46 protein-coding genes, 1 tRNA gene and 1 pseudogene (2 of these 48 running past the window's edge) are annotated in these 57671 nt (G+C 61.5%); 26 read left to right on the top strand and 22 right to left on the bottom strand.

Annotated elements, in window-relative coordinates; all coding sequences use genetic code 11:
• The 4 genes in view from ASG39_RS04540 to ASG39_RS04525 are tightly spaced (each overlapping or abutting the next) and all read left to right on the top strand, a layout consistent with a single transcriptional unit that may run on beyond the window.
• On the top strand, window positions 1-62 hold the 3' end of the coding sequence (locus ASG39_RS04540) for a DNA methyltransferase (protein ID WP_062593164.1). 2689 nt of this gene lie to the left of the window's left edge; only the last 62 of its 2751 coding nucleotides appear in the window; the start codon falls outside the window, past its left edge; the stop codon is at window positions 60-62.
• The gene (locus tag ASG39_RS04535) at window positions 59-1240 is read left to right on the top strand and encodes a hypothetical protein (protein ID WP_062593162.1); all 1182 of its coding nucleotides are present in this window, start codon (window positions 59-61) and stop codon (window positions 1238-1240) included. The genes ASG39_RS04540 and ASG39_RS04535 overlap by 4 nt, the downstream gene beginning before the upstream one ends.
• Window positions 1237-3303, top strand: coding sequence for a DEAD/DEAH box helicase (locus ASG39_RS04530; RefSeq protein ID WP_062593161.1), 2067 nt, complete (start codon window positions 1237-1239; stop codon window positions 3301-3303). Before ASG39_RS04535 ends, ASG39_RS04530 begins: the two co-directional genes overlap by 4 nt.
• The gene (locus ASG39_RS04525) at window positions 3296-4483 is read left to right on the top strand and encodes a GIY-YIG nuclease family protein (protein WP_062593159.1); all 1188 of its coding nucleotides are present in this window, start codon (window positions 3296-3298) and stop codon (window positions 4481-4483) included. Before ASG39_RS04530 ends, ASG39_RS04525 begins: the two co-directional genes overlap by 8 nt.
• A gap of 31 nt (window positions 4484-4514) precedes the next feature.
• Here ASG39_RS04525 and ASG39_RS04520 read toward each other — a convergent pair whose 3' ends face one another.
• Window positions 4515-5609, bottom strand: a complete 1095-nt coding sequence (locus tag ASG39_RS04520; RefSeq protein ID WP_062593157.1) for a site-specific integrase — start codon at window positions 5607-5609, stop codon at window positions 4515-4517.
• Between the two features lie 293 nt (window positions 5610-5902).
• Window positions 5903-6823 (bottom strand): LysR substrate-binding domain-containing protein, encoded by a 921-nt coding sequence (locus tag ASG39_RS04515; protein ID WP_062593155.1) that lies wholly within the window; start codon window positions 6821-6823, stop codon window positions 5903-5905.
• 122 nt (window positions 6824-6945) lie between these two features.
• On the opposite strand from ASG39_RS04515, the gene ASG39_RS04510 reads away from it, so the two are divergent.
• The 3 genes from ASG39_RS04510 (at window position 6946) to ASG39_RS04500 (ending at window position 10082) form a co-directional block, all read left to right on the top strand.
• Window positions 6946-8226, top strand: a complete 1281-nt coding sequence (locus ASG39_RS04510) for an SLC13 family permease (protein WP_244481112.1) — start codon at window positions 6946-6948, stop codon at window positions 8224-8226.
• Window positions 8227-8810: 584 nt separating this feature from the next.
• Complete coding sequence (locus ASG39_RS04505; RefSeq protein ID WP_062593151.1) at window positions 8811-9716, top strand: 3-hydroxyacyl-CoA dehydrogenase NAD-binding domain-containing protein; 906 nt, start codon at window positions 8811-8813, stop codon at window positions 9714-9716.
• Between the two features lie 292 nt (window positions 9717-10008).
• Window positions 10009-10082: transfer RNA gene (locus ASG39_RS04500), tRNA-Cys, on the top strand.
• A 1078-nt stretch (window positions 10083-11160) separates the two neighbouring features.
• Here ASG39_RS04500 and ASG39_RS24390 read toward each other — a convergent pair.
• A pseudogene (locus ASG39_RS24390) lies at window positions 11161-11389 on the bottom strand (transposase); the annotation flags it as partial.
• Between the two features lie 87 nt (window positions 11390-11476).
• On the opposite strand from ASG39_RS24390, the gene ASG39_RS04490 reads away from it, so the two are divergent.
• From ASG39_RS04490 to ASG39_RS04480, 3 genes are all read left to right on the top strand, one after another.
• A complete protein-coding gene (locus tag ASG39_RS04490) occupies window positions 11477-12448 on the top strand; it encodes a DUF535 family protein (RefSeq protein ID WP_082476914.1) in 972 nt (323 codons plus the stop codon).
• 403 nt (window positions 12449-12851) lie between these two features.
• A complete protein-coding gene (locus tag ASG39_RS04485) occupies window positions 12852-13163 on the top strand; it encodes a hypothetical protein (RefSeq protein WP_062593145.1) in 312 nt (103 codons plus the stop codon).
• 755 nt (window positions 13164-13918) lie between these two features.
• The gene (locus ASG39_RS04480) at window positions 13919-14257 is read left to right on the top strand and encodes a hypothetical protein (RefSeq protein ID WP_062593143.1); all 339 of its coding nucleotides are present in this window, start codon (window positions 13919-13921) and stop codon (window positions 14255-14257) included.
• Window positions 14258-14526: 269 nt separating this feature from the next.
• Here the strand turns inward: ASG39_RS04480 and ASG39_RS23645 are convergent, their stop codons facing one another.
• The 3 genes from ASG39_RS23645 to ASG39_RS04465 form a co-directional block, all read right to left on the bottom strand.
• The gene (locus tag ASG39_RS23645; RefSeq protein ID WP_156468004.1) at window positions 14527-15111 is read right to left on the bottom strand and encodes a hypothetical protein; all 585 of its coding nucleotides are present in this window, start codon (window positions 15109-15111) and stop codon (window positions 14527-14529) included.
• A gap of 32 nt (window positions 15112-15143) precedes the next feature.
• Complete coding sequence (lexA, locus tag ASG39_RS04470; protein ID WP_062593459.1) at window positions 15144-15860, bottom strand: transcriptional repressor LexA; 717 nt, start codon at window positions 15858-15860, stop codon at window positions 15144-15146.
• A 260-nt stretch (window positions 15861-16120) separates the two neighbouring features.
• A complete protein-coding gene (locus tag ASG39_RS04465; protein WP_062593140.1) occupies window positions 16121-16654 on the bottom strand; it encodes a single-stranded DNA-binding protein in 534 nt (177 codons plus the stop codon).
• A gap of 296 nt (window positions 16655-16950) precedes the next feature.
• On the opposite strand from ASG39_RS04465, the gene uvrA reads away from it, so the two are divergent.
• Together uvrA and ASG39_RS04455 are read left to right on the top strand one after the other, a co-directional pair.
• On the top strand, window positions 16951-19872 hold the full coding sequence (uvrA, locus tag ASG39_RS04460; protein WP_062593138.1) for an excinuclease ABC subunit UvrA: 2922 nt from the start codon (window positions 16951-16953) through the stop codon (window positions 19870-19872).
• 56 nt (window positions 19873-19928) lie between these two features.
• Entirely contained in the window at window positions 19929-20729 is an 801-nt protein-coding gene (locus ASG39_RS04455; RefSeq protein WP_062593136.1) for a DUF72 domain-containing protein, read from the top strand.
• Between the two features lie 23 nt (window positions 20730-20752).
• Here the strand turns inward: ASG39_RS04455 and ASG39_RS04450 are convergent, their stop codons facing one another.
• Window positions 20753-22273, bottom strand: coding sequence for an NAD(P)H-hydrate dehydratase (locus ASG39_RS04450; RefSeq protein ID WP_082476946.1), 1521 nt, complete (start codon window positions 22271-22273; stop codon window positions 20753-20755).
• Between the two features lie 385 nt (window positions 22274-22658).
• Here ASG39_RS04450 and ASG39_RS04445 point away from each other — a divergent pair, with 385 nt between their 5' ends.
• From ASG39_RS04445 to hspQ, 3 genes are all read left to right on the top strand, one after another.
• Window positions 22659-22997, top strand: coding sequence for a P-II family nitrogen regulator (locus ASG39_RS04445; RefSeq protein WP_062473479.1), 339 nt, complete (start codon window positions 22659-22661; stop codon window positions 22995-22997).
• Between the two features lie 58 nt (window positions 22998-23055).
• The gene (glnA, locus tag ASG39_RS04440; RefSeq protein ID WP_062593134.1) at window positions 23056-24465 is read left to right on the top strand and encodes a type I glutamate--ammonia ligase; all 1410 of its coding nucleotides are present in this window, start codon (window positions 23056-23058) and stop codon (window positions 24463-24465) included.
• 192 nt (window positions 24466-24657) lie between these two features.
• Window positions 24658-24987, top strand: coding sequence for a heat shock protein HspQ (hspQ, locus tag ASG39_RS04435; RefSeq protein WP_062474500.1), 330 nt, complete (start codon window positions 24658-24660; stop codon window positions 24985-24987).
• An 84-nt stretch (window positions 24988-25071) separates the two neighbouring features.
• Here hspQ and ASG39_RS04430 read toward each other — a convergent pair whose 3' ends face one another.
• Window positions 25072-25701 carry an invasion associated locus B family protein gene (locus tag ASG39_RS04430; protein WP_062593132.1) on the bottom strand — a complete coding sequence of 210 codons (630 nt, stop codon included), beginning with the start codon at window positions 25699-25701 and terminating at the stop codon, window positions 25072-25074.
• Between the two features lie 489 nt (window positions 25702-26190).
• Here ASG39_RS04430 and ASG39_RS04425 point away from each other — a divergent pair, with 489 nt between their 5' ends.
• Both ASG39_RS04425 and ASG39_RS04420 read left to right on the top strand, forming a co-directional pair.
• The gene (locus tag ASG39_RS04425; RefSeq protein WP_062593458.1) at window positions 26191-28065 is read left to right on the top strand and encodes an extracellular solute-binding protein; all 1875 of its coding nucleotides are present in this window, start codon (window positions 26191-26193) and stop codon (window positions 28063-28065) included.
• 2 nt (window positions 28066-28067) lie between these two features.
• Complete coding sequence (locus ASG39_RS04420; RefSeq protein ID WP_062593130.1) at window positions 28068-28733, top strand: DsbA family oxidoreductase; 666 nt, start codon at window positions 28068-28070, stop codon at window positions 28731-28733.
• A gap of 84 nt (window positions 28734-28817) precedes the next feature.
• On the opposite strand, the gene mfd is transcribed toward ASG39_RS04420, so the two are convergent.
• Both mfd and ASG39_RS04410 read right to left on the bottom strand, forming a co-directional pair.
• Complete coding sequence (gene mfd, locus ASG39_RS04415; protein WP_062593128.1) at window positions 28818-32324, bottom strand: transcription-repair coupling factor; 3507 nt, start codon at window positions 32322-32324, stop codon at window positions 28818-28820.
• Entirely contained in the window at window positions 32321-32641 is a 321-nt protein-coding gene (locus tag ASG39_RS04410) for a succinate dehydrogenase assembly factor 2 (RefSeq protein WP_062593126.1), read from the bottom strand. The genes mfd and ASG39_RS04410 overlap by 4 nt, the downstream gene beginning before the upstream one ends.
• Before the next feature lie 155 nt (window positions 32642-32796).
• On the opposite strand from ASG39_RS04410, the gene recG reads away from it, so the two are divergent.
• Window positions 32797-34902, top strand: coding sequence for an ATP-dependent DNA helicase RecG (recG, locus tag ASG39_RS04405; protein ID WP_062593124.1), 2106 nt, complete (start codon window positions 32797-32799; stop codon window positions 34900-34902).
• A 3-nt stretch (window positions 34903-34905) separates the two neighbouring features.
• Here the strand turns inward: recG and ASG39_RS04400 are convergent, their stop codons facing one another.
• The 3 genes from ASG39_RS04400 to glmU all read right to left on the bottom strand — a co-directional run bounded on the left by ASG39_RS04400 (window position 34906) and on the right by glmU (window position 39072).
• Complete coding sequence (locus ASG39_RS04400; protein WP_062593121.1) at window positions 34906-35616, bottom strand: DUF502 domain-containing protein; 711 nt, start codon at window positions 35614-35616, stop codon at window positions 34906-34908.
• Between the two features lie 116 nt (window positions 35617-35732).
• Window positions 35733-37559, bottom strand: a complete 1827-nt coding sequence (glmS, locus tag ASG39_RS04395) for a glutamine--fructose-6-phosphate transaminase (isomerizing) (protein ID WP_062593119.1) — start codon at window positions 37557-37559, stop codon at window positions 35733-35735.
• 130 nt (window positions 37560-37689) lie between these two features.
• Window positions 37690-39072: a bifunctional UDP-N-acetylglucosamine diphosphorylase/glucosamine-1-phosphate N-acetyltransferase GlmU gene (gene glmU, locus ASG39_RS04390; RefSeq protein ID WP_062593117.1), complete on the bottom strand. Its 1383-nt coding sequence runs from the start codon at window positions 39070-39072 to the stop codon at window positions 37690-37692.
• A gap of 217 nt (window positions 39073-39289) precedes the next feature.
• Here glmU and ASG39_RS04385 point away from each other — a divergent pair, with 217 nt between their 5' ends.
• The 7 genes from ASG39_RS04385 (at window position 39290) to ASG39_RS24155 (ending at window position 46894) form a co-directional block, all read left to right on the top strand.
• Window positions 39290-41053: a hypothetical protein gene (locus ASG39_RS04385; protein WP_062593115.1), complete on the top strand. Its 1764-nt coding sequence runs from the start codon at window positions 39290-39292 to the stop codon at window positions 41051-41053.
• 132 nt (window positions 41054-41185) lie between these two features.
• Window positions 41186-43075 carry a peptidylprolyl isomerase gene (locus ASG39_RS04380; RefSeq protein WP_062593113.1) on the top strand — a complete coding sequence of 630 codons (1890 nt, stop codon included), beginning with the start codon at window positions 41186-41188 and terminating at the stop codon, window positions 43073-43075.
• 13 nt (window positions 43076-43088) lie between these two features.
• A complete protein-coding gene (gene trpD / locus ASG39_RS04375; protein WP_062593111.1) occupies window positions 43089-44108 on the top strand; it encodes an anthranilate phosphoribosyltransferase in 1020 nt (339 codons plus the stop codon).
• A gap of 1 nt (window position 44109) precedes the next feature.
• The gene (trpC, locus tag ASG39_RS04370; protein WP_062593109.1) at window positions 44110-44922 is read left to right on the top strand and encodes an indole-3-glycerol phosphate synthase TrpC; all 813 of its coding nucleotides are present in this window, start codon (window positions 44110-44112) and stop codon (window positions 44920-44922) included.
• Window positions 44922-45425, top strand: a complete 504-nt coding sequence (gene moaC / locus ASG39_RS04365) for a cyclic pyranopterin monophosphate synthase MoaC (protein ID WP_062593456.1) — start codon at window positions 44922-44924, stop codon at window positions 45423-45425. The genes trpC and moaC overlap by 1 nt, the downstream gene beginning before the upstream one ends.
• Window positions 45422-46636, top strand: a complete 1215-nt coding sequence (glp, locus tag ASG39_RS04360; protein WP_062593107.1) for a gephyrin-like molybdotransferase Glp — start codon at window positions 45422-45424, stop codon at window positions 46634-46636. Before moaC ends, glp begins: the two co-directional genes overlap by 4 nt.
• Before the next feature lie 111 nt (window positions 46637-46747).
• Window positions 46748-46894: a hypothetical protein gene (locus ASG39_RS24155; RefSeq protein ID WP_165914942.1), complete on the top strand. Its 147-nt coding sequence runs from the start codon at window positions 46748-46750 to the stop codon at window positions 46892-46894.
• A 178-nt stretch (window positions 46895-47072) separates the two neighbouring features.
• On the opposite strand, the gene ASG39_RS04355 is transcribed toward ASG39_RS24155, so the two are convergent.
• The 8 genes from ASG39_RS04355 to pcsA all read right to left on the bottom strand — a co-directional run bounded on the left by ASG39_RS04355 (window position 47073) and on the right by pcsA (window position 56019).
• Window positions 47073-48368, bottom strand: coding sequence for a hemolysin family protein (locus tag ASG39_RS04355; RefSeq protein WP_062593105.1), 1296 nt, complete (start codon window positions 48366-48368; stop codon window positions 47073-47075).
• Between the two features lie 144 nt (window positions 48369-48512).
• Window positions 48513-49271: a FadR/GntR family transcriptional regulator gene (locus ASG39_RS04350; protein WP_062593103.1), complete on the bottom strand. Its 759-nt coding sequence runs from the start codon at window positions 49269-49271 to the stop codon at window positions 48513-48515.
• A 263-nt stretch (window positions 49272-49534) separates the two neighbouring features.
• Window positions 49535-50605 (bottom strand): BMP family ABC transporter substrate-binding protein, encoded by a 1071-nt coding sequence (locus ASG39_RS04345; protein WP_062593101.1) that lies wholly within the window; start codon window positions 50603-50605, stop codon window positions 49535-49537.
• 45 nt (window positions 50606-50650) lie between these two features.
• Window positions 50651-51571 (bottom strand): ABC transporter permease, encoded by a 921-nt coding sequence (locus ASG39_RS04340; RefSeq protein ID WP_062593099.1) that lies wholly within the window; start codon window positions 51569-51571, stop codon window positions 50651-50653.
• A gap of 1 nt (window position 51572) precedes the next feature.
• Window positions 51573-52670 (bottom strand): ABC transporter permease, encoded by a 1098-nt coding sequence (locus ASG39_RS04335; RefSeq protein WP_062593097.1) that lies wholly within the window; start codon window positions 52668-52670, stop codon window positions 51573-51575.
• Window positions 52660-54246: an ABC transporter ATP-binding protein gene (locus ASG39_RS04330; protein WP_062593095.1), complete on the bottom strand. Its 1587-nt coding sequence runs from the start codon at window positions 54244-54246 to the stop codon at window positions 52660-52662. Before ASG39_RS04330 ends, ASG39_RS04335 begins: the two co-directional genes overlap by 11 nt.
• A gap of 62 nt (window positions 54247-54308) precedes the next feature.
• Window positions 54309-55283 (bottom strand): quinone oxidoreductase, encoded by a 975-nt coding sequence (locus ASG39_RS04325; protein WP_062593093.1) that lies wholly within the window; start codon window positions 55281-55283, stop codon window positions 54309-54311.
• Between the two features lie 10 nt (window positions 55284-55293).
• On the bottom strand, window positions 55294-56019 hold the full coding sequence (gene pcsA, locus ASG39_RS04320) for a phosphatidylcholine synthase (RefSeq protein WP_062593091.1): 726 nt from the start codon (window positions 56017-56019) through the stop codon (window positions 55294-55296).
• A 402-nt stretch (window positions 56020-56421) separates the two neighbouring features.
• On the opposite strand from pcsA, the gene ASG39_RS04315 reads away from it, so the two are divergent.
• Window positions 56422-57624 (top strand): UbiH/UbiF family hydroxylase, encoded by a 1203-nt coding sequence (locus ASG39_RS04315; protein ID WP_062593089.1) that lies wholly within the window; start codon window positions 56422-56424, stop codon window positions 57622-57624.
• Here the strand turns inward: ASG39_RS04315 and ASG39_RS04310 are convergent.
• A protein-coding gene (locus tag ASG39_RS04310) for an AEC family transporter (protein ID WP_062593087.1) crosses the window boundary here: on the bottom strand, window positions 57592-57671 show its end. 916 nt of this gene lie beyond the right edge of the window; only the last 80 of its 996 coding nucleotides appear in the window; its start codon lies beyond the right edge, outside the window — the gene reads right to left on this strand; the stop codon is at window positions 57592-57594. The genes ASG39_RS04315 and ASG39_RS04310 overlap by 33 nt on opposite strands.

Below are 57671 nucleotides of genomic sequence, written 5' to 3'. Positions count from 1 at the left end.
TTGAGCTTTACACCAAAATGACTGCATCGGACGGCGTCAAGCAAAAGGCGGTGCGCAAGTGAATGCCGAAAGGAGCTATAAGCCTGGTGGAGATGCGAAGGCGATCGCCCGTGTTGCCCGTGAGTACTACGGCAGTTATCGCAACATGTTCGAGGTTCACGGCTGGCCCGAACGCAAAGAGAAGATGATGCCTGCCCAGCAGTCGCGGGTGGTTGAAGCGTATGGTTCGGTTCGGGCTTTTGAGAATGCGCATGCCCGAACATCCGACCTCATGTTTCCAATGCAGGCGATCCGTTCAAAACCGCCAAACGTGTGGCTGACGAGCTTTTACGGTTTCGGTCCGTGGAACTGGGGCTTTCTAGGCTTCACACTTGAGAGCGCTCGACAAAGCTTCATCAAGAACAGTGCGCCCGGTGTTTTGGTCGTCATCTATGGTGCAAGTAAAGCTTCAGAAGCAGAGCGCGGAAACGTCATTGGGGTCTTGCAATGCTCGCACGTGACGGGTCATGCGAAGCAGTTTATGTCCCCGGAGGAATGGCGGAAGAAGGAAGCCAATCCGGATAGCAAGGGCAAATGGGACTATGCTGTAAAGGTTGAGCGCGCATGGCGCGTAACGCCGGAGACCCGGATGCCGGTCAGGGAGTTCGCGCCCGACGCCACTGCCACAGAGGCGTGGCAGCACATTGGCTCCCGAGGTGAAAGACTGACCCCGAGAGAGGCTGAAAACATCCTGAAACTGGACCTCCAAGAGGTTGCGGTTTTTGGTGCGTCTGCGGTGATCCAGTCGGCACCAGCTGGCGCTCGTCATATCCTCGCGCCGAGTAAGGCGGGCCCTGTTTCGCAAAGTGGTTTCACCGTGCGTGAGGCCGAGGGACCTAAGCACCTCTATATTCTAAAGCTCCGGGGGGACGCAGACGCTTTCCTCGGGAAGCAGGCCAACGGGCATATCATCGTCAAAGCCGGCTTTTCCTGCAGCCCGAAGACGCGACGCGACACATTGAATTCCGCCTTTCCGAACTTCAGCTTTGGATGGGAGCTTCTCCACTCTGGGGCGGATCAAGGCATTGATGCGTATCCAACATCCGACCACGCATTAGCAGGCGAGAAGGCGATGCAAACCGTACTGTGTGAAGCTCCACGCTCCCGATCACTCGGCGGTGAATTCTTCCTCGCTCACCCCGACCAAGTCACCAAAGCATGGGAAGTCGGAAACACAGCCGCCAAGGAATTTGTGAAATGACCGGAAAGACCATCCCCTCAGTTTCCATGCGCACAGCAGGCAGTGGTGCTTCGACCAAGGCCAACGAACTTGGTATGCGCACCATGCAGGAGCGTGCCTATGAGCACCGCGGCGAGCAATACCTGTTGATCAAGTCACCGCCCGCCTCTGGCAAATCCCGGGCGCTGATGTTCATCGCCCTCGACAAGCTTCATAATCAGAATGTCCGTAAGGCCATCATCGTGGTTCCAGAACGATCGATCGGCGGCAGCTTTGCCGATGAGCCACTGTCGCGGTATGGGTTCTGGGCAGACTGGACGGTGAAGCCACAATGGAACCTATGCAACGTCGCGGGCATCGAGAATACGTCCGTCGCAAAGTCTAAGGTTAAGGCTGTCGGGCAGTTCCTTGAGAGCGAGGATCGGGTTCTGGTCTGTACGCACGCGACGTTCCGCTTCTCAGTTGAAGAGCTCGGTATCGAAGCATTCGATGACTGCCTTATCGCCGTCGACGAGTTCCATCATGTCAGTTCGAATCCGGATAACAAGCTCGGCGCACAGCTAGGACAGTTTCTGTCTCGCGACCGCGTCCACCTCGTCGCTATGACGGGGTCTTACTTTCGTGGCGATGCCGAGGCCGTACTTGCTCCTCAGGACGAGTCTAAGTTCGTGACCGTCACCTACACATATTACGAACAGCTCAATGGCTACGACCATCTGAAGTCTCTGGATATCGGCTATTTCTTCTATAGCGGCCGATATCTCGACGCGATCACCAAAGTCCTCGACCCCGCTTTCAAGACCATCGTGCATATCCCTAACGTCAACTCTCGGGAGAGCACGAAGGATAAGGTGAAAGAGGTCAACGAGATCATGGACGCGCTCGGCACCTGGGAGGGTGAAGACCGCACCACCGGCTTCCATCTGGTGCGGCTGCCTGAAGGGCGTCTTATCAAGGTCGCCGACCTTGTCGACGATGAACCTGCGCGGCGCGACAAGGTCGTTTCGGCTTTGAAAGACCCCAATCACAAAAACGACCGCGATCATGTCGACATCATCATTGCCCTCGGTATGGCAAAGGAAGGTTTCGACTGGATTTGGTGTGAGCATGCGCTGACAGTAGGCTACCGCGCCAGCTTGACCGAGATCATCCAGATTATTGGCCGCGCCACGCGTGACGCGCCGGGCAAGACGTCTGCTCGGTTCACCAACCTGATCGCCGAACCCGATGCCAGCGAAGAGGCGGTTGTGGACGCCGTCAACGACACGCTGAAGGCAATCGCTGCCAGCCTCCTGATGGAGCAGGTGCTCGCGCCGAAATTCAACTTCACGCCAAAGAATGCAGACAGCGGCCCTCTGCCTGACTTCGACTATGGTGACGGCGGCTACAATCCCAAGGGGACGAACGTCGGCTTCAATGAAGCGACCGGTCAATTCCATTTCGAGATCAATGGTCTTGTCACGCCGCAGAGCAATGAAGCCAAGCGCATCTGCCAAGAAGACCTCAACGAGGTCATCACGGCCTTCGTTCAAGACAAGCCTTCGCTTGAGAAAGGCCTATTTGATGACGAGACAGTGCCTGAGGAGCTGACCCAGGTCCGTATGGGCAAGATCGTCAAGGATCGTTATCCCGACCTGAGTGACGTCGATCAGGAAGCCATTCGGCAGCATGCTATTGCCGCCTTGAACCTGACGCAGAAGGCCAAGGCGGTTGCGGCAGAATTGGAAGACTCCGGGCAATTGACGGGCGGATCGGCCCTGATCGACGGGGTCCGGAAATTCGCGATGGACGTTCGGAATCTCGACATCGATATGATCGACAGGATCAATCCGTTCGAGGCTGCCTATTCGATCCTCGCGAAATCTATGAGCGAACAGACCCTGAAGCAGGTCGCCGCGGTCATCGCCTCCAAGAAGATCAGCATTCCCTACGAAGAGGCCCGAGACCTTGCCCTACGGGCTCGGAAGTTCATGCAGGAGCGTGGCCGCGCTCCGGACATCACGTCGGCTGACGCATGGGAAAAGCGCATGGCAGAAGGTGTGGTCGCTCTCAAGCACCACGTAGAGCAGCAGAAGAATGGTTGACATTTCAGACGACGACCTCCTCGCCGAACTCGGGGCAGCGCCAGAGGCGAAAAAGCAGAACGCCAGGTCGCCCCGCGACGAGCGGATTATTGCAGGATTCGAAGACATTGTGCGCTTCCGTGAGGAGCACGGGCGTGCGCCTCTGCACGGTGAGGATCGCGATATTTTCGAGCGCCTCTATGCCGTGCGACTCGATAGGCTGCGCGCGCAGGAGGACTGCTGCGCCTTGTTGCTTGAATTCGACCGGTACGGCTTGCTGGCAGCCGACCCAGCATCCACGGGTGAAAATGAAGACCTCGATGACGACGCCCTGCTTGCCGAACTGGGCGTCGAGCCGGTCGGCGAGGTGGACCTTACAAACCTCACCCATGTGAAGCCGCGGGCGGAAGTCCGTGCTGCCGAGGAGGTGGCGGATAGGACGCCATGCGTAGACTTCGAGTTCTTCAAATCGCTGTTTACCCGCGTTAAGGATGACCTCGACAGGGCCGCCCGCGAGACCCGGCGGTTTGGTGAAGACGCTGACGTGAAGAAGGGCGAGTTCTTTATCCTCGGCGGTCAGATTGCATTCGTCGCGGACATGGGCGAAGAATTCAGAACGGACTACGGTCGGCTGGATCGGCGGCTTCGCGTGGTTTTCGACAATGGCACCGAAAGCGACCTCCTCCTCAGGTCATTCCAGCGGGCGCTATACAAGGACGACGCCGGACGTCGAATCACCGACCCCAATGCCGGGCCATTGTTCGGTGGGGCTGTCGAGAATGATGACCTGGAGAGCGGCACGATCTATGTGTTACGGAGCAAGTCTAATCATCCTGAAGTCGCCGCCCACCGGGACTTGATCCACAAGGTCGGCGTGACAGGCGGTAACGTCGAAACACGGATCGCGCATGCCGCCTTGGAATCCACATACCTGCTCGCTGACGTTGAGGTTGTGGCGACGTACAAACTATTCAACATCAACCGCAGCAGGCTCGAGAACGTTCTCCATCGGGTGCTCTCGCCTGCCCGACTCGATCTGACGATTCAGGACCGTTTCGGCAATCCAGTGAAGCCGAAGGAATGGTATCTTGTGCCGTTGCAGATCATTGATGAGGTGGTCGCGCGGGTAAAGGATGGGTCGATCACGGGGTATGAATACAATCCTGCTGGGGCAATGTTGGAGCCGATTCAACGGCGTTGAGGGCGCACGGAGTGGCCGAGAACTCCCTCCGTTATGCGGTTGCGTGGTCTTGGCTTCCGCTACTCTCGGGTTTGCCGAATAGATTCTCGCGATGTTCCTCATCGGTGGGGTTAATGTACTTCATGAGAACTGCTACGGTTTTGTGTCCAGACTGCCGCATCAACGTTTTCAGATCAACGCGCCTCGCAGACATCCGACTGAGTGCCTCGTGCCTCAGGTCGTGGATGCGAAGGTCGGGACAGCCAGCAGCCTCCCTTATCTTCTGCCACTCGTGGTCCCGCGAGTCTTTGGTAAACTTAAACACCTTGGCGTCGTCGGGCTCACCTTCCGCAAGGACAGCGAGAGCCTCATATGCTCGGTCAGATAGGGCGACATTCCGAGCTTCACCATTTTTCGTTTTCGGTATTCTAATGAAGCCTTTGGATGCGTTGACCCATTCTGCCAAGATGCTATCGGCTTCGCCTACGCGCATTCCTGTGTCCAGCAACAGCGGGAACAGGCAAGCCCATTGCCTGTTTTGAGGCGTCTCCCCCTTCAGCTGCTCCCAAATGCGTTCTTCCTCGCCCGGGGTAAGTCGTCTCTCGCGGTGACCTTTGGGCTGAGGTATTCCGAACTGAAAATTCCGCATTGCGGCTATCGGATTTTCAGCTGGCACCTTCTTTTCATGAATGAGCCACCGATAGATTGAGCTGAGGGTGTTGAGGTTGTTTCGCACCGTACTTTCGGAGAACTCCTCAAGCCGCCTGTCGCGGTATTCGACGAAATCATCAGAGCTCAACTCGCGAACAGTCTTTGCCGCAAAGTCCTCGCGAGCCAACATGTTCAACATATCCGACTCCTGAGCGGCCCCTTTTTTCCTTGGTGTCACCTTGTCCCTGTAATCCGCAATAGCGTCTCTGAAGGGGCGATCGAAGTATCCTTTCGATGCACCTGGTTTTGGATCGAGCCGAGGGTCTTTCCACGTCCCGAGCCGCATTGCAGATTCCGTCGCGTCGATCCATACTTGCGCATCACGCTTGTTCTTAAAGGTATTTGAGATCGAGCGGGACCTGCATGGCCCCTTAAACGTGTCCGGGAGCCGTGCCGTCACCGTCCATTTGCCTGCGCGTTTCGTGATGCTTGCCATCGAGATTTCTCATTTTCTGCAACAATGCTGCAACATTACACAGAAAATGCCGAAATATGCAAGTTAATCAACGAAATCCCACAGGTCTTGAAAACCGGCGTGCGGGAGACCGTACCGTGGGTTCGAATCCCACCTCTTCCGCCATCCCCGCCTATTGTCCGCTAAGGTACGCTATCGTGCGCGAACACCGCCGATTGCCGCACGGAATCTTCGAACGGCAACGAAGCTGGCCCCTTCACAATGATCGGCGACCAACGTTCGGGCCACGGAGGTTCAGGAAAAATTTGTGCGGCTCAAGCGGAAGTATCGCTTTCGAGAATTCCTCCGACAGGTTCGACAAGATGCTCGAGCAGGCGGCGGGCGCTGCCGGACAGGCTGGCCTGGTCACGGATGCAGATGCGCAAATCGCGGAGCGCCCATTCGTCGGCGAGGGGGACAGTGCCGATTGCCATCGTATGCGCCGCTCGTCGGGCGGTCGTTTCCGGCACAATCCCGATGCCAACACCGGCTTCGACCATGAGACATACGGCGTCGAAGCTTCGGAGCTGGACGCGAAGCCGCAGTCTGCGTCCGAACCGAGCGGCGCGACCAATGAGGAAGCGCTGAAGGGCACTGGCGCGATCGAGGCCCACGAAATCTCGATCGAGTGCGTCGACAAAGGCTAGGGACGATCGATCGGAAAAGCGGTCGCCGCGTGGCAGCACGACCACAAACCGATCCGACCGAAACGGCAACACCTGAAGCGTGCCGGTATCGACCGTTCCGGCTACGATACCGAGGTCGGCGATCCCTTCGGCGACGAGGCCGACGATCTCGTCGCTCAAGCGCTCCTGAAGGTCCACCGTCGTACCAGGAAAGGCTGCGAGGAAACGGCCGAGTGCTGCCGGCAGGAATTCGGTCAGCGCATTGGTGTTGGACAAGAGCCTGACGTGGCCGCCCGTTCCATCCGCGTAGGTCGCCATGTCCTCGTGCATCCGGTCCGCCTCGGCCAACAGGCTGCGGGCATGTAGAAGCAGAGCTTCGCCGGCCCTCGTGAGCGTGACACCCTGGCGACTACGCGCCATGAGTTGCGTTCCCAGAATATCTTCAACACCGCGCAGCCGCGTGCTGGCAGCGGCCAGAGCCGTGTTCGCACGCACAGCGCCGGCGGTGATGCTGCCAGATTCGGCGATATGCCGGAACAAGGAGAGATCGTTGAGATCAAGGCGACGCATGAGATCCTTTAGGTTTGACGAAGGATGATATCAGATATCGCAGATTTTCAAAGGTCATGACTTGCTCCATCCTTCGTATCTGGGAAAGTCGGAGATGCGAGGGCACGGTGCAAGAAATTTGGTTGCCAGTCGGGCTTGTCAGCATCACTGTCGGCCTCTGGGCGGTGGGACGATTGCCCGAATACCTTACGGCATTGTTGTTTTTTGCCGCCGCCATGGTGCTGAATGCTGCGCCGGCTGACGTTGTCTTTGCCGGGTTTCTATCTTCCGCCTTTTGGCTGGTGCTCAGCGGCTTTGTCCTCGGTGCCGCGATCCGCAAAGTCGGCTTGGCCGATCGCGCCGCCCGCTCTCTCTCCACGTATTTGTGCGGCTCCTGGCTGTGTATGGTCGGCGGCGTCGTCCTGCTGACCTACGCGCTCGCGTTCGTCATGCCATCCAACATGGGTCGTATCGCTTTGCTGATGCCGGTCGTCATGGCGCTGGCGGACAGGGCCGGACTGGCAGATGGTGGTCGCGGTCGCATCGGGCTAGCCCTCGCGGTCGGATTTGGCACATTTCAGCTATCGGCCAGCATCCTGCCTGCCAACGTCCCTAATCTTGTCATGGCCGGAACCGCGGAAACAACGTTCGGCATCCACCTTTCGTATCTTCCCTATCTGCTTCTTCACGCACCGGTGCTCGGCCTGCTAAAGGGTACAGTTCTGGTCGGTTGCATTTGCTTTCTCTTTCCGGCCCAGCCGAAAAGGCCGGCGACCATAGAGACGTCATCGTCTCTAACCTTGCCGGAGATCCGGCTCGGACTCCTCCTGCTCGCTACATTGGCGCTTTGGATGACCGATGCCCTCCATGGAATCGGACCGGCGTGGATCGGGCTTGCGGCAGCCTGCATTTGCCTTCTGCCACGCATCGGCTTCTTGACCGGTGAAGACTTCGCGTCCGGTGTCAATTTTCGCACCTGTATCTACATCGCCGGCATTCTGGGTCTCGCGGCATTTGTCACGCATACCGGCCTTGGCGACATGATCGGTCGGTTTCTTCTCGCGGTCCTGCCGCTGGACCCGGAGCGGCCTGCGTCGAATTTCGGCACGCTGGTGGGTCTGAACACTGCGCTCAACTTCGTCGTCACTGCCAACGGCGTACCCGCCTTGTACACGCCGCTCGCCCGAACACTGGCAGATGGCTCAGGCCTGCCTCTTTTGACAGTGCTGATGGTGCAAGTCATCGGGTACGCGACGCCGCTCTTGCCGTACCAGGCATCGCCCATCGTCGTCGCTATGGGCATGGGCGAGGTGCCGGCCCGCGACGGGATCATTCTGTGTCTGACGCTTGCCACCCTGACATTCGCTGTGCTCGTGCCCCTCGACTACTTGTGGTTTCGAATGCTCGGGCTGATGCATGGATAGTCGCGGGTCGCCGATCCAAAGGTCAAGCACACGGGGCCCATATCGACACTGGGCCGAAGTCCATCTCGAAGGCGCTCTGCCGCTGGACCTGACAACACGGGCTCACGTTAGACGTCATCCGATCAAATTTACCTTCGGCGAGAGCTCGAACACCCGCCCTCCTGACAAGGACCTGAAATCATTTGGTCGTGTCCCCCGGCGGATGCCCGGCCCAAGGTCAGGGCGTGGCTGCGGAACCGGTGAGCGCGGACCTTAGATATCGCTTGGCTAACTGAAGCTGGACTAATATATTACCGTCGCGGTCAAGATTGCCGCCAGATGAACGCCGGATAGGCACGGCAATCTGGATGAGGAACCGGGGGACCCTCACATTCGGGAAAAGCGACCAAGGCCTGTCGCGCCGAGTGTGTAGCGGTTTTGCGATAACGACAGGCGTAAAATCAAGAACTTAAAGCGCCGAAAGTAAATCGGAACTGATCGCAACACGCTTTGGGCGTACGGATGAGCCTCACAAGGCTGATGACATCGCTGGCCGATTTCGACAGTTCAGCGACACAACAATGCAATTTCGGGAGGAGCCGAATATGGAAAACACGACGATCAAAAGGATACTCATCGCAGGCTCGGGTCAGGTTGGCTCCGAGATCGGCTTCTATTTTGCCGCGCGCGGCCTCGACGTTGTCATGTACGATGTGTCTCAGGGATCGCTGGAGTCCTCGCGCGAGCGTCATGGTCAATTCGCCACCGCTCTCGCTGCCGAGGGCTGGTGGGGGACGGTCAGCCCCGCAGAAACACTGTCGCGCCTGACGTATGAGACCGATCTGGCGAAAGCCGCGGTCGATGTCGATCTCGTGAGCGAGTCGGTCACAGAGGCGATCGACGTCAAGCGCGAGACATATGAGGGCTTGTCGCTTCACTGCCCGGCCAAGACTTTTTTTACGAGCAACACATCGACGATGCTGCCAAGCCAGATCGCCGCGTTCACCGACCGCCCCGAACGCTTCCTCGCCTGCCATGTCGCACGGCCGATCTGGGCACGGCCGATGTTCGAGATCATGCCGCACCCGGGAACGGACGCCGGTCTGGTCGATGAGATCGTCGCCTTCTCACGTCGGATGGGGCTGGTCCCGATCCTGATCGCCAAGGAACATGCCGCTTATATCTCGAACTCGCTGATCGCCTCCTTCGTGACGACAGGCCTCGATCTCGTTGCCCGCGGCGTCGCCTCGTTCGAGGATGTCGATCGCGTCTGGATGATTGGGACGGCTATGGAAATGGGCCCGATCGGCATGGTGGACATGATGGGCATCGGTACCGTCTACAACGCGCTGAGCCATATGGCCGAGCACGGTGGCCGGACGGAACTTTTGCCGATCGTGACTTACCTCAAGGAGAATTTCGTCGATCAGGGCAAGCTGGGCGTCGCCAGCGGTCAAGGCTTCTACCGCTACCCCGATCCCGCGTTCCGCCATGCGGAATTTCTCAAATAAGAGCGGCGTTCAAGTCCATTCAACGCCGGTCCGGTGGCGCCGGACCGTCGTTGGGCTTTAGCCTTGGGATCACGGAAAACGCGCACCGGTGACAGGACCGATACGCTGTTGCCCATGATATAGGCGAGTAGCGCGATCGCATCCCCTTAAATTTGTCGCTCCAGCATGGCGACATTTCTCCGGGATTCTCCTGCAGTCGGCCCAAGAAAAATAGCAAAATCAGACCCCACCTCTTGCGCTTCATCTAGGATCATTCTAAACGCTGGCCAAGGCTCGTTGATCGACCCGAAGAGGCCTCGTGGCGGAGTGGTGACGCAGAGGACTGCAAATCCTTGCACCCCGGTTCAATTCCGGGCGAGGCCTCCAAACAATTATCACAATCACTTAGCTCTCATTTTCTTTGTTGTTCCGATGGCTGCCAATCTCAGCGAGTGGCTCGTTGGGGACTCTGGCGCAGCCACAGGACTTCATCGGTTCGGGATTCCTCTCCCAAGTGGTCGAGGCGGCATATCGGCGCGGACAAGCCTTGGAGACGCGTGGAATTTCATGGCGACTTGTTGGGGCTTCGTTCCACGAGGCCTCGGTCCGGGAACACGCTACGCTGATCAAGACGCACTTGCGGCGGCACAAAGCATCATTGCAATCGGCCTGGCTCTGAGGCGCCAGAAAAAAGACTGCCTCATGGGATGTTCCTTCCGTGGATCGCGGCGCAATTTGAGATGAACGATCGAACGGCGCGAAAGATGATGGAGGTAGCTGAGGTGTTCGGCACAAAATGGAACCACGGTTCCGATTTGAACGCCTCGGCCACTTACGAGCTTGCCGCCCCTTCCAAGCCACAGGCAGTCCGAGACGCCGTCGAAGAGCTCTTGGTCTACGGCCAGAAAGTGACGGTAGCCGATATCCGGCGTTATGAGCGTCGCAAGCTCTTGCGGATCAAGCTCAAAGACGGGCGTGATGCAGGTCATGCGCTGATACGGGAGGGGTTGGCGCGAGTTTGGCCAGACAACTGGGGGAATAGGTGGTGCGACAGGTAGTCTGCTTGTCCAGCGCTCGGCCTTCTAGCGGTCATCTGGCGCGGTCTTTAGGTCCGACGGCGAGGCTTATTCGCCGGAGATGCTCACTCCAGAAACGCAAAAGCCCCCCCTTGCCGATCAAGGCGAGCGGGCGCGCATTTCACGTCTTGGGAGAACCGCGGAGACTGTAACCGGGCAACGGCTCAGCCAGTCTCCGAAGCAGCAAGATGCACGGAGAACTCAAGCAAGGTTACCCCACCAGACGATAATCGGGTGGCGTTGTGCAAGTGCGAAATAAAAACTTTGCATGTGCACTGCACTCGCAACTTTCCATCCAGTTCAGCCGTACTCAGAAGACCACAGACAAAGTGGAATTTCCCAACGACCTAAAAATCAGCCGTCACCTGCACCGGGTGGCGGCCCATTTTCGTGAAGGGCGGGAAATCCTTGGGTAGTTGCGCCCATTGGCACCCCGTCGATGCGATATACTGGATCGCATTCCACAGGGTACGCCTTGTGCATGCGCGGGCGTCCGACCTTGGAGGTATGCCTCAATCATAATGGCCGGACGACAGCCCACGCCTCATCGGTGCGGCCGCTTGCATAGCGCAGCCTGCTTCTGTCATGTTGGCGCCGAGCGGTTTCAGTCCAGCCGATGTGATCCTCGTGGTCTTCGCAAATCCGGTGAATCACAAGCTACTGAAATAGCTTAACTCAATTTTCGGTCGGGCTTTAAGGAAGCTGATGGCAAAATCTGTCTTGACGGATGAACAGGTTAAACCAGCGAAGCTTACTCGATACGCAAGCCTCCGATGGCTGCCGGCTTTCGTTCGCCGGTATCGTCCCTATGGACTGCCGCTGCTTTACGGTGCATCAGCTCTCTTTCACTGGCGGCAATTGTCAGCGTTAATCCACGCGCGCCGGGACAGCATGCTGGAACGCCTGGTTGCCGCAAGGCCGGAAATATGGAGTTTTCTCCGTGTCCGTTTCGTCGCCGCGCATTGGACGGCTCGAGAGCGGTTTCGTCGGATCATTGATCATTGCGATCTGATGGAGTTGATCGGACGGCCATTTGACATCAAGCCGAACGAAGCCGCTACCCTGATGACCATGGACCGGATCGGTCCCTCGTTTTTGCTCGTCTTGGACTCCGCGCGGTGGTTGTTTCGCGAAGGTCTTCTTGTATTGAGCCTGATGGACCGGCAAGAGCGTATCTTTGCGATCGTCTTCACGTTGGCACGCGAGCGAAATGGAGATCGAACGGCTTACGTTGGCGGGATCCAAGGCGGCAGCGGAAAGGATGCTCTCCTGCACAACCGAGCCTTCACCAAAGCTGCTGGTGGCACGCGGCCACAGGATATGCTCGTCGAAATGTTCCGCGCGCTGTGCCAAAGCGCAAATGTCAGCAGGATCCTCTGCGTCTCCGATCGGATTCGAAACGGGCAGACGGCATTTGCTCATAGCGATGCCGGCTATGCCGATCCGGTGATGTTCGATTATGATGCGCTCTGGCGGGAACGTGGCGGTACGCTGCGAAGCGACGGCTTTTTTGATATTCCGCTCGTTGCGCCGGTGCGCGACGACTCCGACATCCCGGCAAAAAGGCGTCAAGCTCGGCGTAAAAAGCTGGCCTTGATCGACGCGCTCAAACAGGATTTGGGCAATCGGCTCTCTGACCCTGCTACAATCCAGATTGATAAGGTCGAGCCGGTCTGAAGACAGGATCCAAGCCGATGATGATGGAATGGCGGACTATTCGCCCGATTTACTCTATCTCAGAAATTGGTAGATTTGCGAGCAGAGCATCAGAATATACGCTTTCAAACAATAAATCAGTCATCAACCACAGAGAATATCAATGACAGTCGAAAGCGACGAAAAATTTTATTCTGCATTCAATTTGATCAACTGAGCTGACATTGAAATTTCAAAAAGAAGAATATATGGGAATATCACTGCAAAGATACCCATATTTCACTACTGTGAAATAAATAAAAATAGATATTCACTATATTTTTTTTCCAAAGTAAATTAGCCTGAAAAAGGAAAATTTGAGCAGCACGTCAATCAAGCGGCAATCCATATTAAACATTCATCTAACCAAGCAATACGAGAATATATGTCGGCGATATATTCTGAAAAGAAACAGCATTCGATTTTCCCTTGGTCCGAATCTCGCGGCGAGGCTGTACGAAATCTTCTGCCTCTTAAGCTTGGACCAGACGTAGACAATTTTATATTAGATTTTCTTCAGCCTTACTGGAGTATGGATATTATCGAAGCTGGCGGTGATGCTGGATTTCGTAATTTTGCTGCGGATGTAAACACGCACAAACACAAATTCGTCGCCGCCGTTGACCTTGAGACCAAAATTAATACGATGGATATATCATTTAAGAAGGCCGGAATTGTAAAAATTAGCCTTTTCTAAAAGGCTAGAGCTATAGATGCCGAGAACTACTATGGAATGACGGTGGAAGAAGCTGATGTAGGCACTGAAATATCACTGCAAACCCCGTCGTTTGCGGTGTTCAAACATGGCCGCATTGGCGGAAAGCACATAATATCGGCTTAACCGTGATCGTTACTGTGCTGTCCGACGGGATCGCCACACAACAAAAAAGCCTCCGATTAAAACGGTGGCTGTTCTAACTCCATTCGCAGATGGGGGTCCCGTTTGGATGCCGATCACCCCAAATGCGGCGCTCTTATTCCCTGCCTAATCGCAGAGTAGACGGGAGAGATCGATTCTGTCACAAGGGCGCCGGACGCGACTGCCGTTGGTTCTAGAACGGGGTCGGGCGACAGATTGACGTCACGTCGCTGCCACGAGATCACGGCGGCCGTCCATTTTCCCTTTACACTATTTTCCCTTTTCACAAGGACGACAGGCCCTCGCCTGTGCGGGATGGCGCGGAAGTGATTTCGTCATTTCGCCGCGGCCAGATGCTGCGAACTTCCCCCCTTTCGTGAAATTTGCCGGACCGCGCTGCTTCGTCAACGGCATAAAGCCCCAGCGTCCCGACGGCGCGACAGTGCCTGCACGATTGCAACGTCAAAAAGAGATAGCCGTCATCCCGGACAGGTGCGCGACAAACTGGTTGAATGTGATGAGACCTTCGCTATCCTTCGATTAGCGATTTCGAACGAACGCACTTGAATTTCCTGGGGAGGAGATTAGACGACATGACAACAAAGGCCAGCATTGCAGGCGCCCTCTTGGTGAGCGTCACGTTCTTGTCAAACCCAGCGCAAGCGGAAGATCTTGTCTTCACGCTGAAGAACGGTACGCAATCGGTTCTCACGCGATTCTATACGTCACCCGTCGGCGTCAGCGACTGGGAGGGGGACGTCTTCGGAGAGCAGGTGCTCAGTCCTGGCGAGACGATCGAACTGACGATCGCGGACGGACGCGACGTTTGCGACTACGACCTGCGGTTCGAGTTCGAAGAAGGATCGGACCTGGCGACAACTGAAGACAAGCAAAACCTGTGCGAGATGGGATCCTATACCATTCACGAATAGCCGACGCCATTGTATCGAAGGGTGCCAAAATCAAGAAGAATAGAAGCAGCCCGACAGACGTTGGGCTTTAGAGTGAGCTGGCTGCTCCAACTGTCGTCATGGGAACGCCATTGCCGAGATCGTTGTTGGCGTACTTGATCACGAGGATACTGAGGACGGATGCCAGCATCCCGACGAAAATCATTCTCATAGCGTGATCCTTTGCGCACGGTCTGCGCTTAAAAAGAGATGGTACGGCGCCATTGCCAGCGATACGTGATCAGCGATCTTCAGTCGAAATCGCCGATCCGACCATGCCGCTCAAGAACGAGGGCTGGGCCGGCTTCGCCGATCGCCGTGTTGCCCCGCCTTGAGACGACCGCCGTGCCCGCATGTCCGCGTGCGAGACGACTGGCCAACGCGCAGGCTTCATCGGCGGTCTCGACGCTCAATGGTCGATCGGATTGTGAAATCTCGCCTTCGCGATCGTCGAAGACCAGAACTTCAAAACTTTCCAATGTTCCCGGCATCTCGGTCTCCGCAGCGTTCGGCCGGTTAACGCCGATGTCCGCAAGCAGTTCCATCTGCTTCTCCATCGTGCAGGTTTCTCTGAAAAACGCGTGCCGATGCATCTCGCGAGCTGACTGCTTGCGTCCGCTTCGAGTACGCTCTTCGCCTCCCCAACGCTTTCGAGAATAGCAACTCCCGTCAACATCCTTGTCGAACGAAAGCAACGGAAAAAAGGCCACTCCATGAGAAAACAAGCAAACCGCGCATTGATGAAATGCACGGCGCAAGGTCAATATCGAAGCGGACAGGACGAGGAATTCCGGACAAGGGAAACTGATGGTTGCCCTGAAGACCGACGCCTCCAATCGGCCACCCCTCGCCGAAAACCATATCCTCTTTACTGGTAGCGGCGGATCAAGCCGACAAGCTTCCCCTGAACCTTGACCCGGTCCGGTCCGAAAATCCGCGTTTCATAGGCCGGGTTGGCCGCCTCCAGAGCGACAGAGGCTCCCTTGCGGCGGAAGCGTTTCAAGGTCGCCTCTTCGTCATCGACCAAGGCCACGACGATCTCGCCCGGGCTGGCGCTGTTCGCATTCCGTATGATGACGGTATCACCATCGAGAATGCCCGCTTCGATCATCGAGTCCCCCCGAACTTCCAACGCATAATGCTCGCCACTGCCGAGCATGAAGGCGGGAACGGCAATGTCATGCGTGTTGTTCTGGATAGCGGAAATCGGCACCCCGGCAGCGATCCGACCCATAACCGGAACGGAGACGCTGTTATCGTTTCCGATGCCAATGGCAGCCTTCGCCGGTGTTTCCGGGACAGAGGACGGGCGACTTCCCTGAATGACGCTCGGTGAAAACCCCCGCTTCGGCGGTGTCAACGCGAGATAGGCGTCCGGCAGCTTGATCACCTCGAGCGCCCGCGCCCTGTTTGGCAAGCGCCGGATAAAGCCACGCTCTTCGAGCGCCGTGATCAGCCGATGGATGCCGGACTTGGAGGCCAGTTCCAGAGCATCCTTCATCTCGTCGAACGATGGCGGAACACCCGATTCCTTCATGCGCTCATGAATGAAAATCAACAATTCCTGTTGCTTGCGGGTCAGCATGATCAAACGACTCCAAAGTCACGAAACAAAGCAAGAACAGTGTTATATGTTCCTCATGTGTTCTGCAAGTGCCATTCCGCCGAAGTGAACCGTTCATCGACGAAAAGGCGAATTCGTTCAGATGCGTTGCTTGCGGCGAGGTCCTTTCCGAAAGGACAGACCTTGAGATCAGCGTTCATCGCTCCGGCAATAAGAAACGCCGTCGCAAGCAGGCTCGCAACGGCGGAAAGGCTATTTGACACTCGGTGTCCAAGACGGAATCAGAACGGAATGTCGTCATCCAGATCGCGCGAGAAGCCACCGCTCGCCCCGCCGGTGCTGCCGCCCGAACGACCGCCGGACGACTGGGCCGGACGATCGAAATCGTCGCCATAGTTCGGTCCGCTGCCCCCGCCGTAATCCGAACTCCCACGGTTTCCACCACCACTACCGCCGCCGCCGTCACGGCCATCCAGCATGGTCAGCGTCGAATTGAAGCCCTGAAGCACCACTTCGGTGGAATAGCGGTCGTTGCCGTCCTTGTCCTGCCATTTGCGTGTCTGCAAGGCGCCTTCGAGATAAAGCTTGGCGCCCTTCTTCACATATTGTTCGACGACCTTGCACAGGCCCTCGTTGAAAACGACGACCGTATGCCACTCGGTCTTCTCGCGTCGCTCGCCCGAATTTCGGTCGCGCCAGCTTTCGGACGTGGCGATGCGCAGGTTCGCGATCGGCTTTCCGTCCTGCGTCCGCCGGATTTCCGGGTCCGCCCCGACGTTTCCGATGAGGATCACCTTGTTTACGCTACCAGCCATCTCTTTGTCCTGTCTCCTGAAAGCGGCCCAACGTCCCGCAATGTGCGCAAAGCCTACGCTGTTGGATCTGGCTTTTCGCCCTCGACCCGCGGCAATCCACAACAGTTTGCAAATTTGTTCTTTATTTGTTCTAATTCTTCGTTATGATCCTGTCAACCATGCACGCGCCGGGCTTCCGATGCTCAACGAGCCTGCCCGGACCGGGACGTTCGAATTGCGGTTTCGCCCGAGGCCGGCTCGACATATGAAGTATTGATCTTAAGTAAGGGCTTCGTCCCCATACAGAGCGTTTGACCATGAGCGAATTCAAGACCATCTCGATCCGCGGTGCGCGGGAGCACAATCTCAAGGGTATCGACCTCGATCTCCCGCGCAACAAACTGATCGTGATGACCGGCCTTTCCGGGTCGGGAAAATCGTCGCTCGCCTTCGATACTATCTATGCGGAAGGGCAGAGGCGCTACGTCGAGAGCCTGTCGGCCTATGCGCGCCAGTTTCTGGAGATGATGCAGAAGCCGGATGTGGACCTGATCGAAGGTCTTTCGCCCGCAATTTCGATTGAACAGAAGACGACGTCGAAGAACCCCCGCTCGACCGTGGGAACGGTGACGGAGATCTACGACTATATGCGCCTTCTTTTCGCGCGCGTCGGTGTCCCCTATTCGCCGGCGACCGGGCTGCCAATCGAGAGCCAGACGGTGAGCCAGATGGTTGACCGTATCCTTGCGATGGAGGAAGGCGCTCGCCTGTACATCCTCGCGCCGATGATCCGGGGCCGTAAGGGCGAGTACAAGAAAGAACTCGCGGAGCTGATGAAAAAGGGCTTTCAGCGCGTCAAGGTCGATGGCCAGTTCTACGAGATCGCCGATGTCCCCGCGCTCGACAAGAAATACAAGCACGATATCGATGTGGTGGTCGATCGCCTGGTCGTGCGCGGCGATATTGCTGCGCGGCTGGCCGACAGTCTGGAAACATCGCTCAGGCTGGCCGATGGTCTTGCGATAGCCGAATTTGCCGACAAGCCTCTGCCCGAGAAGGAGACCTCGGCCGGCGGCTCCGCGAACAAATCGCTCAACGAGACGCATGAGCGGGTGCTGTTTTCGGAGAAATTCGCCTGCCCCGTCTCCGGCTTCACGATTTCCGAGATCGAACCGCGGCTGTTTTCCTTCAACAATCCGTTCGGTGCCTGCCCCACCTGCGACGGCCTCGGCAGTCAGCAGAAGATCGACGAGGCCCTCATCGTTCCGGAACACGATCGGACCCTGAAAAACGGGGCGATCGCCCCCTGGGCCAAATCGTCGTCGCCTTACTACAATCAAACGCTGGAAGCGCTCGGCAAGGCGTTCGGCTTCAAGCTGAGCAGCACCTGGGCGGATCTGTCGGATGCTGCGAAAAAGGCGATCCTGCGCGGGACGGACGAAAAGATCGTGTTCCAGTATGCGGATGGCGCACGCTCGTACAACACCACGAAGACGTTCGAAGGGATCGTCCCCAACCTCGAACGGCGCTGGAAAGAAACCGAATCGGCCTGGGCGCGCGAGGAGATCGAGCGTTACATGTCGGCAGCCCCCTGCCCGGCCTGCAAAGGTTTCCGGCTGAAGCCCGAGGCGCTGGCCGTCAAGATCGACCGGCTTCAAATCGGCGAGGTGACGAACATGTCGATCCGCGTCGCGCGGGATTGGTTCGAGGATCTGCCCGCCCGCCTAACGGAGAAGCAGAACGAGATTGCCGTTCGGATCCTGAAGGAGATTCGCGATCGCCTGCGCTTCCTGAACGATGTCGGGCTGGATTACCTCAGTCTTTCGCGAAATTCCGGTACCTTGTCGGGCGGCGAAAGCCAGCGCATCCGGCTCGCCTCGCAGATCGGATCGGGCCTGACGGGCGTGCTCTACGTGCTGGACGAGCCGTCGATCGGCCTGCATCAGCGGGACAATGCGCGCCTTCTCGATACGCTGCGGCATCTGCGCGACATTGGAAATACCGTCATCGTGGTCGAGCACGACGAAGACGCGATTCTGACGGCCGACTATGTTGTCGATATCGGTCCGGCTGCCGGCATTCATGGCGGCCAGGTCGTGGCTTCCGGCACGCCGCAGGAGATCATCGATCACCCTACTTCTCTGACAGGCAAATATCTCTCGGGCGACCTTTCTGTCTCGGTGCCTGCCGAGCGGCGCAAGCCGAAGAAGAAAAAGGAACTGACCGTCGTCGGTGCCCGCGGCAACAATCTGAAGAATGTCACGGCGTCCATCCCGCTCGGGGTCTTCACGGCCGTGACCGGCGTTTCCGGCGGCGGCAAGTCCACCTTTCTCATCGAAACGCTTTACAAATCGGCGGCGCGACGGGTGATGGGCGCGCGCGAAATTCCGGCCGATCACGACCGCATCGACGGGTTCGAACATATCGACAAGGTCATCGATATCGACCAGTCGCCGATCGGCCGGACGCCGCGCTCGAACCCGGCCACCTATACCGGCGCCTTTACGCCCATCCGGGATTGGTTTTCGGGGCTGCCGGAGGCAAAGGCCCGGGGCTACCAGCCCGGACGCTTCTCGTTCAATGTGAAGGGCGGTCGCTGCGAGGCCTGCCAGGGCGATGGCGTCATCAAGATCGAGATGCACTTCCTCCCGGACGTCTACGTCACCTGCGATGTCTGCCATGGGAAACGCTACAATCGCGAAACCCTGGATGTGACCTTCAAGGGAAAGTCGATCGCGGACGTGTTGGACATGACGGTCGAGGAAGGCGTCGAGTTCTTTGCAGCCGTGCCGGCGGTGCGCGACAAGCTCGTAACGCTCAACGAGGTCGGGCTCGGGTACATCAAGGTCGGTCAGCAGGCCAACACGCTGTCGGGCGGCGAAGCGCAGCGCGTCAAGCTGGCCAAGGAACTGTCCAAGCGCTCGACCGGACGCACGCTCTACATTCTCGATGAGCCGACGACGGGGCTGCATTTCCATGATGTGGCGAAGCTGCTGGAACTGCTGCACGAACTCGTCAACCAAGGCAATTCCGTCGTCGTGATCGAGCACAATCTGGAGGTCATCAAGACCGCCGACTGGATACTCGATTTCGGTCCGGAGGGCGGCGATGGTGGCGGGCAGGTCGTGGCCGAGGGCACGCCGGAGCAGATCGTCAAGGAGAAGCGGTCGCATACCGGCCATTTCCTGAAGGAGTTGCTGGAGCGTCGTCCGGTCCGCAAAGCTGTCGCGGCCGAGTAGTCCGCGAGGCAGGGAATTGGGCGAAGGGAAAGGGATCCAGGCGATGAGTTGGCATCATGAGCGGTAAGTTGGGTAAGGTCCGTGTCGGCATCGGTGGCTGGACGTTCGATCCGTGGGAAGGAACGTTCTATCCCGAGGGGCTTGCGAAGAAGCGGCAGCTGGAGTTTGCCGGCAAGGCGCTGCAGGTGATCGAGGTCAACGGGACCTATTACAGCTCGCAAAAGCCGGAGACGTTTGCGAAATGGGCGTCGGAGGTTCCGGATGATTTCGTCTTCACGCTGAAGGCGAGCCGCTTTGCGACCAACAAGAAGGTGCTGGCGGATGCCGGCGAGTCGATTGCCCGGTTCCTCGGGCAGGGCCTGACCGAACTCGGCGCCAAGCTCGGGCCGATCCTCTGGCAGTTCATGCCGACGAAGAAGTTCGATGCTGCCGATTTCGAGGCTTTTCTGGCGCTTCTGCCGGAAAAGCAGGACGGGCTTGCCCTGCGGCACGCCATCGAGGTGCGCCACGTCTCGTTTCAGACCCCGGAATTCGTCGAGATGGCGCGACGGCACAACGTCGCCATCGTCTGCGCCGATCACGCGGAGTATCCGCTGCTCGCGGACGTGAGCGCTGACTTCGTCTATGCACGTCTGCAGACGGGCAGCGACGATATCGAGACCTGCTACGACGAAAAGCGCCTCTCCGAATGGCAGGCTCGCCTTGAAACCTGGAGATCCGGCGGTGTTGCGGAGGGATTGCCCTTGCTGGCCGATCCCGTGCCACACCATCCGCGAGACGTCTTCGCCTTCTTCATTCACGAGGGCAAGGTCAACGCACCCAGGGGCGCCATCGAATTGCAGAAGCGTTTCGCTTAGCAGGAAGAGATCCGGCTGCGAGCCTATGTCTTGTCAGCGTTTTCGCTGCTTGTCTGAGCGCTATGGTCTGACCGCCATGGTCTGTGCGGCAGCGGCCTGATCGCACGGAGCAGGTCTTCGGCCGTCATCCCCTCGCCCGCCGTTTGCCCGGCAGCGCCATGACGCCAGGCGGCGCTTGCCGCGGCTTCGAAGGCGGGCATGCCCTGGGCCAGATGCGCGCCGATGATGCCGGCGAGAACATCGCCCGAGCCGGCCGTTGCGAGCCAGGGCGGGGCGTTCGCGTTGATCGCGATCCGGCCATCCGGGGCGGCGATGACGGTATCCGAGCCCTTGAGGACGATGACAGCATTGCTGCGCCGGGCCGCCTCGGTCGCGCGATCGATCTTGGAGAGCGTCTTGTCCGACCCGAGATCCGGGAAAAGACGGGCGAATTCGCCGTCATGCGGGGTCAGGACGAGACGAACCGGGCCTTGGAAAGCCGCGAACAGAGCCTGCGGATCCTCGCGGAAGGCGGTGATCCCATCCGCGTCGAGCACCAGCGAGCGCTCGCAGAGGCTTGCAACGATCATCCGGGCCCGCTCGGCATCGCCAAAGCCCGGCCCGAGCACGAAGGCGTTGAGGCGCTTGTCGTCGAGGAGATCGTGCAGCATCGGCTCGCTATCGACAGGCTTCAGCATGACCGCCGTCAGATGCGCGGCAAGCGTCGACATCGCCTGCGATGACGCGACCATCGTGACGAGACCAGCACCCGAGGAGAGGCCCGCCGTTGCGCTCATCCGCGCAGCGCCGCTGCTGTTCGCCGGACCGGAGAAGACGACGAGATGCCCCCGACGGTACTTGTGCGCCGACGGATCGAGCGCCTGCACGGCATCCGCCCAAAGCGCCGGAGTATTCTCGGCAATCGCACGCCGATGCGCTTGCAGGATTCGCCTGGGAATGCCGATATCGACGACCTCGAGCGCGCCGCAGGCTGAACGTCCCGGCAGGAGAAGATGTCCTGGCTTGCGGGTCATGAACGTGACCGTATGCGATGCCTGAAAGCACGCCCCGAGAACGTTGCCGGATCTCCCGTCGATCCCGGATGGCAGATCGATCGCGACGACCGGCAGTCCCGCAGAGGTAACCGCCTTCATCAAATCGGCGACCTCAGACGAAACGGCACGCGAGAGTCCCGCGCCGAACAGACCGTCGATGACGACATCGCCTGTGCTGGGGACATAGTCGGCGATGGTCTGGCCGGCGACGGAGAGGCGCGCGAAAGCGGTGGCGGCATCTTCGCTGAAGCGCGAGGCGTCTTGCAGGAGAAACACCGCAACGCTTGCGCCGCTGTCGGCCAGCGCTTCCGCCGCGACAAGCGCATCGCCGCCGTTGTTGCCGGGGCCGCAGAGGCAGACGAAGCGGATCGCGTCGGGATAATGCCGCAGCGCCGCGGCGGCGACCGCGTAGCCCGCGGCGCGCATCAAGCCGAAGGATGAGAGGCCGGATGCGGCGGCCGCCGCGTCCACCTTTCCCATGTCCTCCGGGGTCACGATCCAGGTTGCCATGCTCGTCTCGAAACCCATCTTGCCACCTCCGCAAAAATGCGTGATCCTGCTCTTACACTGAAGAGGCGAAAGCTGGAAATCAAGCGTCTCGCAGGAATGCGTGTTGACCAATTCCTGAGCATCTGCATATATTTGGCGCTCAAATATCATGCTGAAACCGGTCAAATTCGTCTCGCAGTGCATCAAATTGCCGTAAACCGCTCGCATTTCACAAGAAATAGGCATTCTCCTGCAATACTGGCGCGGAACGAGAAAAACCGCTTCCGATCCACGCACACCAAAGGCAAATGCGTCGAGATTTTGAAGACATGGCATGCTAAATGCATATGGTGGGGCGAGCGGGGATTCCCCTGTTCCAACGGGAGAAGCGGAGAGACATTTTCTCATGAAAAAGGTCGAGGCGATCATCAAGCCATTCAAGCTGGATGAAGTGAAGGAGGCCCTTCAGGAAGTCGGGCTCCAGGGTATTACGGTAACGGAAGCCAAGGGTTTCGGACGGCAGAAGGGCCATACCGAACTCTATCGAGGCGCCGAATATGTCGTGGATTTTCTGCCCAAGGTGAAGGTCGAAGTGGTTCTCGCCGACGAGAATGCAGACGCCGTCATCGAGGCGATCCGTAAGGCCGCCCAGACGGGGCGGATCGGCGACGGCAAGATTTTCGTCTCGAACGTGGAAGAGGTCATCCGAATCCGCACGGGCGAAACCGGCGTCGACGCCATCTGATTTCACGCCGCCGCATTCGCGCGGCGGCCTATAACCGACAGGGAAGGACATCTCCGATATGACGACTGCGAGCGACATCCTCAAGCAGATCAAGGAAAACGACGTCAAGTTCGTCGACCTTCGATTCACCGATCCCAAGGGCAAGCTTCAGCACGTGACGATGGATGTGTCCTGCGTCGATGAAGACATGTTCGTCGATGGCGTCATGTTCGACGGCTCGTCCATTGGCGGCTGGAAGGCCATCAATGAGTCCGACATGGTGCTGATGCCGGATACGGCCACGGTGCACATGGACCCGTTCTTCGCCCAGTCCACCATGGTCGTGGTCTGCGACATCCTCGATCCGATCTCGGGCGAGGCCTACAATCGCGACCCGCGCGGAACGGCGAAGAAGGCGGAAGCCTACCTGAAGTCATCCGGTATCGGCGACACCGTCTTCGTCGGCCCCGAGCCGGAGTTCTTCATTTTCGACGACGTCCGCTACAAGGCCGACCCTTACAATACCGGCTTCAAGCTCGATTCCTCAGAACTGCCGTCGAACGACGATACCGCCTACGACACCGGAAACCTTGGACACCGTCCGCGCGTCAAGGGCGGCTATTTCCCCGTCCCGCCGATCGACAGCTGCCAGGACATGCGCTCGGAAATGCTCACGGTCCTGTCGGAAATGGGCGTGACGGTCGAGAAGCAGCACCATGAAGTGGCGGCTGCGCAGCACGAACTCGGCGTGAAATTCGACACGCTGGTTCGCAGCGCCGACCAGATCCAGATCTACAAATACGTCGTGCATCAGGTGGCGAACGCCTACGGCAAGACGGCGACCTTCATGCCGAAGCCCATCTTCGGCGACAATGGCTCGGGCATGCATGTGCACCAGTCGATCTGGAAGGACGGCAAGCCGACCTTCGCCGGCGACGAATATGCCGGGCTTTCGGAAAACTGCCTGTTCTACATCGGCGGCATTATTCGCCACGCCAAGGCTATCAATGCCTTCACCAACCCGACGACCAACTCCTACAAGCGTCTGGTTCCGGGCTACGAGGCGCCGGTTCTGCTGGCCTATTCCGCCCGCAACCGCTCGGCCTCCTGCCGCATCCCCTTCGGCTCCGGCGCGAAGTCGAAGCGTGTCGAAGTCCGCTTCCCCGATCCGCTGGCAAATCCCTATCTGGCCTTCGCCTCCATGCTGATGGCCGGTCTCGATGGCATCCGCAACAAGATCCATCCCGGCAAGGCGATGGACAAGGATCTCTACGACCTGCCGGCCAAGGAGCTGAAGAAGATCCCGACGGTCTGCGGCTCGCTTCGCGAAGCGCTCGAAAATCTCGATCGCGACCGGAAATTCCTCACGGCCGGCGGCGTCTTCGACGACGACCAGATCGACGCCTATATCGAACTGAAGATGGCGGAAGTCATGCGCTACGATATGACCCCGCACCCGGTCGAATTCGACATGTATTATTCGGGTTGATCCACGTCAGACGAACGGAAAAGGCCGACGCCGCAAGCGTCGGCCTTTTCCGTTTCAGTGGTCGTTTCAGCCGCAACATTAGCTTTTCAGACGATGAGACTTTTTTAGGGTGTAATATTTTTGTGTTCACCCTTCGTCCCTTGATCTCGGAGCGTTTCCTCCCACATATTGAAAGAAAGGAATACGGTCATGATGAAACAGAGAGATGCAAAGTTCCAGATCGGACAAGTGGTTCGCCACCGGCTTTTCCCGTTCCGTGGCGTGATCTTCGACGTTGATGCGGAATACGCGAACACGGAAGAATGGTGGAACGCCATTCCGGCCGAGGTGCGGCCCGATCGCGATCAGCCATTCTATCACCTGCTGGCGGAAAACGACGAGAGCGAATATGTCGCCTACGTCTCGGAGCAGAACCTGATGTCGGACGAGACGGGCACCCCCGTTCGTCACTCGCAGGTCGAAACGTTCTTCGACCCCGAAACCATCGGCCAGTACAAGCCGAAGGCGGTTGTTACGCACTGATCGGGACAAACGTTCCCTGTCTAGAGACAGAAAAGCCCGGATCGCAGGATCCGGGCTTTTTGTTGGGAAATGATATGCTACTGATCAGTTCTGCTTGGCAGCCTTCTGGGCTTCCTCAAGCTTCTTTCGGGCATCTTCCGCCTTCTTCTGCATTTCTTCCTGCAGCAGGCGCTGGCGTTCCTGCAGCTTCGACTGCTCGATCGGCTCGCCGTCGAAGACGCCGGTGAAGCCTTCGAGCGACATCTTGATCGGGTTCGGCGCGCGCTGGAAGTTGATCGACGTGAACACGACCTCGCTGCCCTTCTTCAGGCTGGCGATGACGGCGTCGGTCAGCGGCGCTTCTGCCACGCACTTGTCGGGCATGCAGATGGCGTAGTCGAGCTTGATCGGCTTGCCACCGTCGATCTGCACCTGGACGCCGGGCGGCAGCAGGCGCGCGGACGGCACCGAGACCTGAAGGATCTTGCGGTTGACCTTGCCCTGCACGCTGATGAGGCCGGCAGCGGTGACCAGCTGGCCGTTATTGGCGGAGAGCAGGTTCTGCACTATGCAGACGTCGTTATCTTCCTGCTTGGTGCAGACTTTGAACCAGCCCTGCGGCGCACGCTGGCCGGCCTGCTGCGCGAAAGACGCCGACGGCATTGCGGCAGCTGCTACGGCGCCGGCGAAAGCCGAAATTGCGACTTTCCTGGTAAGGGTGGGCTTGAAGGTCATAACGATATCCGTCTCCTGAATTCATCGTTTCTGCGGCTCGGATGCAGCGCTCTCTCGACAAGACGCGCAACATCACGTTCACGACAGGATCGGTTGCGATCGTTCTGCGCTCGACCCTGAATGGTCTCGAGAACCACAGAAGCACACCCGCTCATCCCGATGTCGCTTGCTCGTCCACAATATCTGCGTGCTCGACATCCGCTTGCTCGACTGGGCGAGTGCTCGGCCGTCCGCTCCTCTGTTGGTCAATTGAGGCAATTGCATGACCCGTCCAGTGGCGGTTTCCTCTCCTAGCGCGTCACGCGTGCCTAATCCAGTCATGCCCGCCGAAAATTGCGTGCAGGCGCGTGAGATTTCGACCCGCGCTCCCCACACAACGGCCATTCTACCGGCGCAAGCTTCAAAAAAAGACCCGGCATGATAGGTTGGCGGGAATCGTTTCTGGATCCGCTCGCGTTCTTGCCGGGCCCGTCCGCATCGGAGAACCGCGTGCGCGCATTGTTTCTGGGCCTTGCCCTGTTCACCTCGCTGACGGCCGCTGGCCTTGCCAGCGCCGAACCCGTTCACGGCATCGCCATGCATGGGGCGCCCGCCCTGCCCGCCGGCTTCAAGAATTTTCCTTACGTCGATCCGCAGGTCAAAAAAGGCGGTCATATCTCCTATGGCGTGGTCGGGTCTTTCGACAATCTGAATCCGTTCATCCTGAAAAGCATGCGCACCACGGCGCGCGGCATGCTCGATCCGGAATATGGCAATCTCGTCTATGACTCCCTCATGACGCGCTCGCGCGACGAGGCCTTCTCGCTCTACGGCCTGCTCGCGGAAACGGTGGAGTGGGACGAGGACCGCACCTTCATCCAGTTCAATATCAATCCGAAGGCGCGCTGGTCCGACGGCCGGCCGGTGACGCCGGAGGATGTGATCTTCACCTTCGAGATCTTCCGCGACAAGGGCCGTGTGCCGTTCGCGTCGCGGCTCGACAAGGTCGCGAAAATGGAAAAAGTCGGAGACCGGAGCGTTCGCTTCACCTTCAACGAGAAGAGCGACCGCGAATTTCCGCTCCTCATCGCCATGACGCCGATCATGCCGAAGCACGCCACCCCGGTCGAGACCTTCGACCAGACGACGCTGACGTTCCCGATCGGGTCGGGGCCTTACAAGGTGGCCTCCGTGACGCCGGGCGAGCGGATCGTCTACGAGCGCGACCCCAACTATTGGGCGAAGGACCTGCCCTCCAAGATTGGCCAGGACAATTACGACCGCATCTCGGTCGAGTATTTCCTCCAGGACAATTCGCTGTTCGAAGCCTTCAAGAAGGGCGAGATCGACATCTACCCGGAAGGCAGCCCCAATCGCTGGGCGCGCAGTTACGATTTCCCGGCCGTGCGCTCCGGCGAGGTCATCAAGGACACGTTCTCGCCGAAGACGCCCTCCGGCATGCTCGGCTTCGTGTTCAACACCCGTCGCGCCATGTTCGACAATCCGAAGCTGCGGCAGGGTCTGGCTCTCGTCTTCGATTTCGAATGGGTCAACAAGAACCTCTATGACGGCGCCTACACGCGCACGCAGAGCTACTGGCAGAATTCCGGCCTCTCCTATCTCGGCCAGCCAGCCGACGATCGTGAGCTGAACCTGCTTGGCGATATCCGCAACCGCATCCTGCCCGGCGTGCTCGACGGAACCTACCGCCTCCCCGTCACCGACGCATCCGGACGCGACCGCAACGTCCTGCGCGAAGCCGTGACTCTGCTGCGCGAAGCCGGCTACACGATCCGCGACGGCCAGATGAAGAACGCCGACGGTCAGCAGCTCGCCTTCGAGATCATGACCCAGAACGAGGGACAGGAGAAGATGGCGCTGGCCTATCAGCGCTTCCTCGCTGCAGTCGGCATCCGCGCCGGCGTGCGCACGGTCGATGATTCGCAGTACCAGCAGCGCAGCCAGTCCTTCGACTACGACATCATCATCAAGTCGTTCCCCTCCTCCCTGTCGCCCGGCATCGAGCAGGTCGGTCGCTGGACCTCGCAATCCCGGAACCGGGAGGGCAGTGACAACTTTGCCGGCGTCGCCGACAAGGATGTCGACACGCTGGTCAACAATATCCTGCAGGCGCGCTCGCAGGAGGATTTCACCGCCGCCGTCCGCGCCCACGACAGAATGCTCGTTTCGAACTTCTACGCGGTACCGCTTTACCATGTGGCGTCACAATGGGTCGGCCGCCACAAGCGCATCGGACGGCCGAACACCGTGCCGCTCTATGGCTACGGCCTTCCGACCTGGTGGGACGTCGATGCGCAGACGGTGACGGCATCGCCGGCCTCCCAGACGCCTGCCGGCCAACCCCCTCAGCAAGGGAAGGAATGAAAATGGAACACGTCACTGTCGACGTCGTCTCGGACGTCGTCTGCCCCTGGTGCTATCTCGGCAAGGCGCGGCTGGACAAAGCGATCGCGGAGCTTGCAAGCGAAATGCTGGTCACCGTCAACTGGCGCCCTTATCAGCTCAATCCGGATCTGCCGCCGGAGGGCGTCGATCACAAGGCACATCTGGCTGCAAAGCTCGGCGGGAGCGAGGCCGTGGCCCGGGCGCATGAAAACCTGACGGCGCTCGGACGCGCCGATGGTGTCGCCTTCGACTTCGATGCCGTGACGATCTCCCCCAATACGCTCGACGCGCACAGGCTCGTCCGTTGGGCACAGGCCGAGGGTGCGGACATTCAAGCGAATGTCGTGTCGGGCCTGTTTCGGGCCTACTTCGAGGAAGGCTGCAATCTTGGCGACCGCGAAACGCTGATCGATATCGCCGAAGCGGGCGGTCTCGATCGCGCCGTCGTCACCGCGCTCTTCGCATCGAACGCGGATACGGCGGACGTCCAGACCGAAATCGAGGTGGCGCGCGACATGGGCGTGACCGGCGTCCCCTGCTTCATCATCGAGAGCAAATATGCCGTCATGGGCGCCCAGTCGGTGGAAGTCCTCACCGGCGCTCTGCGGGACATCTCCCAGATGAAGAATCAAACCAACATCAACTGACGCGGCTTTCGACAAAGGCGTGTCACGCGGTCCGACATAGACCGCATGACACGTATTCGTAGGCCCCATTATGCCTTGGCCCCTTTATGCCTTGGCGATGCCCGCAAGTTGCGTCATCAGCATGGCGGCGCCGGCAAGCCGCTTCTCGGGCGTCGGATAATCGCGCTGGAAGAAGATGCTCTGGTCCTGACGCACCTTGGCGAGCGTCCCCTGCTTGGCGATATAGCCGACGAGGCCTACCGGGTTCGGGAAATCGCGGTTGCGGAAGTGCACCACGACGCCCTTCGGCCCGGCATCCAGTTTCTCGACATTGGCCGTCCGGCAAAGCGATTTGACGTAGACGATCTTCAGGAGGTGCTGCACCTCGATCGGCAGCGGTCCGAAACGGTCGATCAGTTCCGCCCCGAACGCGTCGATATCGGCCAGTTCGGTGATCTCGCCGAGCCGGCGATAGAGCATCAGGCGAAGATGCAAATCCGGCACGTATTCGTCCGGAATCATCACCGGCGTCCCCACCGAGATCTGAGGCGACCAACCGCTGTCGGTCACCTCGTCGTCGCCCTTGAGCTCCGCGACGGCTTCTTCCAGCATCTGCTGGTAGAGCTCGAAGCCGACCTCCTTGATGTGACCGGATTGCTCGTCGCCGAGCAGATTGCCCGCACCGCGGATATCGAGGTCGTGGCTTGCCAGCTGGAAACCGGCGCCGAGCGTGTCGAGCGACTGCAGAACCTTCAGCCGCCGTTCGGCCGGACCCGTCAGCGTCTTGTTCACCGGCAGGGTGAACAGCGCGAAGGCGCGAACCTTCGATCGCCCGACCCGGCCGCGCAGCTGATAAAGCTGCGCCAGCCCGAACATGTCGGCCCGGTGCACGATCAGCGTATTCGCGCGGGGAACGTCGAGGCCGGATTCGACGATCGTGGTCGACAGAAGCACATCGTACCGTCCTTCGTAGAAGGCGTTCATGATGTCCTCGAGTTCGGTCGCCGGCATCTGACCGTGGGCGATGGCGACCTTCAGTTCCGGCACGTCGGACTGGAGGAAGGCCTGAACGTCGTCGAGATCGGCCAGCCGTGGGCAGACGTAGAAGCTCTGTCCGCCGCGGTAGTGCTCGCGCATCAGCGTTTCGCGGATCGTCAGGGCGTCGAACGGCGAGATGAACGTGCGCACGGCCATGCGATCGACGGGCGGCGTGGTGATGAGCGAGAGTTCCCGCACCCCGGTCAGGGCGAGCTGGAGCGTCCGCGGGATCGGCGTTGCAGACAGCGTCAGCACGTGGACGTCCGACTTCAACTCCTTCAGCCGTTCCTTGTGCTTCACGCCGAAATGCTGCTCCTCATCGATGATGAGGAGGCCGAGATTAGCGAAGTTGATGGCGCTTCCGAGCAGAGCGTGGGTTCCCACCACGATATCGGTCTTGCCGGCTGCGACCTCCTTCTTCGTCAGCGCCAGCTCCTTGGAGCCGACGAGGCGCGAGGCCTGCGCCAGGCGGATCGGCAGACCGCGGAAGCGCTCGGTGAAGGACTTGAAGTGCTGGCGGGCGAGAAGCGTGGTAGGCACGACGACCGCCACCTGTACGCCGTTCATCGCCGCGATGAAGGCGGCACGCAGCGCGACCTCGGTCTTCCCGAAGCCGACGTCGCCGCACACCAGCCGGTCCATGGGGCGACCGGCACCGAGATCGTCCCGGACGGCCTCGATCGAGGTCATCTGGTCCTCGGTCTCGTCATAGGGAAAGCGTGCCGCAAACTCGTCGTAGATGCCTTCGGGCGTCGTCAGCACGGGTGCGCGCCGTGTCAGCCGCTCGGCCGCGATGCGGATGAGCCCGCCGGCCATATCGAGAAGCCGCTTTTTCAGCTTGGCCTTGCGGGCCTGCCACGCCACGCCGCCCAGCTTGTCGAGGATGGCGTCGCTCCCCTCCGAACCGTAGCGGGAGAGAAGGTCGATATTCTCGACCGGAAGATAGAGCTTGGCGTCGTCGGCATAGACGAGTTCGAGGCACGCATGCGGCGCCCCGGCCGCCTCGATGGTTCGCAGGCCCACAAATCGTCCAATGCCGTGCTCGGCGTGGACGACGATCGAGCCTTCATCGAGCCCGGCCACTTCGGCGATGAAATCCGCGCCGCGCTTGCGGCGCTTGGAGCGGCGCACCATGCGGTCGCCGAGAATATCCTGCTCGCCGATGACGACGAGATCGCCGCTTTCGAAACCGCTTTCCAGGCTGAGGACGGCGGCCGCCGCCTCTCCGGATTTCAGCTTGCCGACCTCATTGAACGACGCGACCGGCTTGATGTTGCCGAGCCCATGCTCCGCAAGCACCTGCAGCAGGCGGTCGAGCGACCCGTCCGACCAGCCGGTCACCAGCACCTTGGCGCCCTTGGCGCGCTTGTCGGCGATATATTTCACGGCCTGGTCGAACACGTTGATGCGTTCGCCCTCCGGCGCACTTTCGTTCGCGTTCTTCGCCCAGCGCACGCCCAGGCGCGCATCGATGGTCACGACTTTGCGGCCCTCGCCTTCCGGCTCGGAGAAGGGCGACAGGCGAATGGCGTTGCCGCTCGTCAGGGCCGCGGAAAACTGATCGGTCGTCAGATAAAGCTGCTCCGGCGGCACCGGCTTGTAGGGCGTGCCCTGCGATGCCTGGTTCTTGCCCTGCGTCCCTGTATCGCGCCGCGCGTCGTAATAGTCGTGAACGAGCTTGGAGCGTTCGGCCGCAGCCTCGCGCACGACATGGTCGGTGACGATCCGGAAACCCGGGAGATAATCGAAGACGCTGTCGAGATGATCGTAGAACAGCGGCAGCCAATGCTCCATGCCGGCATAGCGCCGCCCTTCGGACACGGCCTGATACAGCGCATCGTCGCGTGTCGTCGCGCCGAACAGCGCGAGATAGCGCGTGCGGAAATGGCTGATCGTTTCCGGCGTCAGCGACACCTCGCTCATCGGATTGAGATCGAGCGACCGCGCCTGCCCCGTCGTGCGCTGGCTAGCGGGATCGAAGGACCGGATCGTCTCCAGCGTGTCGCCGAAGAAATCCAGCCGCACCGGCTCCGCGCTGCCGGGAACGAACACATCGAGAATGCCGCCGCGCACGGCATATTCGCCGACCTCGCGCACCGTTGCCACGCGCTCGAACCCGTTTCGCGACAGGAGCGCCGCCACATCGTCCATGCGAATGTTCGCGCCCGGCCGGGCGGAAAAGGCGAGCCCCTCGATCACGTCCTTCGGCGCCATCTTCTGCAGCGCGGCGTTGACGGTGACCAGCACGATGGCCGGATGCGGCTTTCGGGCATGCGCGATCAGTGCGCTCAGCGCAGACAGCCGCCGGGCAGAGACGTCGGCGCTCGGAGACACCCGGTCATAGGGAAGACAGTCCCAGCCCGGTAGGGTCAGAACGGGAATATCGGGCGCGGCAAAACCGAGCATCTGCTCGATATCGGCCAGGCGCTGCCCGTCGGACAAAATATAGGCGACCGGCCCTTCCGCGCGTGCGATCTCGGCCAACAGCAGCGGCTCGACGCCGGCCGGCACGGGTCCGATGGTGATCTCGCGCGCAACGCCTGCAATCTTCTTCTTGTCGAATCCGGCAATCATTCAGAAGATCCTGTGGCCGCCGGTCCCGTATGCGGTTCGAAATCCGGGCGGTAGGCGGAAATGCGGGCAAAGAGCGGCGTGCGGAAATGATCGGGCAGGTCACGCTCGCCCAGAATCCATTTTACCAGGTCGTTGTCTTCCTCGGACATGATGCGCTCCAGTTCGTCGAGATCGCTATCCGGCAGATCGGCAAGCTCATTGTCGGCGAACTGCCCGAAGACGAGATCCATCTCGCGCAGCCCGCGATGCCACGCGCGAAAGAGAATCTTGCGGCGGCGCAGATCGAGATCGGCACTGGTGCGGGTGATGCCTGTCATGGACTGTCCCTCTTGCGGCGGGTAACCGGTGCCGTGACCGTCGTTCGGGACGAGCGGAAATTGAGCCTTGCTGCCACGGTCCCGCCGCTCCTATAAACGCTGCACGCCGACTTGTCAGCCTTGCCAAAGTCCGTTTCGTCAAGTGAAGTTCCCCGATGCGCCCTGCCCTTCTCGACCCGCTTTTCGCCTCGCTCGATACGCTGCCCGGCGTTGGTCCCAAAGTCGGCGAATTCCTGGCCCGGCTTTTCAATCGGGAGAGCATCGAGGACTGCCGTGTGGTGGATCTGCTCTTTCACGCGCCGCACTCGATCGTGGACCGCCGTCACCAGCCCGGCGTGGCACATGCGCTGGCCGGCGCCATCGTCACCATCAAGGGCCGGGTCGATCGTCACCTGCCGCCGCCGCCCGGTCGCTCCTCAATGCCCTATCGCGTCATGCTGCAGGACGATACGGGTGAGCTGGCGCTGACTTTCTTCAAGGTCAAGGGCAACTGGCTGGAGAAGCAACTGCCGATCGACGATATCGTCATCGTCTCGGGCAAGGTCGACTGGTTCAACGGTCGGGCCTCCATGGTGCATCCGGACCTGATGGTGCGCGAGGAAGACGCAGACACCATGGCCCTCGTCGAGCCGGTCTACGGGCTGACGGCGGGGCTTTCGCCAAAAACCTTGCGGCGGACCGTCGAGGCAGCCCTCACCCGTCTGCCGCACTTTCCCGAATGGCTGGACGAGGCGCTCCTAGAAAAACAGGAACTTCTCACGGCGCGCGAGGCGTTCATCGCTCTTCACGAGCCGCGCGACGCGAGCGATATCGATCCACGCGCTCCCGCAAGGCGGCGCCTTGCCTATGACGAGTTCCTCGCCGGGCAATTATCGCTCTCGCTCGTTCGCCAGCGCCTTCGCGCGCTCCCGGGCACGCCGGTCAAGGCGACTGGCGCCCTCAGCGTCCCCGTCATCTCCGCGCTGCCCTTCTCCCTGACCGGAAGCCAGACGGCAGCCGTTGCCGACATCCTCGCCGATATGGCACGGGAGGAGCGCATGCTGCGGCTTCTCCAGGGCGATGTCGGCTCGGGCAAGACGGCGGTCGCGCTGATGGCGATGCTGGCGGCCGTCGAAGCCGGCGGACAGGCGGCGCTGATGGCCCCGACGGAAATTCTCGCCCGCCAGCATTTCACGACGCTCAGCCGACTTGCGGGCCCCGCAGGCGTGAGGATCGACGTGCTCACCGGCCGGACCAAGAGCCGCGAGCGCGATGCGGTGCTCGATCGGCTGGCCTCGGGCGAGACCGATATCGTGATCGGCACGCATGCCCTGTTCCAGGACACCGTCGCCTTTCATCGCCTGCTGCTCGCCGTCGTCGATGAACAGCACCGCTTCGGCGTCCACCAGCGCCTCCGGCTGACGGCCAAGGGCGTGTCGCCGCATATGCTGGTGATGACCGCTACGCCGATCCCGCGCACGCTGGTGCTTGCCGCCTTCGGCGATATGGACGTCTCCAAGCTCACCGAGAAGCCGGCGGGCCGCAAGCCGATCCAGACCGTCACGCTGCCGACGGAGCGGCTGGACGACGTCGTCGAACGCCTCCGCGCGGCCATCGAAGACGGCAAGAAGATCTACTGGATCTGCCCGCTGGTCGAAGAATCCGAGCTTTCGGATCTCATGTCCGCGGACGAGCGATTCAGGATCCTCGTCGCGCGCCTCGGACCCGTCGCCGGTCTCATCCATGGCCGCATGGCCGGTCCGGACAAGGATGCCGCCATGCTCGCCTTCAAGAACGGCGAGACGCGGCTGCTCGTCGCCACGACCGTGGTCGAGGTCGGCGTCGACGTTCCCGACGCGACGATCATGGTGATCGAGCATGCGGAGCGCTTCGGCCTGGCGCAGCTCCACCAGTTGCGCGGTCGCGTCGGGCGCGGCGACGAGGCATCGAGCTGCATTCTGCTTTACAAGGGGCCCCTCAGCCAGACGGCGCATTCGCGCCTGTCGATCCTGCGCGATACCGAGGATGGCTTCGTGATCGCCGAAGAGGATCTGAAGCTGCGCGGCGAAGGCGAGCTGCTCGGCACGCGGCAATCGGGCACGCCCGGCTTTCGTATTGCAAGCCTTGAAGCGCACTCGGATCTTCTGGAGATTGCGCGCAAGGACGCCGCCTATGTCATCGAGCGCGATCCCGACCTGACGACGCCGCGCGGCGAAGCCTTGCGCACGCTTTTGTACCTTCACCGCCGTGACGAGGCGATCCGGTTTCTGCGGGCCGGTTGAGGATCAGGATTCGATCACAGCGGGCACAGGCTCTGGGACCTTGCGTCCCTTGCGCGTCGTGGCGACAGGCCCGCCTTCGGGCGGGGTGACCAGGCCGACCGAGATGACGAGCTTGGCCGCATCCTCGGCGCTCATGTCGAGCGGAACGATTTTCTCGCGCTGGACGAAGACGAGGAAGCCGGCGGTCGGCACCGGCGTCGGCGGCATGAAACAGGCCACCATGTCGCGTCCCATCGCATCGAATTTCGAGGCGATCTCGCCTTTCGCATCGGTGGAGATGAAGACCAGCGACCAGAGCCCGGCGCTCGGATACTCGATCAGGGCCGCCTTGTTAAAGGGCGTGCCCTGCTCCTTCAGCACCGTCTCGAAAATCTGCTTCAGGCTTTTATAAAGACCGCGCACCAGCGGCGTGCGGTTCAGCACCTGCTCGCCGACATTGACGATCGATCGGCCGATGAGATTCTTGCCGAGAAATCCGATGATCGTGATCATGATCAGGGCAATCAGCAGGCCGAAACCGGGCACCGCGAAATTCAGATAACTGTCCGGATTGTAGCGCGCGGGAATATAGGGCTTCACCCAGCTGTCGGCCCAGCGCACGAAGCTCCAGGTCAGCCACAGGGTGATCGCGATCGGCGCGCAGATGACCAGCCCGGCGAGAAAGTTGTTTCGCAGCCGGGTGGCAAAAGAAATACGCGTCGGAGCTTCCGTCATGCTGATTCCATCGGCGCTGATGTGCAGCCATCAGAGATGATATGGCGTTGCGGCCGGGCGGACAATGGCAAAAGCCGCAGTGCAGCAGTTCATGCTGCAACTGCGCTCAGCCTCGGCTATTCGACCGTCACGGACTTTGCGAGATTGCGCGGCTGATCGACATCCGTGCCCATGAACACGGCGGTGTGGTAGGCCAGAAGCTGGATCGGCAGCGAGAAGATCATCGGCGCGATCAGCTCGTCGACGTTCGGCAGGACGATCGTGCTCATGGTTTCGAGCTTGGAGGCGCTCGCCCCCTGCTCGTCCGTGATGAAGATGATCCGACCGCCGCGTGCGGCGACCTCCTGCATGTTCGAGATGGTTTTCTCGAAGAACCTGTCATGCGGCGCGATGACGATCACCGGCATGTTTTCGTCGATCAGCGCGATCGGCCCATGCTTCAGTTCGCCGGCGGCATAGCCTTCCGCATGGATATAGGAGATTTCCTTGAGTTTCAGCGCGCCTTCCATGGCGAGGGGAAAGCTGGTGCCGCGGCCGAGATACAGCACATCCCGGCATTTGGAGAGGTCCCGCGCCAGACTCTCCATCTTCGGCTGGATGGCGTTGAGCACCTTCGCCATGATGCGCGGCATTTCGGCGAGGTGCCGCACGAGAACGCGTTCCTGCTCGACGGAAATCACACCCCGGGCGCGTCCCGCCCCGATGGCGAGCGCGGCGAGCACCGCCAGCTGGCAGGTGAAGGCCTTGGTGGAGGCGACCCCGATCTCCGGGCCGGCGAGGATCGGAAAGACAGCGTCCGACGAGCGTGCGATGGTCGATTCGCGGGCGTTGACGACCGCGCCGATCGTCAGGCCCAGATCCTTGCAGTAGCGCAGCGAGGCGAGCGTGTCCGCGGTTTCCCCGGACTGCGAGATGAACAATGCGGCTGCATCGGGCGACAGGGGAATGTCGCGATAGCGGAACTCGGAAGCGACATCGATTTCGACCGGCAGTCGCGCATAGCGTTCGAACCAGTATTTGCCGATGAGCCCGGCGAGATAGGCCGTGCCGCAGGCCGAGATGGCAAGGCTCGGGATGCGCGCGAAATCGATCGCCGAGGCAGCGGCGCTCACCCGGTTTTCAGTGAAATCGACATAGTGCCCGAGCGCGTGCGAAATGACCTCCGGCTGCTCGTAGATCTCCTTTTCCATGAAGTGCCGGTGATTGCCCTTGTCCACCATATAGGCGGCGGCGATCGACACTTGGCGCGGCCGCGCCACGCGGTTGCCGTCATGGTCGAGAATTTCGACGCCATCGGCGGTCAGCACCGCCCAGTCGCCGTCGTTGAGATAGGTGATCTCGTTGGTGAAGGGCGCGAGCGCGATCGCGTCCGAGCCGAGAAACATCTCGTCCCGGCCATAACCGACCGCCAGCGGCGGGCCGGAGCGGGCCGCGAGAATCGTGGCCGGCGTATCGGCGAACAGAACCGCCAGCGCGTAGGCGCCGGTGACGGAGCGCAGCATTGCCTGCATGGCCTCCTTCGCGTCCAGCCCGTGCCGTCGAAACTTGGCGAGCAGCTGCGCGACGACCTCGGTGTCCGTCTGCGTGGAGAAGGTCGCGCCGTCAGCGATCAGTGCGTCCTTGATCTCGGAAAAGTTCTCGATGATGCCGTTGTGCACGACGGCGACGCCATCGGTGAAATGCGGATGGGCGTTGTTCTCCGTCGGCGCGCCATGCGTCGCCCAGCGGGTGTGCCCAATGCCGATCATGCCGGGAAGCGGATCGCCGGCGAGCTTCGTTTCCAGGTTGAACAGCTTGCCCTCGGCCCGCCGCCGCTCGAGCTGGCCGTCATGGATCGTGGCGACGCCGGCCGAATCATAGCCGCGATATTCGAGCCGCTTGAGGGCACCGACCAGCCTCTCCGATACGGGCCGTGCTCCGACGATGCCGACGATGCCGCACATGAACTTCTCCGATATTGTTAGCCGCAGACCTCAAGGACCAAGGTGACTACCGTTTTTCTCGCGCGGAGCAACCGGCCCACCGTCACTTTCGGTATCAGCCGGTAACGCCGCCTCCAATCTGCCGCGTGTGTCAGCCCTTGGGGCTTTTCGCGGCCTTTTCTGCCAGATACCGCTCCCGCAGCAGCTTCGCGCGGCCCGGCTTGATCGTCTGCCGTGCCCGACCGAAGGCCGCAGCGTCGTCCGGCACGTCGTCGGTGATGACACTGCCGGACGCGACCAGAGCGCCATCGCCGATCGTAACGGGCGCCACCAGCGAGGAATTCGAACCGATGAACGCCTTGGCGCCGATGCGGGTGATGTGCTTGTTCACGCCATCATAATTGCAGGTGACGGTACCGGCGCCGATATTGGTGTCGGCGCCGACGAAAGCATCGCCGATATAGGTCAGATGGTTCACCTTGGCGCCCGCGCCGATCTCCGCCTTCTTGATCTCGCAGAAATTGCCGACCTTGGCGTGTTCTCCGAGATGCGCGCCCGGCCGAAGCCGTGCATAGGGACCGACGGTCGCGCCCGCAGAAACATGCGCGCCTTCGAGATGCGAGAAGGCATGAATGACGGCGTCGCGTTCCACGGTCACGCCCGGTCCGAAGACGACGTTGGGCTCGACGAGCACATCCTGCGCGAGCTGCGTATCATGGGACAGAAAGACGGTTTCGGGCGCGATCATCGAGACGCCGGAGATCATCAGCGCATGACGCCGGCGCGCCTGCCAGGCCGCTTCGATAACGGCCAGTTCCGCGCGAGTGTTGCACCCCATCAGTTCGGTCTCGGGCGCTTCGATCGCGATCGTCCGGGCGCCGGCCGCACGTGCCACTTCCACCGCGTCCGTCAGGTAGTATTCGCCCTTGGCATTGGCGTTGCCGATCGCGTCGAGAAAGTCGAGCGCCCGCCGGCCGTTCATCGCCATCAGCCCGCCATTGCAGTAGGTGATGGCCCGCTCGGCCTCGGAGGCGTCCTTCTCCTCGCGGATCGCAAGCAAGGCGTCGTTCTCGATGATCAGCCGGCCATAGCCGGTCGGCCGGTCCGTGTGAAAGCCGATGACGACCACATCGTCGCCGGCCGCCAGCCGCTCGCGCGCTGCCTTGAGAGGGCCGGCCGTGATCAGCGGCGTATCGCCGAAGACGACGAGGACGTCGTCATAGCCCTTGGCGATCGCCGCGCGCGCCGCGAGCACGGCATGCCCCGTCCCGAGGCGCTGTGTCTGCAGATGGGTGCTGACGGGCAGATCCGCCCGTTGTGCGGCGGCGACGACCGCATCGGCATCGCGCCCCACGACCAGGGCGGCGGCCTCGATCCCGGCATCGGCGAGCGCCTCCATCACATGCGCGATCATCGCACGGCCGGCGACGGGATGAAGCACCTTGGAGATGGAGGACTTCATCCGTGTGCTCTCGCCGGCAGCGAGAACGACGGCCAAACAGGAGCGGGCTTCGGCGGTGCGGGTGTTGCTCATCGGTGTCTCCACTCTCGTCCGGCCGGGGCGCCGGGCCTATCGTCTGCCTCATAGAACAAAAGGGCCGGTTTTGCGAAGCGGATTTGCGCGCGTCGATCTTTGCCGCTCCTGTTGAAGGCTTCGGCGGATCGTCCCAATGATTGCCCGTTAACGCGATGAAAAGATCGCGATGCGATAAGCAGGACAGTTCGACAACTCAGCCGCGTTGAGGCGATCCATGGCATCCGTCGCGAAGGACATGCGCGCAGCGCCGGAGCGCCGTCGGTTTCGGCTGAAGCGATCGGCGCCGGTTCTGGCGCTTGCCGCGGCCCTCCTCGTGCTGCCCCTTGCGCTCCTCACCACCATCCCCCAGCTCATCGGTCCGATGATGTGGGATCTCTACATCTATCTCGACGTGACCAACCGGATCGCCAGCGGCCAGATCCCCTCCGTCGATTTCTTCGCGCCGGTCGGTGCCCTTGGCTATTACCTCTTTGCGGGGCTGAACCGGCTCTTCCCCGAGGGGCACCCCTTGCTCGTGTCCGCCTGGTCGCTCCTCGTGGTCACCGCGCCGCTGATGGCGGTGATCCTGACGGATGTGCAGCGCGGCTCGACCGCGCTCGCCTTTGCCCTCATCGCCCCGTTTCTCCTCTATTCCCTCCTGCCCTTCAACATCGGCAGCTTCTACCCCTATCCCGGTGCCGAGGGCTTCGGCATCTACAATCGCCAGGTTTGCCAGATCCTCTATGTGCTGTCGGCAGCCCTGGTCTTCGTCAAGGACGGCCGAAAGCTCTGCGGCATCGTGGCGGTCTCCATGCTCGCACTGTTCTTCACCAAGATCACCGGCATCGTCACTGGCGCGATCCTGTGCACGATGGCGGTCCTGGCCGGGCGGCTCAGCCTGAGGCTTGCGGCGATCGCGGCCGGCATCTTCGTCGGGGTGCTCGTCGTGCTTGAACTCTCGACCGGCATCGTCTCCGCCTATCTCGCCGATATCCTCGCCCTCCTCGACCTCAACGATGAAACACTTCTGCCGCGCCTGCTCCGGGCCGGCTCGATGAATATCGGCGTCTCGCTCGCCACGGCCGGGCTGTGCCTGGCGCTTCTCATCACCAATCTCTCCCTTGTCAGCCAGACGCTGCGCCGGGCATCCTCGCATCCCTCGGTCGAGTCGATCTCCGCACTTTTTGATCTGCCGTTCGTCTGGATTTCCGCATTCCTCCTTGCGGGCCTGTTCTTCGAAAGCCAGAACACCGGCAGCCAGCCGCTGATCTTCCTCTTTCCGCTTCTTCTCGCCGTCGCCGTCGATCAATTCCGCCGCCATGGGCCGACGGCGCGCTCCGGCGTCGTCGCCGTGCTGGCGCTCGCGGTGGTCCTTCCTCCGGCCCTTCTCGTCGTGCAGAAGGCCAGCCGCGCCGCGGTCGGCATGCTGGGCACGGTGCGCCTCGACCACCAGAACCTGCGAACGCTCGGCGCTTTTAAGATCCGACCGGAGTTTGCGGCCCGGGCCCGGCTGATGGAGACGATGTTCGTTGAAAACCGGAAGGCCTTCGATCAGCTTGCCGCCGCCGGAGAGCCGTTTTCCGTCCTGCTGTTCAGCGATTTCGACTTCCAGTGGGCCTGGCTCGAAAATGCCGATCGCGCCATCTCGGCCGTCCTCGCCCTGGAGGCTCGAAAGGGCATCCGATTCGAAACGGTCATGTCCATCGACTTCGTCAATCCGTTCCCGTGGCTGATGGGCCGGCAGGCACCGCGTTCCATTGCGGTCGGTGCCGATCCGACACGGGCCGTCCCGCCCCCGGGCGCGGCGGAGGAGGAGGCGATCCGCACGGTCGATCTCGCTCTGATGCCGACCTGCCCGGCAACGCCAACGCAGACGAGGCTGCTCGAACTCTACGCGCCGGCCCTTCTTCCCACGCACAGCCGAATGACGCTGACGCCCTGCTATGAGGCCTTCATCCGCAATGGACTGGTTACAACCGGGGCACGCGCGCCGGACTGACCGGAGGCGTCGTTCGACGGCCTTTGCAATTTCTCCTGAAATTGATTCCGATTTCGAAATTTATGCAGTAAGGAACGACACGGTTTGCCACGGGGCGAACGCGTGGTTTTTTCGGTTGAGGTGCGCAGTCTAATGTTGGAAATGCTGAGGAGAGGCGCCCAGACATGGGTCGTCAAGGGCCTGTTGATCGTTCTCGTCGCATCGTTCGCCGTCTGGGGCGTCTCGTCCTCGATCGCGCCGAGTTCCGCCACGGCGGTCGTGACGGTCGGCGACGTCAAGGTTTCCCCCGCAGACTTCCGGCTTGCCTATGAGCGGCAACTGGCCCAGCTCTCGCGCCAGTTCGGCACCCGCCTGTCGCGCGACCAGGCCCGCGCCTTCGGCGTCGAGGCGCAGGTCTATTCGCAGCTCGTGGCCGGCGCGACGCTCGACCAGCTGTCGAGCGATATGAACCTCGGCCTGTCGCAGGATCGGCTGGCGACGCTGATCAGCCAGGACCCCGCCTTCCGCGCTGTTAACGGACAGTTCGATCGCACCATCTTCTCCAGCGTGCTGCGCAATGCCGGCCTGCGCGAAGTCGATTACATCACGAACCGCAGCCAGGTTGCGGTGCGCTCGCAGATCGTCGAGGCGCTGTCGGATGGCTTCAAGGCGCCCGCCGTTCTCACCGACGCGCTGAAGACATACCAGAACGAAACGCGCTCGGTCGATTACCTGCTGCTTTCCAATGCCAATGTCGATCCGATCAAGGCGCCTGCCGACGATGTCCTGGCGCCCTGGTTCGAGGAGCACAAGGCCGAATACCGCGCCCCCGAATTCCGCAAGATCTCCTATGTGAAGCTCGAGCCGACCGACATCGCCAACCCGGCGGGCGTCACCGACGACGAGTTGCGCGCCGACTACGAGAAGCGCAAGGCGAGCTTCAGCACGCCGGAAACGCGCACGGTCGAGCAGTTGACCTTCACGACCCGCGCCGATGCCGATGCCGCCGCCGTGAAGCTTGCTGCCGGCACGACGTTCGATGCGCTGGTGGCCGAGCAGGGCAAGACCTCCAGCGATGTTCTCTTGGGCGATTTCACGCGCGAGCGCGTGCCGGACGCAAAGCTCGGCGACGCCGCCTTTGCCGTGGCTACGGATGGCGGGACCACACCTGTGGTCGATGGCGCTTTCGGCCCGGTCGTTCTGCGGGTGACCAATATCCGCCCCGCCGTCACCCGGCCGTTTGACGAGGTCAAGGAAGAGCTCCGCCAGGAGGTCGCCCTTGCCAATGCGAGCAACGAGATCACCGCGATCCACGACAAGTTCGAGGATGCGCGCATCTCCGGCGCGACGCTTCAGGATGCAGCGACCGAAAGCAATCTCAAGGCCGTCACCATTCCCGCAGTCGACGCCCGCGGCAACGACGCGCAGGGCGACAAGATCGCCGATCTGCCGCAGCCGCAGGAACTGTTGACCGAGGTCTTCAAGACCGATCCCGGCAGCGACACCCTGCCGATCAACCTCGGCCGAGACGGCTATGTCTGGTTCGAGGTCGAGGATGTGATGCCCGCTCGCGACCGGACGCTGGACGAATCGCGCGAGAAGGTCGTTGCCGACTGGACGGCCGAGCAGCAGCGGGCCGAACTGGCAAAGCGCGCCGCCGAACTGAAGGCGCGTGTCGAAAAGGGCGAGACCCTGCAGACCATCGCGACCGAACTCGGTATCGCCGTGGAGACGAAGACGGGCCTGCGGCGCACCGCTCAGGACGCCGCCCTTTCGCCTGCCGCCGTCACCGCAGCATTCAGCGGCCCGAACGGCCTTGTGGCGAACGCAGCCGGCACGGATGGCGAAGGTCAGATCCTGCTGAAGGTCACGGCCGTCGACAACGCCGCCGGCGATGCTCTCGATCAGGACAACCGTCAGGTCGATGCGATCGCCCAGGCAAGCGGGGACGATATCCTCGACCAGATGGTGAGCGAGCTTCAGACCCGTTACGGCGTTTCGATCAACCAGCAGCTGGCCGAAGCGGCGCTGGCGCAACGATAGGCGGACGGAGCGTATGGCGGACCTCAAACCCTTCATCGCCAAAGCGGCGCTCGGTCAATCGCTTGACCGGGACGACGCACGGGCCGCCTTCGAGATCATCATGTCCGGCGCGGCGACACCCTCGCAGATCGGCGGATTTCTGATGGCACTTCGGGTGCGCGGCGAGACGGTCGATGAGATCGTCGGTGCGGTCGGCGCCATGCGCGCCCGCATGCTGACGGTGGACGCCCCTGCCGATGCGATCGATATCGTCGGCACGGGTGGAGACGGCGCGGGAACCTACAACATCTCGACGCTCGCCTCGCTGATCGTCGCCGGTGCAGGCGTTCCCGTCGCCAAGCATGGCAACCGCGCGCTGAGCTCGAAGTCGGGAACGGCGGATGCGCTCTCCTGCCTCGGTGTCAAGCTCGATATCGGTCCGGACGCCATCGCCCGCTGCATCCGCGACGCCGGTGTCGGCTTCATGTTCGCCCAGCAGCACCATTCGGCCATGCGCCATGTCGGGCCCACCCGGGTCGAACTCGGCACCCGCACGATCTTCAACCTGCTCGGCCCGCTGTCCAATCCGGCCGGCGTCGGCCGCCAGCTCGTCGGCGTGTTCTCGCCCCACTGGGTGGTGCCTGTGGCCGAAGTGCTGCGCGATCTCGGCTCCGTCAGCGTCTGGGTCGTCCACGGCGAGGGCCTCGATGAAATCACCACGACCGGCACGACACATGTTGCCGCGATCGAGAACGGGAAGATCCGCACCTTCGACCTCACTCCCGCCGATTTCGGCCTCCCGACAGTCGACCTCTCCGTCCTCAAGGGCGGCGACGGCGCGCACAATGCGAAGGCGCTGGCCGGAGTCCTCACCGGCGACGTCACGCCCTATCGCGATATCTCGCTCGCCAATGCCGCCGCCGCCCTGGTCATCTCCGGTCGGGCCGGCGCCTTGACCGAGGGAATGTCGATGGCGCGCGAAGCGCTCGAAACAGGTGCGGCCCATGCTGCGCTCGAAGCGCTGGTGCGCGTATCCAATGCTGCGGAGGCCTGACATGAGCGACATCCTTCACCGCATCGAACTCTACAAGCGCGAGGAAATCGCCGCCGCGAAAGCGCGTGTCTCGCTTGACGACCTCAAGTCCATGAGCCTCGGCCAGGATGCCCCGCGCGGCTTCCTGAGAGCGTTGGAGGCAAAGCGGTCGGACGGCCGTTTCGGGCTCATCGCCGAGATCAAGAAGGCAAGCCCCAGCAAGGGCCTCATCCGCCCGGACTTCGATCCGCCGGCGCTTGCGAAAGCGTATGAGGCGGGCGGCGCGGCGTGTCTGTCGGTTCTGACGGATGGACCGAGCTTTCAGGGCGCGCCGGAATTTCTGACCGCCGCTCGCGCGGCCTGCAATCTGCCGGCACTGCGCAAGGATTTCATGTTCGAGACCTATCAGGTCCATGAAGCGCGCGCCTGGGGCGCCGACTGCATTCTCCTGATCATGGCGTCGCTCACGGACGACGATGCGCGCCGGCTGGAGGACTGCGCATTCGAGCTCGGCATGGACGTGCTGATCGAGGTCCATGACGAGCCGGAGACGGAGCGGGCCCTGCGGCTTTCCTCGCCTCTCATCGGCATCAACAATCGCAATCTGAAAACGTTCGAGGTGGACCTCGCCGTGTCTGAACGGCTCGTGCCGATGGTGCCGCGCGACCGGCATCTCGTCGGCGAAAGTGGCATCTTCACCCCGGCCGATTGCGCGCGCCTGAAGGTTGCCGGCATCGGCACGTTTCTGGTCGGCGAGAGCCTGATGCGGCAGGATGACGTGACCGCCGCCACCCGCCTCCTGCTCTCCGACGCCGCACGGCAGGCGGCCGAATGATGTCTGAAACGCCGCTCACCCATCTCGGCGAGACCGGCGAAGCCAGCATGGTGGACGTCGGCGACAAGAGCGAGACCGTCCGTATCGCCGTTGCCGAGGGCTATGTCCGCATGCAGCCGGAAACGCTGCGCACAATTCTGGCGGGCGACGCCAAGAAGGGCGACGTCATCGGGACCGCGCGCCTCGCCGGCATCATGGCGGCAAAGCAGACGGCAAATCTCATTCCGCTTTGCCATCCGCTCATGCTCAGCAAGGTCTCCGTCGATATCCGGCCCGACGAGGCCCTGCCCGGCCTGCGCATCGAGACGCTGGCCAAGCTCACCGGGCGCACAGGCGTCGAGATGGAAGCGTTGACGGCGGCAAGTGTCGCCTGCCTGACGATCTACGATATGGCGAAGGCCGTCGACCGCGACATGGAAATCGGCGGCATCCGTCTTTTGAAGAAGTCCGGTGGGCGCTCCGGCGACTATGCGCGCGGACGCGACGGGGCGGAAACAGCATGAGCCTGCTTCCGGTCGAGACCGCGCTGGAACGTCTCCTATCGGCGGCCCGCCCGGTGACGGAGACCGAAACCGTTGCGATGGGTGACGCGCAGGGCCGTGTGCTCGCGCGCGACGTCGCCGCCCGCATCACCCATCCTCCGTTCGACTCCTCCGCCATGGATGGCTACGCGCTGCGCAGCGACGATATTTCAAAGGTCGGCTCTATCGTGACCGTCATCGGCGAGTCCGCTGCGGGCAACCGCTTTACGGGCACGGTTCTCTCGGGCCAGGCCGTGCGCATCTTCACCGGCGCACCGGTGCCGGACGGCGCGGATACCGTGCTGATCCAGGAGGATGCGGAACGGCTGGACGGCAACCGTATCCGGACCGGCTTCGTCCCCGCCAAAGGTCGCCATATCCGCCCGAAAGGACAGGATTTCAGGCAGGGCGACGTCGTGCTGCACGCGGGCGAAAGGCTGGACGCCGGTCGTCTGACCGTGGCGGCTGGCATGAACTATGACAGTCTTGAGGTCTACCGGCGCGTGCGCGTCGCCATTCTGGCGACCGGAGACGAACTGCTGCCACCCGGAAGCAGCACAATCGGTCCCGATCAGATCATTGCCTCCAACACGCTCGGTATTGCCGCCATCGCGCGGGAAAACGGCGCGGAGATCATCGATCTTGGCATCGCGCCGGACCGGCGGTCGAGCATCGAGGAACGCCTGACGGCTGCGCAGACGGCGGGCGCCAACATCCTCGTCACGCTCGGCGGCGCCTCCGTCGGCGATCATGATCTGGTGCAATCGACACTGGTCGGCGCGGGCATGGAGCTCGATTTCTGGCGCATCGCCATGCGTCCCGGCAAGCCGCTGATGGTCGGCCGCCTCGGCGACATGCAGGTGCTTGGCCTGCCCGGCAACCCGGTCTCGAGCCTCGTCTGCGGATTGCTCTTCCTGGAGCCGCTGGTCCTCGCCCTCGGTCATCTGCAGAGACGCGATCGTCTCGCATCCGCGATCACGGCCGGAGCGCTTCCCGCCAACGACAAGCGTCAGGACTACATCCGCGCGAAACTCGATCGCCTGCCCGACGGGCGCCTGTCGGCAACGGCATTCGAGCGACAGGACTCCTCGATGATGCAGACCTTCGCGCAGTCGGATGCCCTGATCGTCAGGGCGCCGGCAGCCCCGGAAGCCGAGGCGGGATCGCCCTGCACGATCCTCCTGCTCCGCTAGCAGAAACCCTGCAGCCGAGCCGAGCCGCGCAGGACGGCGAGGATCTTTTCAAATCCGGCGCCCGCCCTATCTCCGTCGTCGGTAAGTATCAGTACCAAAGGGGATATCAGCATGAACCGAAACGGACTTTACGCCCTGCTGGGCGCTCTGGTCGTCCTTGTCATCGTCATGGGCGTCTACATCTACGACCGGGAGAAGGAACCGGAGGGCGTCGAACTCAAGATCGGCGAAAACGGCATCTCGGTTCAGGAAAAATAAAACGCTCCAGCGTGACACAAGGCTTACACATTAAAGCTTTATTCACCACTACAGCAGATACTCAGGATCAGGTGATCTGACTACGGATGAACTAGCAGGTTACAAGATCTCTGAGAACGAAAGGTCGGGCATCCCCCGGCCTTTTTGTTTGTCCTGCATTTGCCGGAAACACGGGGTCTTATCGCTCCGGCGGAGCGACATCCAGCTTCGACACGAGGATCTTGTCGATCCGCCGGCTGTCCATATCGACCACCTCGAAGCGGTAGCCGAACGCCTCCGCGATGTCGCCCTCTTCGGGTGATTTGCGCAGTTCCTGCACGAGAAAGCCCGCGATGGTTTCGTAGCTGCCGTCCGAATCGATCTCGTCGATGCCGATGGTCAGGTGGATTTCGTCGATCGGCGTCCGGCCGTCCACGAGATAGGATCCGTCCTCGCGCTGGCGGATCAAGGCATGTTCGATATCGTCGTAGTTCGAGGGGAGCACGCCGACGATCGCTTCGAGAATATCGGCAATCGTGATGATGCCTTCGATGCTGCCATATTCGTCGACGATCATCGCCATGTTGATCCGCGACGACTTGAACGCTTCCAGCGCCTTCAGGCACGAGGCCGTTTCCGGGAGGGCATGCAGCTCCTTGACGAACGCCCTTATGTCGAATGCGCCGCGCGCGCCGACATTGAGGACTTCCTTCACGAGCACGGCACCGAGGATTTCCCCCGTCGCGGTGTCCATGACCGGGTAGCGGGAATGCGCGGTCTGTTCGATCTTGGCGCGCACGGCCTCCAGCGTGTCGTTCGCCTCGATGAAGCTGACCTCGGTGCGATGCGTCATGATCGATTTGACGTTGCGGTCTCCGAGCCGGATGATCCGGCGGAGCATTTCATGCTCGGATTTCTCGATGGCGCCGCTTTCGACACCCTCGGCCATGATGGCCTGAACCTCTTCTTCCGTGACCGCATCCTTGTTGCTGCTGATGCCGAAGACGCGCATGAACGTTTTTGCCGAACCTTCGAACAGGTAGACGACAGGCGAGACGACTTTGGACAGCACGGACATCGGCCGCGCCACGAACATGGCGATGCCTTCGGAGTTGCGCAGCGCCAGCTGTTTCGGAATGAGCTCGCCAATGACGACGGAGAGATAGGTGATGAGCGTGACCACCACGGCGACCGAGACCGTGCTGCCATAGGGGTTGATCCAGCGGATATCGTTGAGGACCGGCGCAAGCTTATCGGCGATCGTCGCGCCGCCATAGGCGCCGGCCAGCGTGCCGACGAGCGTGATGCCGACCTGGACGGTCGAGAGGAACTTGCCCGGGTCTTCCGCCAGGTTCAGCGCCATCTCCGCCCGGACGTTTCCCTGTCGGGCCATTTGCCTCAGGAGCGGACGGCTGACGGAAACAAGAGCCATTTCCGACATGGCAAAGAAGGCATTGATCAGAAGAAGGACGAAGATAACGAGCAGTTCGGACATGGATCCTCGAAAACCGATGCTCGACGCCCGGCAGGTTTGAGGGCGCGCGTTCTCATCGTTTTCATGAAATAGGCGGAACAGCGCAATGCAGCAAGGCGGGATCGGCCAAGTTTTACCATTCCTGCAGGGACAGGCTCGGGATTGTCAGCCCGTGGCCGTCTCCGGCGCGTCGTCCATCGCAACGCGAACCCGCGCGCGCCCCACCCGGATGACCACTTCCATCGCTGCCCGCGCCCCGGCCTCGTCGCGCCGGCTGATCTGCTCGACGATGCGAATATGGTTGCGCGAGACGTCCTCGATCCCCTCGCGATCCGCGGCCGGCGAGCTGAGCTTGAAGATGCCGACCAGTGCCGCCTCGATCAGGCTGCCGACGCTGCGCATGAAGGGATTGGCGGAAGCCTCGGCCACCGCGAGATGGAAACGAAGATCGGCGACGGCCAGCGATTCGGGCGTATGCGCGGGATCGCCCATGGCGACGGCCAGCCGCATCATGTGGCTGATCTCGGCCTCGGTCGCATGGATGGCGGCAAGGGCTGCGGCATGTGGCTCGAACGCCATGCGGACTTCGCTGATATGCGTCAGGAAGTCCTCGTCGATGCCGTTGTGGAAATGCCAGGTCAGGATGTCGCTATCGAAGAGATTCCACTGATTGCGCGCCGTGACCCGCGTGCCGATTCGCGCGCGCGGGACGATCAGTCCCTTGGCGGCCAGCGTTTTCATGGCCTCGCGGAGAACGGTGCGCGATACCTTGAAGCGCAACGCCAGTTCCTGGTCGCCCGGCAGAATGGTGCCGACGGGGAATTCTCCCGAGATGATCGCGCGGCCGAGGACGTCGACGACCTGCGAGTGGCTCGTGCGTGTATCGACGCCGGTTATCAGTGTCTCCAGCGGACCCCGTCTCATGCTTCCCCCTCGTCCGACTCGGTACGCGTTCTGTCGCCACATTCCTCCCGGGCGACGCAAAAATCATATCATATGACAATATGAGTGTCTTGGAGAGAGAGGTAGAATTTTCATTTCATTTGCAAATGAAATGGAATTCAAAAGCAATGTCGGCAAAACGCTTTGCTTGTCAACAGAGAGCTTAAAAAGCAGGGCCGCGTGAAGCGGCCCTGCGGATGTGCGGTGAGGAGGAGAGATCGCGACAGGCGATCCGCTGTTGCCCCTTATTGCGGCAGCTTGTCGTCAACGCCATCGACGTAGAAGTTGAGGCCAAGCAGCGTTCCATCGTCGGCGGTTTCGCCGTCTTTCAGCCACACGCTGCCGTCCTGCTTCTTCAGGGGACCGCTGAAGGGCTTGAGTTCGCCCGACTCGATCTTCTTCTGCGTCGCTTCCGCCATCGCCTTCACGTCGTCCGGCATGTTGGTGTAGGGCGCCATTGTCAGGATGCCGTCCTTCAGGCCGTCCCAGCTTGATGTGGTCGCCCACTTGCCGTCGAGGAAGGCCTGCGTGCGCTTGATGTAATAGGCGCCCCACGTGTCCTTGATTGCGGTCAGCTGGGTCTTCGGGCCGGCTGCGATCATGTCGGAGGCCTGGCCGAACGCCTTGATGCCGCGTTCGGCTGCAACCTGCATCGGCGCCGTCGTGTCGGTGTGCTGCGTCAGCACATCGACGCCCTGGTCGATCAGAGCCTTGGCCGCATCGGCCTCCTTGCCCGGGTCGAACCAGGTGTTCGCCCACACGACCTTGATCTTGAAGTCGGGATTGACAGAGCGCGCGCCGATGACGAACGCATCGATGCCCATGACCACTTCCGGGATCGGGAACGACGCGATGTAGCCTGCGACACCCTTCTCGGAAATCTTTGCTGCGATCTGGCCCTGGATATAACGGCCTTCGTAGAAGCGGCTGTTATAGGTAGCGACGTTCGGCGCGGTCTTGTAGCCGGTCGCATGCTCGTACATGACCTTCGGGAACTTGGCAGCGACCTTGACCGTCGCATCCATGAAGCCGAACGACGTCGTGAAGATCAGGCCGCAGCCGGAGCGCGACAGGCGCTCGATGGCGCGTTCCGCATCTGGACCTTCTGGGACATTTTCGAGAAACTGCGTTTCGATCTTGTCGCCGAGCGCCTTTTCCAGCTCCTGACGACCGATGTCGTGCGCCTGCGTCCAGCCGCCGTCGGATTTGGAACCGACATAGACGAAGCAGATCTTGGCTTTTTCCTGGGCGCTTGCCGACGCGGCAAAGCCGATGGCCGCCGTCGTGGCGACGAGAGCGAGGATAAGTTTCTTCATTTTTGACCTCTCATGTTGTCGAACAGGCATCCGCGGCCGATCGGATCAACGATCAGGCACGAAGGGCTTACCGAGTGAAGCCGGCGTATTGATCATCGTCATCCGGCGGTTCTGAGAGATGAGCACGAGGACGAGGATCGTTGCAAGGTACGGAAGCGCCGACAGCAGCTGCGAAGGCACATTGATGCCATTGCCCTGTGCATAAAGCTGGCTGATCGAGACCGCGCCGAACAAATAGCCGCCGGCGACCACCCGCCACGGCCGCCAGGAGGCAAACACCACAAGCGCGAGAGCGATCCAGCCGCGCCCGGCCGACATGTTCTCCACCCATTGCGGCGTGTAGACGAGCGACAGTTGCGCGCCGGCAAGGCCGGCACAGGCGCCGCCGAACATGACCGCGAGATAGCGCGTCCGGATGACGTTGATGCCGAGCGCATGCGCCGAGGCATGGCTGTCGCCGACCGACCTCAGCTTCAGCCCGGCGCGACTGCGAAACAGAAACCAGTGAATGCCGGCGATGAGCGCGATCGACAGATAGAAGATCAGGTCCTGGCGAAACAGCACCCGGCCGAGGAACGGGATGTCGCTGAGGAGCGGAAACACGATCTGCGGCAGCTTGATGCCCGACTGGCCCGCATAGGGCTCGCCGATCTGTCCGGAAAGGCCGAGACCGAGAATGGTCAGCGCCAGGCCGGTCGCGACCTGGTTTGCGACCAGCGTCAGCGTCAGGAAGCCGAAAAGCAAAGAGAAGAGAGCGCCGGACACGATGCCGGCGAGGATGCCGATGTAAGGCGAGCCGGTCGCCTGCGTCGCGGCAAAAGCACAGACCGCGCCCATGATCATCATGCCCTCGACGCCGAGATTGAGCACGCCCGAACGCTCCGTCACCAGTTCGCCCGCGGCGGCGATGACGAGCGGCGTCGCCGCCGTGATCACCGTGAGAAGGATGGCTTCGATGATACCCATATCAGTGCGCTCCCTCGGCCGACGATCCACCTGTCATCTGCCGCCAGACGATCCTCACACGATACTGAATCAGCGTGTCGCAGGAGAGCACGAAGAACAGCAACAGGCCCTGGAACACCCGCACGACCTTGTCGGACAGGCTGAGAGAGATCTGCGCCGCCTCGCCGCCAAGATAGGTGAGGCCGAGAACGAGCCCGGCAACGATGATTGCCAGCGGGTTCAACCGGCCGAGAAAGGCGACGATGATGGCGGTGAACCCGTAGCCGGGCGAGATCACCGGCTGCAGCTTGCCGATGGCGCCGGAGACTTCCGAAATGCCGGCGAGCCCGGCAAAGGCGCCCGAAAGCAGCATCGAGAACCAGATCATCCGGCGCGAAGAGAAGCCGGCGAAGCGCCCTGCCCGCTCCGACTGGCCGAGCACCGTGATTTCGAAGCCCTTGAGCGTGAAGCGCATCATGAACCAGATGGCGAGCGCCGCGACGATGGCGAAGGCGAAGCCGTAATTCGCCCGGCCCGAGGCGAGCATCTCCGGCAGGATCGCTTCCGGCGCGAATTCGCGCGTCACGGGAAAATTGAACCCGCCGGGGTCGCGCCACGGGCCCCGCACGAGCCAATCGAGAAACAGTTGTGCGACATAGACGAGCATCAGGCTCGTCAGAATCTCGTTCGTGTTCATGCGCGCCTTGAGAAAGGCCGGGATCGCGGCATAGAGCGCACCGCCGATCATGCCCATGACGAGCATCAGGGGCAGGACGAGAGCCGAATGCCATTCGTGGAACACGACGGGAATGATGGAGCCCGCCACGGCTCCCATGATGAACTGGCCCTCTGCGCCGATATTCCAGTTGTTGGACCGGTAGCAGACCGAAAGGCCGACAGCGATGAGGATCAGCGGTGCTGCCTTGATGGCAAGTTCGTGCAGCGACCAGACCTCGGTCAGCGGCTCGATGAAGAAGCTGTACAGCGCGAGGCCGGGATCCTTGCCGAGAATCACGAACATGATCGCCCCGGCGACGATCGTCAGGCCCAGTGCGATCACCGGAGAGAGGAAGGCATAGAGAAGCGAGACCTTCGGTCGTTTTTCAAGCTCAATGCGCATGGGGTGTCTCTTTCACGGTCGCGGCAGCGGCGGCCTCGGACACGGTCGTCCCATGCATGCCCCCCATCAGCAGTCCGATCTTTTCGCGCGAGAGAGCCGCGGCCGGGTAGAGATCGGAGAGCTTGCCTTCATTGATCACGGCGATTTCGGTGGCGACCTCGAAGATCTCGTCGAGATCCTGGCTGATGATCAGCACGGCCGATCCTGCCTTCGCCAGATCCACCAGCGCCTGCCGGATGCGGCTGGCGGCACCGGCATCCACGCCCCAGGTGGGCTGGTTGACGACGAGCACCGAGGGCTGGCGGTCGAGTTCGCGTCCGACGATGAATTTCTGCAGGTTGCCGCCGGAGAGCGAGCCGGCGGGTGGATCCTCCCCGCTCTTGCGCACATCCATCGCCTCGGAAATGCGCTTTGCGGCCCGCTTCACGGCGCCGTTGCGGATCAGGCCGAGCGCACCGCCACCGACGAACGCCTTCCGGTCCGAATAATAGCGCGCGAGCACGAGATTGTCCGACAGCGGCAGGGCCGAGACCGCCGCATGTCCGTGACGTTCCTCCGGCACGAAGCCGGCGCCAAGCGCACGCCGCTGATTGATGCCCTGCCGTCCGACCGGTTTCTCACGGATGAAGACGGCGTCGTTGTCAGCCGTCGGATATTCCCCGGACAAGGCATCGAACAATTCGCCCTGCCCGTTGCCCGCAACGCCCGCGATCGCCAGCACCTCGCCGGCATGCACTCTCAGACAGATATCCTTGAGCGAGACTGCGAAAGGTGTGCGGGCCGCGGCTTTGAGATGCCGCGCTTCCAGTTGCACCCGGCCCTTGGTCGACGTCCCGACCGCGCTGACATGCGCCACGTCGCTGCCCACCATCATGCGGGCGAGCGAGGCCGGCGTCTCGTGCCGCGGATCGCAGGCGCCGGTCACCTTGCCATGGCGCAGAACGGTCGCGCGGTCGCAGATGCGCTGCACCTCTTCCAGCCGGTGGCTGATATAGAGAACGGAGCGTCCCTCGGCCTTGAGCTTCGCCAGCGTTTCGAACAGCCGGTCGGCCTCCTGCGGCGTCAGCACGGAGGTCGGCTCGTCGAGAATGATCAGCTGCGGGTTCTGCAGCAGCGCCCGGACGATCTCGATCCGCTGGCGCTCTCCGACCGAGAGATCGGCCACATGCGCCTTCGGATCGAGCGGCAGGCCGTAGCTGACCGAAAGGGCGGCGGCCTCGTCCGAAATCCTGCTGAGCGAGATGCCCGGATCCATCGAAAGGGCGATGTTCTCGGCCACGGTCAGCGCCTCGAACAGAGAGAAATGCTGGAACACCATACCGATGCCGAGGCGGCGCGCGGCGCTTGGGCTGGAGATGCGCACCGGCTGGCCCCGCCACGCGATCTGCCCGCTTGTGGGGCCGAGAACCCCGAACAGCATCTTGACGAGCGTCGACTTGCCCGCACCGTTTTCGCCGAGGAGAGCATGGATCTCACCAGGCCGGATATCAAGATCGATCCCGTCGCAAGCGGCGAATGTGCCGAACGTCTTCGTCAGCTTGTTGACCGACAGCAAGGTGCTGTCAGCTCCAGGCATTGCAACTGCCACGCCGTTCCTCTCCTCTCAAGCCGCGGATACCCAGGCGCCGTTCCGGCGTCTCAGGGAATCAGCAAAGTTGTTCCGCTCGTCTTTCTGGCTTCCAGATCCGCATGCGCCTTGCCGGCATCGTCGAGAGCATAGGTCTGGTTGATGTTGATCCGCACTTTGCCGCTCTGCACGACATCGAACAGCGCGTTCGCACAGGCCTCCAGCTGGGGCCGCGTCGAGGTATATGAATAGAGTGTCGGCCGAGTTGCAAACAGCGATCCCTTCTGGGAAAGGACGCCGATATTGAAGGCTTCGACGGCGCCCGACGAATTTCCGAAACTGACCCAGAGGCCGCGCGGTTTCAGGCAGTCGAGCGAGGCGGGATAGGTGTCCTTGCCGACGGAATCATAGACCACGTCGACACCCTTGCCGTGGGTGATGTCCTTGACCCGCGCCACGAAATCGTCCGTGCGGTAGTCGATCACATGGTCGTAGCCGTGCTCCAGCGCCATCGCGATCTTCTCGGGCGAGCCCGCCGTGCCGATGACCGTCGCACCCAGGGCCTTTGCCCACTGCCCCGCAATCTGCCCGACACCGCCGGCGGCGGCATGGAACAGGAGAACCGTTCCGGGACCGACCGGAAACGTCTGGTTGAGGAGGTACTGCGCGGTCATGCCCTTGAGCATCATCGCGGCGGCCGTTTCCAGCGGAATATCGTCCGGCACCTTGATCAGCAACTGCTCGTCGATGTTGCGCTCGCTCGAATAGGCTCCATCGGCGCCGGCATAGGCGACCCTGTCGCCCGGGGAAAACAGCGAGACGCCATCGCCCACGGCCGTCACGATCCCCGCACCTTCCTTGCCCGGAATGAAGGGCAGGCTCGCCGCCTTGTAGAGACCGGTGCGGAAGTAGACGTCGATGAAATTGACGCCGATCGCCTCCTGCCGGATCTGCACCTCGCCGCGCGAGGGCGGCGGAACGGTCACGCCCTCGATCTTCAGGACGTCAGGACCGCCAAGCTCGCGGATCATGATTGCTCTTGCCATGGCCTGTTCCTTATTCGCGTCCGAGTTTGGGGAAGATCTGCAGGATGAAACCGATGACGTAGAGATAGACGCCGGTGCCGACGACGCCCCAGACCACCCAGGCGGGCGTCTCGAAATGCATCAGGAGCGCATAGGCGCTCAGCACCGACCAGGCGGTGAAGACCGCAAGGTTGAGCGGCCGCAGCCGGCGCACGCGCACCGGATGGAGAAAGCTGATCGGCATGAAGGTGAGGAACACCGAGACGAAGACGACGATGGATGCGGCAAGCTCGCTCGCCTTCACGACGAAGAGCGTGAACACGACCATGTTCCAGACGACCGGGAAGCCGGAGAAGAAGTACTCGTCGGTCTTCATGCCCATGTCGGCATAGTAGATGGCGCTGGACATGACGATCGCGCCCGCCGCGACAAATGACCAGGGTTCGCCGATCATGCCGCTCTGGTAGAGCGCGAAGGCCGGCAAGAGAACATAGGTGACGTAGTCGATGACATTGTCGAGCGTGTCGCCCGACCAGTTCGGCAGAACCTCCTTGACCCGGACCTTGCGGGCGATCGGCCCGTCGATGCCATCGACGGCGAGCGCCAGCCCCAGCCACCAGAACATGTCGACGAAGCGATGCTCCGCCGCGGCGACGACACCGAGGAAGGCCAGGAACGAACCGGACGCCGTGAGAACATGGACCGAAAAAGCCCGGATCTCGGCATAGGGAACCGGCTTGTAGTTGAAGAACTTCATCGGCAGACGAATCCTGTGCTGACGCTACGCGTAAAATCGGTGGGCGACCCGAACACGGGAAAGGTCACGCCGCACCGCCTCTTCCGCCGCGACCTTGTCGCTGCCGCCGCGACCGTGTCGCCGCCAGCATGTCGGTAATATGCATCGTTTGCCACGCCCTGCCAGCAAAAACAGGCGATTGCCGAGCACCGATCGTAATCCTCTGTGGACATATCCGCCCCCTGCGGCAATGGCAACCATTCCAAAACGACGGCGCCGGCGCTAGATGTGGGCGTGTGTGGGGTCGACACTGGCGCTGCCGGGCCGCAAAGCCTTGGGGACCGCCAGCACAGGACCCCTGCGCGAGACGACCGTGCGGCGGCACGGCAAGCGGCGGAAACGGCGGCGGAAGAGGACCGAATCATGGATCATTACGACATCGCCATCGTCGGTGCCGGCCTTGCCGGGGCGCTCGCGGCACTCGCCCTCTCCCGTGACGGACGCAGCGTCGCCCTCGTGGCCCCCGCCGCCCCGCACGATCGACGCACGACCGCCCTGATGGACGAGGCGATCGGCTTCCTCGGAACGCTTGGTCTCGGCGAGGATGTCACGGCGCTTGGAGCGCCGCTCGCGACGCTGCGCATCATCGACGGGACGGATCGCCTCCTCCGAGCGCCCGTCGTCACTTTCCGAGCCGCGGAAATCGGACTGGAGGCCTTCGGCTACAATCTTCCGAACGCACACCTCCTCGATCGTCTGAACGACCGGATCGCGGAGGCGCCGGCCATTGCACGCATCGAGGCACGGCTCGAAAGCCTGGTCGAAGACGCGACGATCTGCACGCTGAGATTGGCCGACGGTCGCGCGCTGACGGCATCTCTGGTGATCGGCGCCGATGGACGACGCTCGCTGGTTCGCGAGGCCCGCGGCATTGCGACCCGCAACTGGAGCTATCCCCAGACGGCGGTCGTGCTCAATTTCGCCCATGAACGCCCGCACGAAAACATTTCGACAGAGTTCCACACGCAGCAGGGCCCTTTCACGCAGGTCCCGCTCCCCGGCAAACGCTCGAGCCTCGTCTGGGTGATGACCCCGGAGCGGGCGGCCGAGATGGTGACGCGGGAGCCGGCCGCTCTGTCGCGCGCGGTGGAAGAGCGGATGCAGTCCATGCTCGGCAAGGTCACCGTGGACACCGAACCACAGGCTTTCCCGCTCTCCGGCATGGCCGCCACGCATTTCGGCAGAGGGCGGGTCATTCTCGTCGGCGAGGCCGCGCATGCGTTTCCGCCCATCGGCGCGCAGGGCTTGAACCTCAGCCTGCGCGATGTGATGACTCTCGTGTCCATGCTGGCGGAGCGGCCGGCCATCCCCGGGGATATCGGCGATCGCTACGACCGGCGCCGCCGTGCCGACATCCTCAGCCGGACGGTCAGCGTCGATCTGCTGAACCGCTCGTTGCTCACCGGCTTCCTGCCGGTGCAGATGCTGCGCACGGGCGGGCTCCAGGCCCTCTCGTCGGCCGGTGCCCTGCGCAGCCTTGTCATGCAGGAAGGCCTGCGGCCCGGCAGCGCGATCCGGACCATGTTCGGCGGGTTACGGGAAAAGATCGGCAGGCACCCCGCCTGATCCGATCAGATAGAGAAGTGCGGTGACGCTCAGCATCGACAGCGCCG

Origin of the sequence: Rhizobium sp. Leaf371 (genome assembly GCF_001424045.1) — a bacterium.
Lineage (GTDB): Bacteria > Pseudomonadota > Alphaproteobacteria > Rhizobiales > Rhizobiaceae > Ferranicluibacter.
Note: the sequence above shows the minus strand (reverse complement) of the source record. Positions and strands in the feature narration are given on the sequence as shown.

Excerpts from the sequence above, each read along its gene's own strand:
- lexA (WP_062593459.1), bottom strand. The coding sequence starts at position 15,860 with ATGCTGACCCGCAAGCAACAGGAATTGTTGATTTTCATTCATGAGCGC.
- ASG39_RS04335 (WP_062593097.1), bottom strand. The coding sequence starts at position 52,670 with ATGCGCATTGAGCTTGAAAAACGACCGAAGGTCTCGCTTCTCTATGCC.
- ASG39_RS04330 (WP_062593095.1), bottom strand. The coding sequence starts at position 54,246 with ATGCCTGGAGCTGACAGCACCTTGCTGTCGGTCAACAAGCTGACGAAG.
- ASG39_RS04385 (WP_062593115.1), top strand. The coding sequence starts at position 39,290 with ATGGCATCCGTCGCGAAGGACATGCGCGCAGCGCCGGAGCGCCGTCGG.
- ASG39_RS24155 (WP_165914942.1), top strand. The coding sequence starts at position 46,748 with ATGAACCGAAACGGACTTTACGCCCTGCTGGGCGCTCTGGTCGTCCTT.
- ASG39_RS04430 (WP_062593132.1), bottom strand. The coding sequence starts at position 25,701 with ATGACCTTCAAGCCCACCCTTACCAGGAAAGTCGCAATTTCGGCTTTC.
- ASG39_RS04520 (WP_062593157.1), bottom strand. The coding sequence starts at position 5,609 with ATGGCAAGCATCACGAAACGCGCAGGCAAATGGACGGTGACGGCACGG.
- uvrA (WP_062593138.1), top strand. The coding sequence starts at position 16,951 with ATGAGCGAATTCAAGACCATCTCGATCCGCGGTGCGCGGGAGCACAAT.
- glmS (WP_062593119.1), bottom strand. The coding sequence starts at position 37,559 with ATGTGCGGCATCGTCGGCATCGTCGGAGCACGGCCCGTATCGGAGAGG.
- ASG39_RS04445 (WP_062473479.1), top strand. The coding sequence starts at position 22,659 with ATGAAAAAGGTCGAGGCGATCATCAAGCCATTCAAGCTGGATGAAGTG.
- ASG39_RS04465 (WP_062593140.1), bottom strand. The coding sequence starts at position 16,654 with ATGGCTGGTAGCGTAAACAAGGTGATCCTCATCGGAAACGTCGGGGCG.
- ASG39_RS04380 (WP_062593113.1), top strand. The coding sequence starts at position 41,186 with ATGTTGGAAATGCTGAGGAGAGGCGCCCAGACATGGGTCGTCAAGGGC.
- mfd (WP_062593128.1), bottom strand. The coding sequence starts at position 32,324 with ATGATTGCCGGATTCGACAAGAAGAAGATTGCAGGCGTTGCGCGCGAG.
- glp (WP_062593107.1), top strand. The coding sequence starts at position 45,422 with ATGAGCCTGCTTCCGGTCGAGACCGCGCTGGAACGTCTCCTATCGGCG.
- ASG39_RS04530 (WP_062593161.1), top strand. The coding sequence starts at position 1,237 with ATGACCGGAAAGACCATCCCCTCAGTTTCCATGCGCACAGCAGGCAGT.
- pcsA (WP_062593091.1), bottom strand. The coding sequence starts at position 56,019 with ATGAAGTTCTTCAACTACAAGCCGGTTCCCTATGCCGAGATCCGGGCT.
- trpC (WP_062593109.1), top strand. The coding sequence starts at position 44,110 with ATGAGCGACATCCTTCACCGCATCGAACTCTACAAGCGCGAGGAAATC.
- ASG39_RS04345 (WP_062593101.1), bottom strand. The coding sequence starts at position 50,605 with ATGAAGAAACTTATCCTCGCTCTCGTCGCCACGACGGCGGCCATCGGC.
- ASG39_RS04350 (WP_062593103.1), bottom strand. The coding sequence starts at position 49,271 with ATGAGACGGGGTCCGCTGGAGACACTGATAACCGGCGTCGATACACGC.
- glnA (WP_062593134.1), top strand. The coding sequence starts at position 23,056 with ATGACGACTGCGAGCGACATCCTCAAGCAGATCAAGGAAAACGACGTC.
- ASG39_RS04455 (WP_062593136.1), top strand. The coding sequence starts at position 19,929 with ATGAGCGGTAAGTTGGGTAAGGTCCGTGTCGGCATCGGTGGCTGGACG.
- ASG39_RS04315 (WP_062593089.1), top strand. The coding sequence starts at position 56,422 with ATGGATCATTACGACATCGCCATCGTCGGTGCCGGCCTTGCCGGGGCG.
- hspQ (WP_062474500.1), top strand. The coding sequence starts at position 24,658 with ATGAAACAGAGAGATGCAAAGTTCCAGATCGGACAAGTGGTTCGCCAC.
- ASG39_RS04450 (WP_082476946.1), bottom strand. The coding sequence starts at position 22,273 with ATGGCAACCTGGATCGTGACCCCGGAGGACATGGGAAAGGTGGACGCG.
- ASG39_RS04420 (WP_062593130.1), top strand. The coding sequence starts at position 28,068 with ATGGAACACGTCACTGTCGACGTCGTCTCGGACGTCGTCTGCCCCTGG.
- ASG39_RS04515 (WP_062593155.1), bottom strand. The coding sequence starts at position 6,823 with ATGCGTCGCCTTGATCTCAACGATCTCTCCTTGTTCCGGCATATCGCC.
- ASG39_RS04485 (WP_062593145.1), top strand. The coding sequence starts at position 12,852 with ATGTCGGCGATATATTCTGAAAAGAAACAGCATTCGATTTTCCCTTGG.
- ASG39_RS04410 (WP_062593126.1), bottom strand. The coding sequence starts at position 32,641 with ATGACAGGCATCACCCGCACCAGTGCCGATCTCGATCTGCGCCGCCGC.
- ASG39_RS04340 (WP_062593099.1), bottom strand. The coding sequence starts at position 51,571 with ATGGGTATCATCGAAGCCATCCTTCTCACGGTGATCACGGCGGCGACG.
- ASG39_RS04490 (WP_082476914.1), top strand. The coding sequence starts at position 11,477 with ATGGCAAAATCTGTCTTGACGGATGAACAGGTTAAACCAGCGAAGCTT.
- ASG39_RS04480 (WP_062593143.1), top strand. The coding sequence starts at position 13,919 with ATGACAACAAAGGCCAGCATTGCAGGCGCCCTCTTGGTGAGCGTCACG.
- ASG39_RS04525 (WP_062593159.1), top strand. The coding sequence starts at position 3,296 with ATGGTTGACATTTCAGACGACGACCTCCTCGCCGAACTCGGGGCAGCG.
- ASG39_RS04505 (WP_062593151.1), top strand. The coding sequence starts at position 8,811 with ATGGAAAACACGACGATCAAAAGGATACTCATCGCAGGCTCGGGTCAG.
- ASG39_RS04400 (WP_062593121.1), bottom strand. The coding sequence starts at position 35,616 with ATGACGGAAGCTCCGACGCGTATTTCTTTTGCCACCCGGCTGCGAAAC.
- recG (WP_062593124.1), top strand. The coding sequence starts at position 32,797 with ATGCGCCCTGCCCTTCTCGACCCGCTTTTCGCCTCGCTCGATACGCTG.
- moaC (WP_062593456.1), top strand. The coding sequence starts at position 44,922 with ATGTCTGAAACGCCGCTCACCCATCTCGGCGAGACCGGCGAAGCCAGC.
- ASG39_RS04325 (WP_062593093.1), bottom strand. The coding sequence starts at position 55,283 with ATGGCAAGAGCAATCATGATCCGCGAGCTTGGCGGTCCTGACGTCCTG.
- trpD (WP_062593111.1), top strand. The coding sequence starts at position 43,089 with ATGGCGGACCTCAAACCCTTCATCGCCAAAGCGGCGCTCGGTCAATCG.
- ASG39_RS04355 (WP_062593105.1), bottom strand. The coding sequence starts at position 48,368 with ATGTCCGAACTGCTCGTTATCTTCGTCCTTCTTCTGATCAATGCCTTC.
- glmU (WP_062593117.1), bottom strand. The coding sequence starts at position 39,072 with ATGAGCAACACCCGCACCGCCGAAGCCCGCTCCTGTTTGGCCGTCGTT.